Below are 57,671 nucleotides of genomic sequence, written 5' to 3' on the forward strand. Positions count from 1 at the left end.
GGGGCTTTGAAAGCGTTAGGCAACACCGTGTACTCACTACCCTTATCCACGGTTTTACCAGTCATGGTTCCGCTACCGCCATTAGCGTCATAACTGACCTTCACCTGGCTCTTCTTCCAGACAGCTTTCACTACGGTGTCTTTAGTGACCGTAATCTCGGTAGCCGCAGCTACCTCTTTGCCGTCAATTTCCCAGTAATTGAACTCTTGGTTCTCAGGGGCTTTGAATTTATTATCCAAAATCTTGTACTTTGAGCCCTTGTTGAGCTTCTTGCCATCCATTTTGCCGGTGCCGTCATTACCGTTGTAGCTAACAGTGGCAGTTTCGAGCTTCTTGGTTGCCGGATCTGAATCGAGCTTATCGGTGTCACCCTCCAGACCGCCATTATCTTTTGCGGTTGCCCTGACAGTTCCACCAACTTCGATGCCTTCAACTTTCAGAGTAATCACACCGGTGTTCGCATCAACCGTGGCATTATTATCGGCTGTCCAAGTGGTCTTACCGGAAGTTTCGTCTACAGTTCGCGTTGCGGTGACGGTTTTCTCTGCTCCGGAAGCATCCTTATAGGTGACGGTGTAGGACAGCAAGTCAGTATCTTCACCCGGCTTTTCATAGACAGGCGGGGTAATGGTTACTTCACCCTTATCCGTATCTACCGCAATCGCAGGAGATTTAGGTGCGATATTTTTCAGCAGATCCTTGGCTGGGATTGTTCCTTTTGGTTCAGCTCCGTCTTTTACCTTGACTGAACCATCTTCATTTGTTTCTGGAACAAATTTATAATCATTGTTCGGATCCCAATCACCTGCTACATCATCAGCGCTAAATATCTTAACATTTCCGCTGTCATCAAATTGTATAGCTGCCGGAACTCCATCCCAGTCTCCAGTTCCATCGGGGAGTTTAGATACGCCATTTACCGTATTGGCATCTCGAATAGCTTTATCGATGGCTTCTTTATCCGCATCCGTTAATTTGCGAGGATCCCTCACGGCGACTTTTTTGGGGGTTGTTATTACCGGCTCAGACTTCGCGCAAGAACGGAATTTATGTGGCTCTTTGACAAGGATACCGAACTCTTTTCCGAGTTCTAAATCCTTAACCTTATCCTCGATTGGGAAAGTAACTGTTGTGCCGTTAACGGTTACTGCTTGAGACATCTCTTGCGAGTTAGATTTGTCAATTTTACAGCTTCCATTTTCGACAAAATTCTTGCCCTCCCCATCCGTAAAATTATTGATAAAATAAAATTTCGTACCTTCGGCAACCTCTTTATGAAGTGTAACGATAATCTGCCCGTCTGTTACCTGGACTTTTTGTATTGTCGGAGCAGCAGATGTTTCCGTTACCTCTTTGATTTTTAGGTCCGTAGCTTCAATTTTTCCGGAGGTTGATCCATCGGTATAGGTCACTTCATAGTACGCATGGTCCGTGTAATCGATAGAGAATTTAACACTCTTAAAGTCTTGCGCAATGTCCGGATTGGCACCCTTCAGCTTTTCAATAGCTTCTGCTTGCTCATCTTCATTTACAAGGTTGGCGTTCGGGTGTTCAATCCAGATTTCACCAGACGGCATCTTGAGCTCATCTTTATGCTGGTCGTTCAGGGCTTTCTTGACTTCCCGAACATCGCCTTCAGAGATTTCGCCACCGGCCTCTTGCTTTACAGTGACTTTATCGTCTACTACAAGTTCACTATCTAAAGTTACGGACCAATCTTGGCTTGCGGTTGCGTATGGAATAGTGACCGTTTTTTCTTCGGTTCCACCTGCTTGACGATTCACGGTCACGTGAATCGTCACGTCTAGCTTTTTTTCTTCCGCTGATTGGCTCCGATCGTTAATTTTCCAGAAACAGTTTTATCTCCTGCAAATACATTATTAACACTCGGTTTCTTGACAGCGCCTACCGGTTGCCCAATGATCTCAGGCCCGATCTCCAGGCCATCGCCTGCCTGGGTATCAGTTTCAACTTCTGGAGTGCTTACTGGTGCCGGGCTGACGCTTTGTTCGTCAGTCTGGGAGCTCATCTGCAGATCCTCGGCTTGAGCCAAGGACGGGGTCGATAGCGTGAAACCCAAAGCGCAGGCCAAGGTTACGATCAGAAATTTTCTAAAAATGTAAGCTGGTTTAAGCAACGCTCTGCCAGCAAACGCTATAAATGAACCGGACACGCCCTTGAGGTTGCGCATGAGAACTTCCCGTCTAGTGTCGCTAGTTGGATCTATTCCCCCTCAAAGTACCACTGTTTCATCCACAAAACCAGCCCGTTGAGCTCAGGTAGGTGGTGACAGCTACAGGAATATAGCTAAACAGATAAAGCAAATTAGCTAGACGTTCATTAAATACATTTTAGCTATTGAAATTCTTATGCATACGTGATTTTTTTGGTAATCAAATCATCCATTAACGGCAATTTGGAATGAATGTCCACGAAAAAACGTAACAAACTTTTACTGCTTCATTTAGAAGCTCTGGCTTCGCACAGTTACTCCACGATCGCTCTAGGTTATAGATCTATCCTGTGAAACCGCAAAGTTTTAGCGACTCGCACGCTTTTGGCGGATGGACATATTTCTTGTAGCTTACTTCTCGGAGCCTTCCAGCCTCCCGGAAATCTGACAAACTGTGCCGAGCCAGCGATAAGTCAAATACCTAACCAGGAAGACTTCCGAAACCCATGAAGCTACCCCGACAGGGCGAAACGCCACGTTTTAGGGCATAAGAAACAGGACGTTCACTTCGTATTAAAATGAACGTCCTAGTGGTGGAGATGGGGGGACTCTCCAAATTGCACCATTTCGCCAATCTTCATTTGTGGCCTAGTTGCGCCAATTTATGGGTGTTTTTCGTTGGAATCATGCGTGATTCCTGAGGCTAAGCATACCCCACTGAGTGGCACCGAGTGTTATGATTTCTCATGGAGATGTAGCACGCTAGTAGCACGAAAGTTGAAATTGCAAGGAGTGGCGGCGATGGGACGTAAGCCGAAACGATGGACGGGCTTCGGTAGTCGAAAGCAGCTCACATCGGGACGTTGGCAAGCGTCATACGGCGATCCGTCTTGGACCGGTCAGGGACGACCGCCAAGGATCAACGCACCCCACACCTTCCGACTGCAATCCGAGGCCGAGGCATGGCTTATCAAGGTAGGCGCAGAGGTCACAGCCGGAACATGGAAGCACCCCGAGGAGATCCGCGCCGAGCAGGAAGAGGCGCAGCGAGTCGCAGAGTTCGAGAACATGACGTTCGAGCAGTGGGCCGAGGAATACCAACGCCACGGGCGCGAAATACTCGACTGGGCAGCAAAGACCATCACAGACCGCAAGGGGCTCTTCAAGAACCACATCTTCCCCACGTTCAGGAATCGGCGGCTCATCGACATAACGGACGAAGACATCACCGATTGGTACCGTCGCCTTCCCGACGGACTGAAGGCGAAGTGCTACCAGACGATCAACGGCATGATGAACCTTGGCGTGAAGTCCAAGAAGTGCCCGCTCACTGCGAACCCCTGCAACGTGCCCAAGGGTGGGAAGCCGATCCCGGTAGAACCGCCGAAGTACCTGTTCACCAGGCCCGAAGTCCTCGCGATTGCAGATGCGATCTACGAACGCGGGCACGCCCTCGTCCTCCTCGAAGCCGATGCCGGTTTGAGGATCAACGAAGCCTTGGCACTGACGCGCCGCGACGTGGAATTGGACCGCGAAAGCGGCACGGGCGTCGTGCACGTCATGCACTCCCTGCACCGTGAGGGCAGCACCGTCGCCCCTGGGAACACGAAGACGCGCAGGACACGCCACGTAGAAATCATGTCAAGAACGGTGGGCGCGCTCGCGGAACACCTGGACAAGTTCACCGGACCAGACCCCGATTCCCCGGTATTTACGACATCGACGCGCCCGGATTCCTTCATGCGCGACAACGTGGCAACCAAATGGCTATCGGCAGGAATGAAGGCAGCCGGGGTGAAGATTCCCGAGGACAGGACGGGCGGGTGGCATGCATTCCGCCACTACTCGGCTACGCGCTTCGGCCAGGCGGGCGCGACGACGGCGGCACTGCTCGACCGTTACGGATGGACGAAGCCGGAAATGGCGATGCGCTACCAGCGTCAAGACGCCGACTATCAGCGCGAGATTACGGACATCATGGAAGCGCGCGAGACCGCGAGCGCGAACGGCACTGTTGCCGACCTCGACGAAGCACGGAGGAAGCGAGCATGACAGTCGATCATGTTGACATCGTGTGCGATCACGGCATCTGGCATGAACATAGGCCCGGGCACGGGAAAAAGGTTTCTCGGCTCGCGCGGTTCACTCCAGAGGAGGACCCGAAGAAGGCAGACGTGCCAGGTTGGCGACTCATCCCGAAGAAAGAGAACAGCGGCACACCGGGACAGATTGCCAGATCCAAAGCCAACCGGGCAAAGGCATCCAAAGACCCGGGGGTGGTTGGCTTTGACGAAGAGACGGGCGAACTCGTCAACGGCCTAATTCCAACTGTTTGGATATTCCCATGCGAGTGCGGTTGGCCAACGTTCGAATTCCCAGACGTAGAAGACATTGCCGAATTGCTCGACCAGGCGGCCGCGCTGGGCACTTCAAGAGTCAGCATCGACGACCTCAACAAGCGCGCACCGAAGGGGGCCTTTCTCGCTCATTACGCCCCGAAGCCTTCGGCAGATTGGGAGACTTTCGCGCGGTTAACTTCAACGAAGAGCCATGTTCAGATCGAGCCCCCCGACGACTCAGAGTGTTTCGCCACAGAAGACCGCGAGGGCCGTTGGCTTCAAGTTGTGTGCGACGGCGGCGCAAAGCGCGCGGAGTGGCATCGCAAGCACGGAGCCCGCGTCATTGCCGGATTCATGGGGGAAGAAAACGACTGGGACGATGACGAAAACGACTGGGACGATGACGAAGACCGATACCCCTACGCCATGTTGACCCAAGAGGCTGGGTGGCCAATATGGGGCGTAGAGGAGTGGGAGTCAACCTACGTGTTCCATCCGTGCCCGTGCGGTCGGGAGTTCCCGACGATGAAACGGGCGAAAGTGCATCGAGTCATGGAGGAATTAGCCCGACAGCGTTGCCATGCGGTCACCGTTGACACGTTCATAAAGGCTCTTCCCCTCGTCTAAGCGTGTAAGCGGGGCATGGGAGGGCATTACGGGGTAGTATTGTCATCAAGCCGTAAGGGAACCGGCTCTAACTACGTTCCCTGCACGCCCCTAACAGGTGGGGCAGTGCAGCCACACGAACGCCCCTCGTGGCGTTGGCTCACTGCACCCTGAAAGGGGCATTTCTTATGCCAACACCGAAGAAGATTCAGCCCGGCCCGCGAACTGTTTTCGTGACCGTTAACGATTTCGCCCGCGCCCTGTGCGTCTCGCCCTCGACCGTCCGCAACGCAATCAACCGCGGCGACCTGCACGTGATCCGATTCGCCCGCGCCGTCCGGATCCCCGTCAGCGAGTTCGAGCGACTCGGCTACGGCATTCCCGCGTTCCTCACCGACAACAGCGGAGAGGCGGCCTGACGATGGATCCCAACAAGAAGGGCCGCCCCAACCCGAAGGCTGGGACGACCGTCACCACTGACAAGCATACGGGGCATGGGCGTATTGTGCCCGCCCCCTACGCGCTGCGCGTCCTGCGCACTCACGCCGCACACGCGCAGCGGATCGCCGCCAACATGCTGCGAGTCGCGTCCGGCACTCAACTCAACGCCCTAGCCCTCGACCGTATCCGGATGCTTCAAGCCGTCGCCGACGACGTTGCCGAGGCGCTCGAAGAGCGGAAGGCGGGAGAGCACCGATGAACTCGCAGATGCTCGCCGCAGCCCTCGACTACGCGGCCCACGGCTGGCAGGTACTCCCCTGCAAGTGGACGGGAACAACCGCGAAGGCCCCACTCATCGCGGGCGGCTACCGTTCAGCAACGACCGACCCGGACACGATTCGCCGATGGTGGCAGCACTGGCCGCTCGCCCTCGTCGGACTCGTCCCCCCACGCGGCCTCGTCGCCCTCGACATCGATCCACGCAACGGCGGCACCCTGCAGGCCCTCGAAGACCTCAACGGCAGGCCTCTGCCCGAAACGGCGTATGTGCGTACGGGATCGGGAGGGCTACACCTGTACTACCGGACCGGACTCGACCGAATGACGGGCCACCTTCGAGGCCAAAACGGGACGGCACTCGCGGGCATCGACGTCAAGCACGGTAGGACCGGCTACCTCATCGCGCCCCCGTCCCTGCACCCCGAGACCGGGAAGGCCTACGAATGGCATGGAGGGGCCATAGCGGCACTTCCCCGGCCGCTAGAATCGGCGATCACACCGAGGAGTGGCCGAGTATCGTCCGCGAGCGCGAAAATGTCTCAGAAGGCCACGGCGCGGGAGAGGAACGGGGCGTTTGCCCTCATCGCCCGCTACGAGGCGAACACGCGGGAAGGAAACCGAAACTGCGCCTTGTTCTCCCTCGCGTGCAAGTTCTGGACCGAGAGGCAGGGCTGGGACGTATTCGAGGCACTGCGGGCCGCCGGGCTCGAGGTCGGCCTCGACGCCGGGGAAATCGATCGAACGATCGACAGCGCCCGCGAACACGTGGGGGTGGCCTCGTGAGCATCCAGTTTCGCAATGAGCTCTTCGAGCACGGCGACTTCATCAAGGGACTTGAGAAGCAACTCCTCGATGAAATCGCGTGGCGGTGCCCGGAACCCGAAAGTGCGCCGCGCACAGTCAACGGCAAGACCTTGGCCCCTCGTGAAGTGTTCCTTCATCAAGCGGAACTTGCCCAACGCTTCGGCGTCACACCCGATGCCATACGTAAGGCGGCCCGACGCCTCGAGGATCACAAAATCATGGTTCGCAAGTGGTTCACGTCGTCGAGCGGCACACGCTGGACCGCAAAGCCGGGACACGCGACCGTGTACGTGTTCCCGACGGTCGCCGAGCTCGAGGCCGCGCGCCCCAGGTATGAGAGCGAACGTCAGAGGAAATCCCAAGGGCACAAGGCGAAGAAATGGCCAGACGACGGTCCGGGCATTGTCGGTGCGAGGCAGCAAGCCGCGAGCGCGAACCCCGACCCAAGCACGGGCCGATCGGAGAACCTTGAAATAGTCGAATGGCCAGACCGCCGTCCGGGCAGTGGCCAGACGAACGTCCGGGCAAATGGCCAGACCACGGTCCTGCCCACTAACACTATGGCTAACACTGCAGGACACTTGTCTATTCATTCCGGGGACCGCATATCGAATGACTCCGAAGCGACCGAGGACCCGCCTGAGAGCACGTCGCCGTCGCTGCCACCGAAGAAGTGGCGGCACCCGGATTACGGGAGTGTTCGCGTCGGTTCCGATGGTCTTCCGCGCCCGTATGGTCGCGTGGCGCGGCTTCGGTGGGAGAAGGACGGCGCGCCCGTGCTCGAGCCGCCGAGGCGCGAGGGGGCCTCACCTACTGGCAGAGGAGCGGCGTGAAGGAGGACGCCACCTAACCGAGATGCTCGACTGTTCCCCCAACACAAGAGCACCCCAACACAGTGGGGGCGGGGACCCCGTACCCGGGGCCGGACAGCCCTTTCCCGCCCTCTACCGACACCACCACATGCAGGAAGGACACATGATGACTGTCGTACACCGACCCCAGAGGAAACCCATCCGCCGAGCTCCGCTCCCCGACCCGTTCGCGACGCCGCCCGCCGGAGTGATCAACGGGGCCGCGTTCACCATCACCCGCCCCGGCGACCCGTCCGACGGCCTCGACCCCGGCGACGCGCCCAACCCGTTCGACGCACCCGCCGACACGACGGGGCCCGTCCTCAGCGTGCCAGAGACGACGATTCGCGACCTCGACGACGTGGCCCGCCTCGAGCACATCCTCAAGGCGTACAAGGCCGCCCGTACCGAGTGGGCAACCCGCTAACCGTTGGGTTGTTCGTCGTGTCAGCGGATCAAGGCGGCAGGTCGTTTCCGGCTTGTAGGGGAAAGCAGGGAAGGGGAAATGAGCCGCCCGAAGATGCGGGACTCTACTCGTTTCCGGCTTTGAGAGCATGGAAGCAGGAAGGCTCGTAGACGCGCGTCAGAGACGACAGAAAGCATGTTGCCTGGCCCCATCCTCCCGCGCAAGCTGCGAAAGTCCGTCTACGGTGCTCCTGCGCGCTGTTTTCGACCATCCTGTGGGCACGCCTAAGCCGGGGCGGGGGCGGCGTGACCCATCAGGCACGCGGAAGAACACCCCTGCGCCCACTCGTAGCGCACTCCCCTGCGCTCAGGCCACAAGTCCACCATGTACGGCAGGACGGGCGCAGTGGCCGCACAGTCCGCATAGCCGACGCCGAGCGCCGACTCGCGAAGCCGCTCAGAAAGTTCGCGGGCCTCGCCGGGAGTGAGCGTCAGGACGACCCGCATCCGCTCCGAAGACGGGACGGGCTCACGCCGCCCATTCTTGGAGATCCCCGATTGAAGGAGGGAGAGGCGAACTTCAACAGTCCCGCCCTCACGGTCGCTCACTCCGACGACCTCGAGGAAAGAGCGTCGGTCGGGGTCCTTGTAATGGTGACCGTGGCGAGAGAGCGTGAGCGGATCAAGTTCGAGAAGCATGGGGGTGCCCTTCCTGGAAGGGGCGCAACCATGCAGTTTGAAGAGCTGATTCCTTGCCGATGTAGCACGTAGGTAGCACACACCCCCCTCAATGGGGATTTTTCGTTGGAATCATGCGGATTGGTGGAGATGGGGGGAATCGAACCCCCGTCCGACGGCCGGCCCCGAGGTCTTCTCCGGGCGCATCCTGCTATTGATTTCTTAGCTTGTGACGTCATGCAGGCCTGCTGTCAGCGAAGCTCAGTCGATGAAGTGTCGGAGCGCGCCCACCGACATGGCGCGCACCCAGTGGCCCCCTGAATGACGCCAGACACCAGGCTGAGGGCACCACCTGGGCTGACGGACTAAAGGTTCACGCGGCGATATCAGGCGGCGAGAACGTAGTCGGTGCGGTTCTGTTCGGCACCTATTGGTTTGCACGCAGCGTTAACGAGTTGAGCGCACATTCTCGGCCCGCTTCCCCTCGATCGACGACCGCCGTCGAAACCGATCATCCCCTATTGAGTTCTTCACTCACCGGCAAACAGACTGCCGGGTTGGCTCTTCAACGAAATCCTCAGACTCATCGCAGAACCGTTTCCAACCGTTCGGCCAGACATCCAAGAATAACCCCGCTTACGCGAAGTTTCAACAGCTAGCGCAATGCCAGCAAACGCAAGGTTTCAGCAGAAAACGCACCACGCACGAAGCTGGCACCCGCTACCTGTATACGCTACTTGTAGTTCGGTCGCTTCGTGTAGGCGCGCATCGCGCGTTCAGCTTCACGCTTATCCTGCGCCTCGCGCAACGACTGGCGCTTGTCCCATTCCTGCTTGCCTTTGGCCAGCGCGATCTCAACTTTGGCGCGACCGCCGATGAAGTAGAGCTCCAGTGGGACGACCGTGTAGCCCTTGGCCTGCACCTTCTGGCCGATCCGCTCAATTTCTGAGGCGTGCAGTAGCAGCTTTCGCTTCCGCGTTGGCGCGTGATTGTTCCAGGAGCCCTGCGCGTACATCGGAATATTCGCGCCGTACAGCCATGCTTCGCCGTCTTTGACCTCAACCCACGAGTCGATCAGCGACGCGCGCCCCATCCGCAGAGCTTTCACTTCGGTACCCGACAGGACAAGACCGGCTTCCCACGTATCTTCGATCAGATAGTCGTGGCGCGCCTTCTTGTTCCGCGCGATCGTCTTCTTCGCGTCCGATGCAGCTTTGCGCTTCTCGCCTTCGGTCAGCTTCGGCTTCTTCCAGTCTTTCGGCATCGTGCACCTCCTTTCTTTGATTGACGAGGCCGCGCCCCGCCACTCAAGGCGTTAATTCTAACGCCTCCGCGGGCAGGGGTCTTGCTCACGCCTCGTAAAATGCCAGTATCAATGGAAGGCGGGGACAAGCTGAGCTTGTCCCCGCCTTCTGACTCAGCCAATCATCAGATCAGCGAGTCGCATTGGCTTACAAGTACCCCATCGGGTCAACGTTCACGCCGTTCTGCAGAACACCGAAGTGCAGGTGGCAACCGGTGGCATAGCCGGTCATGCCGACCTCGCCAAGCACTGTTCCGGCACTAACCGACTGTCCGGGCGAAACATAGATGCGTTGCATGTGCAGGTATTCGGTGATCACGGAGTTACCGCCGAGCATTCCGTGGTTCACGTCCACGTAGTTGCCGGCAGAGATACTGCTTGAAACATCCAGAACAACGCCGGATGTCATCGCGTAGACGGGCTCACCGCACTGCGCAGCGAGGTCAACGCCCGAGTGGTACTTCTGATAGCCGAGCACAGGGTGCATACGCCAGCCGAAGGGCGACGTAATAATCATCGAGCTGTCTTGAACCGGGTTATGGAAACCGCTCGCATTCGCCGACGAGTAGATCCTGTTCGCAGCCCTGTTAGCCGCATCGATCTCTTGAATCTTCGCGGTCTGAGCATCATAGTCAGCCTGTGCCTGAGCCAGCTGTTGGTTCACTTCGGACTTCTTGGAGTCCCACTCCGCTTGCTTCACTTGAGCGTCAGCTTTAGCTTTTTCTAGGGCATCAACGCCCGCTTGGGCTTCAGCTTCTGCCGCCGCAGCGTCATCAAGGGCCTTCTGAGCTTGAGCTTCAAGTGCTGCCACGCGGTCAGAGATTGCTTGCTGGCGACTTGCTTGGCTACGTTGGGTCGCTTTCATTTCCATCGCAGCGTTGAGCGCTTGGGCTTGAGAACGGGCCATGGCGTCAGCTGCTGATGCTCGATCGTCAATTGACTCGGTTCCACTCTTCGTCAGGGCAAGCAGGACTGCAGAACTAGTGCCGTCCTGGTACATGGAGCGAGCCAAGTGACCGATCGCCTTGTTGGCTTCCTCTTGGCGTGACGAGGAAGCGTGGACCTCTTCATCAATCTCAGCTTTCTTCGCTTGAGCGACCTGAAGTTGTCCCATTGCGACTTCGTGTTCACGATTCGCAGCATCGCGCTTCGCCTGAGTGGCCTCCAGCGCTTTCTGAGCAGCAGGAATCTGCGCGTTTGCTGCTTCAAGGTCGTAGAAGAGCTGCGAGAGTGTCGCATCAATACCCTCAATCTCAGTCTTGAGATTAGAAACTTGCTGAGCCGCGGCATCCTGTTTGCTCACAGCATCATCTCGCTCGTCAGCATTCGCGGGAATGAAGCTGTACATGCACAGCGCACCAATCGATGCGCTCCATGCAACTGCAACAGGAACGTGAAGACGAATCGACTTCTTCATGATCAGACCTTCGTGTATTTAGCCAAGGAAACTGCGGACGCGATCAGTGCCAACGCAACCGCTGCGAGGATAAGGATCGGCGTCATAATCCACACTTGGGTGGCGCCGATAAAGCTGGTCCAGCTGAATGACGGAGCCAACCAGCCTTGGACAAGGAAGTGAACGCCGGCGAACAGTGTTCCCACTGCCAGGATTGCGCCGGCGATTGCGGCAAGCGCACCTTCGATCATGAAGGGTGCTTGGATGAACAGGTTCGAGGCACCGACGTAACGCATAATTTGTGTTTCCGTCTCGCGACTCATTGCCGACAGGCGGATCGTGGTCGAAATCAGCAGGATGGCCGCGATAATCATGACACCACCCAGGCCGAGGGCCATCAGGCGTGCAGCGTCAATGACGTTGAACAGTGGCTCGATAATTTCGCGCTGGTCTTTCACCTGGGAAACACCGGCAGCACCGGAGAATTCTTCCTTGATGATTGAGTACTGCTCGGGGTCAACGAGCTTCACGCGGAAGGAAACGGGCATCATGTCTACCGTTGTCCATTCGCTGATCGTGGAATCACCGTAGAGCTTCAAGTAGTTTTCGTACGCTTCTTCCTTGGATTCTTCGTATACGTTCTTCACGTACTGCGACATTTCCGCGGAATTGAGCTTGTCACGAACGGCGCTGATCTGAGCCTCGGTCGCTTCCGTTGCGTTACAGGACGGCGTTGCATCGTCGGTGGCGCACATGTAGATCGAGACCTCAATCTTGTCGTACCACTGCGATTTCATCTGCATGACCTGCATCTGCGATAGGCCAGCAACACCGACGAATAGGAGGGAAACGTAGGTGACGATGATGACGGCGACGGACATTGCACGGTTGCGCGCCAGTCCCTTGCCGACTTCAGAGAGAATAAAACGAAGCTTCATGGTTAGTTCACCGCCCCGTAGACGCCACGCGACTGGTCTCGGATGACGTGACCGCCTTGTAGCTCGATGACGCGCTTGCGCATCTGGTTCACGATGTCGGCGTCGTGGGTTGCCATGACAACCGTGGTCCCCTGGCGGTTAATACGATCCAGAAGACGCATGATGCCAAGCGAGGTATCGGGGTCGAGGTTACCGGTGGGCTCATCCGCCAGTAGCAGTTCGGGACGGTTCACCATTGCGCGTGCGATTGCGACGCGCTGTTCTTCACCACCGGAGAGTTCGTGGGGCAGGCGGTTTTCCTTACCTGCCAGATCGACCAACGCCAGTGCTTCTGGGACGGCGGTCTTAATAGCGTGCTTCGGCTTACCAATCACCTGCATTGCGAGCGCGACGTTTTCGTACACGGTCTTTGATGGGAGCAAGCGGAAATCCTGGAAGACGGTTCCGACTTGACGGCGAAGTCCTGGCACCGCCCAGTTACGGAGCTTGGAGACCTCTTTGCCGAGGACCCACACGTGACCGGAGGTTGCTTTAATTTCGCGCATCACAAGCTGAAGGAAGGTGGATTTGCCCGAGCCGGACTTACCGACAAGGAATACGAATTCTCCCCGTTCAACTTCCAAAGACACATGGTCGAGCGCAGGCTTCGCACCTGCGGTGTACACCATGGTTACGTCATCAAATCGAATCATTAGGCCGTCCAATTGAAGGTTATGGTCTCAATCAGACTAGGCAAGGTTTTCTAACGCGGGCTGAAGCGACACGCGCCGGATTCAGTTCCGTCCCCGCCACCTGTTAAATCCGTCCCCGCCACCTGTTAAAAAGGTGACGAGGGCGATACTTTCAGCGTTTTCTAGCCAACTGCTTCGCCGTGGCGCGAGCTTACGCTTCAGTGCAGTATGTCGACCGTGATCGACGAGGCCGACCAGCGTTCGCTTCTTTTCCCTGACTCGGGATCGGATCAGGTCAGGCCTCTGCCTGTTCGTTCGCTTGGTTCTTGCGCCAGCGGATGCCTGCGTTAATGAAGCCGTCAATGTCACCATCGAAAACGTTCTGCGGGCTACCGGATTCGAACTGGGTACGAAGGTCTTTCACCATCGTGTAGGGCTGGAGAACGTAGGAACGCATCTGGTCACCCCACGATGCCTTCACATCACCGGCGAGTTCCTTCTTCTTCGCCTGTTCTTCTTCATGGCGAAGGACAAGAAGTCGGGATTGGAGGACTCGAAGAGCGGCCGCTCGGTTCTGAATCTGCGACTTTTCGTCCTGCATCGACACGACAATGCCGGTTGGAATGTGCGTCATACGAACAGCGGAGTCGGTCGTGTTCACGGACTGACCACCGGGACCGGACGAGCGGAAGACGTCGATCTTCAGTTCGTTTTCCGGAATTTCGATATGGTCGGTGGATTCGATCAGCGGGATAACTTCGACTGCCGCGAAGGAGGTCTGGCGACGTCCCTGATTGTCGAAGGGGCTGATTCGGACCAGACGGTGAGTGCCTGCTTCAACCGAGAGGGTGCCGTAGGCGTAGGGAGCCTGGACTTCGAAGGTTGCCGACTTCAAGCCAGCTTCTTCGGCGTAAGACGTATCCATCACCTTGGTCGGGTAGCCGTGGCGTTCTGCCCAACGCAGGTACATACGAAGCAGAATCTCTGCGAAGTCAGCGGCGTCAACACCACCTGCGCCGGAGCGGATCGTGATGACAGCATTGCGCTCGTCGTACTCACCATCAAGCAGGGTACGAATTTCAAGGTCGGAGATATCGGCCTTCAACGTGGCAAGATCTCCGTCGGCTTCTTCCAGGATCTCTGCGGATTCTTCAGGATCTTCACCTGCCATTTCAACCATGGCTTCAAGATCATCGATGCGATCCACCATCTTGGTCACGCGATCGAGTTCGCTTTGACGATGGCTGAGGGCCGAGGTCACTTCCTGGGCGTGTGACGGGTCATCCCACAAATCGGGGGCCGTTGCCTGCTTCTCGAGGTCTTCAATTTGGCTACGGAGCTTATCGGGTTGGACGACCGCGAGGACGTTCTCCATAGTCGTACGCAGGTTCTGGATCTCTTCTGAAAATTCTGTAGCCACGCCACTACACTAGTCGATTCAGAGCATCTGGTAGATACATCACTGCCCAGTAGCGGTATGAGGTTCAACCTACACACCGCCACCGGGCAGGGTTTGAAGCGTTCAGATGCTCACAATACGGCTGATCAGATCAGACCAAAATCAACCATCGAGTCAGCAACCTTCAGGAAGCCTGCAAGGTTTGCGCCAGCAACATAGTCTCCGGCCACACCGTATTCTTCGGCAGTTGCAACCGAGTTTGCGTGGATGTTCACCATGATCTGGTGAAGCTTCGCGTCGGTTTCCTCGAACGTCCACTGCGTACGACCCGAGTTCTGTTGCATTTCCAGAGCGGAGGTGGCAACACCACCCGCGTTCGACGCCTTGCCGGGAGCGTAGGCAACACCCGCGGACTGCAGGGCTTCAATCGCTTCCGGGGTGGTCGGCATGTTTGCGCCCTCAGCGACCAGCTGGACGCCGTTCTTAATCAGGGTGTTCGCGGCCTCAACGGGGAGTTCGTTCTGAGTTGCACACGGCAGAGCGACGTCACACGGCAGATCCCAGATGGAGCCGCCCGAAACAAATCGCGCCGACGAACGCTCGCTGGCGTAGTCGGAAACGCGGCCTCGTTGAACTTCCTTGATGTCCTTCAAAAGTGCAACGTCGATGCCAGCCTCATCCACCACGTAGCCGGAGGAGTCCGAGACGGCGATGACAGTCGCGCCCAGCTGCTGAGCCTTTTCAGTCGCGTAGATGGCAACGTTCCCGGAGCCGGAAACGACGACCTTCTTGCCGTCGAACGAGGTGCCCTTCGACTTCAGCATTTCCTCGGCAAAGTAGACCAAGCCGTAGCCGGTTGCTTCGGTACGCGCGAAGGAACCGCCCCAGTTCAGACCCTTGCCCGTCAGGACACCCGCATCGTAACGGTTGGTGATGCGCTTGTACTGGCCGAAGAGGTAGCCGATCTCGCGACCACCAACACCGATGTCACCTGCGGGAACGTCGGTGTCGGGACCGATGTGGCGGTAGAGCTCAGTCATGAAGGACTGGCAGAAACGCATGACCTCAGCATCGGACTTGCCCTTCGGGTCGAAGTCGGAGCCACCTTTGCCACCACCAATCGGCAGGCCGGTCAGGGAGTTCTTGAAGATCTGTTCGAAGCCAAGGAACTTAATGATCGACAGGTTGACGGACGGGTGGAAGCGCAGACCGCCCTTGTACGGGCCGATCGCGGAATTGAACTCAACGCGGTAGCCACGGTTCACCTGGATCTTGCCGTTGTCGTCCATCCAAGGGACACGGAACATGATCTGGCGTTCCGGTTCGACAACGCGCTTGAAGATCTCAAGGTCAGCGTATTCAGGCTTGCGTTCGGCAAGCGGAGCAATCGTCAGCAGGACCTCGTAGACGGCCTGGTGGAATTCGGGCTGCCCCGGGTCGCGGGCAACAACGGCCTCGTAAACAGGTCGAAGAGTGTCGGACAAACGATTCATGTCAAGTGTGCTCATGCCCTAATTATGGGCATGTATTACACATACTTGACCATCCCTTTCCACATATTGACCCTTTCAAGAAAGATCACATACTTTGAACCTCTTCCCGAACCGGCCACTCACTACGGCATTCAGCCAAATCATCGGCGAGGCCGGCCTCGTCGACCACAAAAACCTGACGAAGCGCAAGCCGCACCATCGCTTCAGGCACACACCCATGTACCGTTAAACTGTGATGCGCCCGAAAACTCCGCTTGAACTTGCTGCCCTAGCGACCGCCGCTGTCCCCGGACTTTCCGTTGCGGGTCTGCGCGAACCACAATTTGCCGACGAGGTTCTTTCCGTCACCGGCATCATCGATTCAGCCGGCAATAAATGGACCGTCACCTGCCCGCACTCCAGCGTCGGCGGACTCGATTTGGACGCTCAGTCAGGCGTCCTCACCCGGCTGGCGAAAGCGAAAGACGCGAAGAAAATCCCCTTCGACGTCCCGCGAATCCACGGCACAACCCTGACCCCTGAAGGTGATCGTGTCATCGTCCACCAAGACCTTGGCGGGCACCCGATGAGCGACGACGACTTCGACAATCCGAACCTTCTTCCCGCTTCGCTCGGTAAAGCCCTTGCAGCACTTCACAACCTTCCTCCGGTCATTTACACCGGCATTAACCTGCCCGCATACTCCGTCTCTGAATGTCGCGAACGCCATCTGGCGATGCTTGACGAGGTGGCGTCTCAGGTCCTGATTCCCGCGAACCTCTGGAACCGTTGGGAAGCAGCCCTTGAGGATCTGTCATTGTGGCGCTTCCCCGCAGCCCCGATCCACGGCGATATTCAAGGCAATTCCGTCATCGTCGAAGCGGGCATTGTTCGCGCGATGACTGGCTTCACTTCTGCGCACGTCGGCGATCCCGCTCAGGACATCGCGTGGGTTCTTGCGTCTGCATCGGATGCTTTCTTGGAGCGTTTTCGCGCCGCATATTCTCAGGAACGAACGGTTGCTGATCTGCAGTTATTTACTCGTGCGCAACTGTTGTCTGAGCTTGCTATTGTGCGCTGGCTGGTTCACGGCTTGCACGCGGAAGACCGAAGCATCATTTCTGACGCGCGCCACATGCTCAGTGAGCTTTCAACAGATCTGGGGGACGCGCAAATCGTTGAACGCCCGCATGCGCATGTTGCTCAGACACAGGATTCTCAGGCTTCTGATTCTGGCACTACCGCACCTTCCGCCCCATCGCCTGCATCTTCTGCTTCCGTGCCGTCGCCTTCCGTCTCCTCTGCCTCCGATTCTGCTTCTTCTTCGCGCCGGGCACCAGCTTTCTCCACGTCCTCCTTTGCTGGCGCAGAGCTTGCGAACCAGAAGACTGAGGTCATTGATTTCAACGTCGTAGCAGGCCGCCTCGGCGCCGCCAATCTTTCAGATTCTGACGATTACTCGGATTCGGACGACTACGCAGCCCCGGATCGTTGTGCCGACGATGACTCTTACTCCGAAGTCGATGCTGATTGTGATCAGGACGCGCCCGAAGAAAAGGCGAGTCTTGCAACACGATTTGGTTTGCCAGCATCACTTTTCACCAGGTTTGGGCGTCATGGGCGTCACGGGCACGACGTTGAAACGTTGCTTGCGGACTACGACGATGCCAATAAGCGCGTAGATGATGACCGCGCAGATAATGACGATCCGCAACAGTCCGGTTCTCAGTCAGAATCCGATTCGGCTTCCACGTCTTCGGTTCCCTCGCCTTCGTCCGTCTTACGCGCTTCTACCGATGTGAACGAGGCTCCGACTGAGCGCCTGCACTTCTTGGATCAGGAGTAATGGCCAGAGACTGAAGCAAGTTCCGGCGAAGCATATTTGGCGCATTTGTTCGTGCCCACGCGGTGTCCGTGTGGGCACGAACTGTCGTGTGGGCCCGAACTGTATTTTGCGCCTAGGCCCGCTTCAAGGTCCTTTTCACTTCGTCTTCTAGGCTTTCTTCAAGGCCTGCACCACCTAGTTTCACCAGATCATCAAGGGAAACAGTTGTGTTAGCGTCCACGAAGGCAAGCATCGGAGTGATTGATTCTTCCGCGAGCCCGGTGAGTTGCGACCAGGCCAGCCGGTAGAGGCGGAGCTGAGTCGCGTAGTAACGCAGTGTTTCCTTCTTCGTGTTCCTGTGTGGAGCCCGCCCTGTCTTCCAGTCGACGATGATTGTTTTACCGTGTTTGTCTTCGAAGACAGCGTCGATCCTGCCATTGACTGAAATATCAGCGACCTTGACGCTGAATGCTTCTTCGATGGCGATCGGTGTGCCCATTTTGACGATGGGAAGCTCGACGAAGTTGTCCTGCATGTGTCGCAATCGGGCGCGTTCGTGATCATCAAGGGTCTCGATCCCAGCAACGGGCTCATCGCGTTCTTCTGGGCTGGCAAGATGCAGTTGTCGTTCAACCCACGCGTGGAAAATCGTTCCAAGCGTTGCGCTGTCGCTGGGTTGAGCGGGCATGGGTCTGCGCATATCCAGAGCAAACGCGTCGATGTCTTCGAGCATCTTTGAAACCGAGGTTGCCGGAATATGATCCTGGTGGATCACCATGGTTTCTTTGCTTGATGCAAGTCGATGTTCCTCAATGAGCGCTGTCACGTCTTTAACGCGCTGAGATTCACCCAAGGCGTCGAGCAGTTCGAAGACGTCGGCGTCCGTTTTCAGCTCTGCTTGAGCTTGTCGCACGCGCTGGGCTCCTTTGGCGACCGCTTGACGTGATGGACCAATTTCGAAGGGGAAGTAGATGGTGTCTTCCTCACTGTCTTGCGCAAACGACTCCGATGTTGGAGCTTCGGGAATGACGTCGTTTAAGCCGTCGATTCGTTTTTGAAGTTCCTGCAACTCGTTGCCGTCTTTGACATCCACGTTTCCGTTTGCCCACACGACTTGCCCTGTCGCCAAGGTCTGTTCGAAGTCTTCGATCATCGCATGCCGTGATGCCATGAGGTAGCGGGAAGGGTTTCGTAGGGTTTTGCTCTCATCCAGCCACGAGCCGATGAGGAGTTGCGTGTGGCGTGCTCGTGTCATTGCCACGTATGCCAGACGACGTTCTTCCCTTTCTACGTGTGCACCAAGTTCCGGCCCATACACGGTCTTTAACCACTTTGAGAATCCTGCGGATGGGGTGCGTCCGTTAGAAACATCAATGGTGAAAGGTGGGAGGTCGCCATAGTCACCTCGCAACGGATGCGGGAGTTCTTCAGGAGCCATGACCCAGCCGGTTTGGGCTGGAGGCTCGTCCCGCCAATACACGCTCTTGCTACGGTGCGAGGGGAAAATTGTATCGGACATTCCAAAGACAATGACGCTATCCCATTCCAGGCCTTTGGATCCGTGCACTGTCAGGATCTGCACTGCGGACGGGTCCGGTTGAACGTCAACGCCTTTGAGCCCTGCCGGATCGCTTTCTGCAACGTTCAGCCATTCGACAAGACCAGCAAGAGTGGGGTTATCAACGCTTGATTCGTATTCTGCAATCTGGTCGATAAAGGCATCGAGCGATTCCCTAGCACCTGAACCCAGCGGGTCGGCGATCGCATCATCGAGGATCCCCATGATCTGGCTTGCTCGTTCTGCGAGTTCAACCAGCCCATGCCCACGCAACGAGCGTAGTTTTCGCAGGCGCTCTCCGAGGCGAAGAACGCGACGATATCCACCTTCAGAGAACGATGGACCATCAAGCGCCTCCGTCTGCGCATCCGATTCTTGAGGAGCATCGTTGGCACTCTCTGCAACGGAATCGGATTGTGACGATCCCGCTTGACGATTCGTAGACGTCCATCCCACTTCCGGAGGAGAATCAACGGCTGACAGAAGCACGCCCTCATACGGAGTTCCTCTGCTCTTACGGTTCAGACGGCTTGCCCACTGCCCCAGCAAACGCAGGTCGGACGCTCCGATATCTTCACGAACAAGGAGTCTCAACAGGGCAGGAGATGCATCTACTGAGTTCGTAATCTCGAGGGCTGCACGCAGGTCAGCAACAACCGGTTGTTCCAGCAGTCCGCCGAGCCCGAGAACTTGGGTGGGAATGCCATGCTCGCGAAGTGCGCGGTCAATGGGAAGAAAGTGGCTCTTCTTGCGACAGAGAATGCCGATCTTCCACTCACTCCGATGGGTATTGCGAAGGCGTTGCACGTAGTCAACAACGTGCGCGATCTGAGCATCGCGATCAGCTTCATAGGCAATTTCAACATCGCCTTCAGTTGCCAATGTAGATTCGACGAGGACCGGAGACGTTGCAGCATGCGAATGTGAGCGAAGCGGTTTTGCCACTTCGTTGGCGCATACAAGGATCTGACGATCGTTACGCCACGCGGTTGATAGCGTCAGAGTCTGTTCCGGCTTGGGTTCTTCAGAACAGAAACGTTCCATGAATGATTCTAGCGAGGATGCCGAAGCACCTCTCCAGCCGTAGATTGCTTGGTTCGGGTCGCCGACGGCAGTCACCGCCTGGTCTTTGAAGAGCGTTGACAGGAGTTCCATCTGGATGACAGAGGTGTCCTGGAATTCATCGAGCAGAACAAGCCCATATTCTTTACGAATCTGTTGAACAACATCGGGCACGGTATTCACGATTCGAGTGGCCAGGATCAGCTGGTCTGAAAAATCCATGACTCCGAGTTCACGCTTACGGCGTTGGAACTGGGCAATGGGATCAAGGAGGGCGATACGAAGCTGGTTACGCGCCTGCACCTTACGCGCATCTTCGTTAGAATCGCCGACTTCGGTGAGTTCCGCTCCGAATTGTCCCAACTGTTCGCGAGCTTGTTCGATGCTGAGTCCATGCTCCCCCAACTGTCCGTTGAGGCTCAACGCCGTCGTGACCGCAGACGAAATCGTGATGTTCTCATCGAGGCGTTTCGGCCAATTCGTCATGATGTCTGTCATCAGCTGAACCGAACCAGCTTGGCTGAGCATTGTGACGTCAGGATTCAAGCCGATCCGTAAACCGTGTTCGCTGACAATCTGCCCCGCGAAGGCGTTGTAGGTCATTGATGTCGGTTCTTCATGCGGGTCGATCATCTTTGTTTTCGCAGAAGAATCATCATCGTTGCTGATCTTTTCCTTTTCGGAAGCTCCGATGCCAATGCTGAGTTTCTTCAATCGTGAACGTAGACGATCTTTCAGTTCACCTGCGGCTTTCTTTGTGAAAGTCAGGCCCAGAACACGCGACGCTGTGATGTCCGGTTCGTTGGCAACCGCCCAGAGAACGCGCATTGCCATCGTTTCCGTTTTGCCCGAACCCGCGCCAGCAACGACCAGCAGCGGGTGTAGAGGTGATTCGATGACTTTAATTTGCTCTGGGGTCGGATGGATTTTGGGGTTAATCAGTCGCTGGATCTCTTCAGCGCTATAGACATGCTGTGTCATTGTTCAGTCCACCGTCCTTCGACCGCTGTCTTGTGCAGGACATGAGCGCGCAAACACGCACCGTGAGCACTTCGTATTATCTGGTTTCGCCTGCAAGCGAATGCCACGCGCGATTTCTCCTGCGCTTTGAATAACGGCATGCCAGGCGCATTTTTCGTCTTCGTCAAGAACGCTTTGCGTGCGCTCTTGCAGTTTCTTTGCCAGAAAGACCAGCTTGGCACCGTTGACTTCACTGGCCTGACGGTCAAGCCCTAGGTCTGCACCGTTTGCGATCATCTGAGCGAGAGCAATCTGATAGATCGCCAGCTGAGCGTGATCTTTTGCTTCTTGTTTGGTCGCAACTTTTCCTGTTTTAAAGTCAACAATGTGAACGCGACCATCGGGGTCAACCTCAAGGCGATCCAGGCGTCCACGGATCGTGACGCCATCCATGTCGACTTCGATCGCCCGTTCGGTAGCAATCTCAATGTCGTGCGGACATTGCGCGAGGTATTCAGCAAGATGCTCAACCTTGTCGAGGGCGGCATCTTTAAACTCAATTCCGCCCCAGGTCTGCATATCGATATCGATTCTTTCTAGCTCCTGGAGCAGGTGGGATTGGAGTTCTTCTGTGCTCCCGCGAGGGAAGACTTCAGCAAGCTCGTGGATTATTTGCCCAACTGATTGAGCATTCGTGGCACGAGGCTGCGCACCGATAGACGAGAAGAACCAGCGAAGAGGACAATCCATCATCGCTTCGATACGCGACGGAGAAAGAACAACGCGTTGAGAGGCAATGCGTTGCTGGGAAGTCAGCGGACCTTCACCAGTCCATTCATCGGGGTCCGCCGAGGAAATGCCTTCTCGAGCCAAAAGAGCAAGAAGAGATGCTGCCGTCGATTCGTCTTCGCTTTCATCGGGCGCAGATGCAGCACGACGGAGTTCAGCGATCTGACCTTCGAGGTTCAAAGGAGCAGGTGCCGGAGTCGGAACTGCTATGTCACCGCCCTCTTGGCCTTCAGGATTCACAAGAATCGCGTAAAAGCGTGAAGGCGCATAGTCTTCAGCGACGACAACACCAAGATGCAGATATGTTGAACATCGAGAAACTGCGGCTGCCAGCAGACGACGTTCGTCATCAAGGACAGCTCTGCGCGCCACCTGAGGTTCATCGAGAAGAACACGCCCATTCGCGCCGTCACCTGTCCTACCTAAAGCAACATCCGCCAGCAGGTCACCACGCATCGCGCGTGTGCGCAGGCGCGTATTTGGCCACACACCGTCTTGCAACCCCATGAGGACGACTACGCTCCAATGGCGACCCATCGCTTGTGCCGGAGTAATCACACGGACACCGTCAGGCCGTACTGCAACGCGACTGATCGTATCGATGGGGACAGTGTGATCAAGCAGTTCTTTTGCAAAATCGCGGGCGTTCCCATCAGGGTTACGTTGCTCCCAGACGTCTGCCACGCGCATCAGGGAGAGAACAGCGTCCAGCTGGTCGTCGTACCACGATGAGTCCTGATCATTGGCTAGAGCGCGCTCTTTCCAGTCGTCACCAACATTTGCCGCATCCCACAGCGTCCATAGAAGCTGACGTGGACGCTGTTCTTGATCCGTTGAAATGCCCCACATCTGCGCCGCGCGTTGCAATTCCGGCGGAACAAAACCGATGTCCTCGTTCGTCAAAAGATCCGGCTGGCTCATCAACGTGGAAGCCGTAACCAGCGGAGCATCCTGGACGCTTGCACCCATCCATGCGCTGACCCGTTGAAGAAGCGAATAGAGTTTCATCCCATCGCATTGGATCAGTGGCGAATAAATAAGAGCCTCTGCACATTCATCGCCACGCGCCTGCGGGTGAGAACTCATCAGCTCAAGAAGAATGCGAGTTGTTGCAATACTCCGGAAATCGAAGGCAGTAGAGTGCGAGGTAACTGGGATTCCACCGCGACGTAAATAGCGACGAGTTTCTTCAGCGAGGGCCTCTGATCTGACGATGACGACCTGATCCTCCCACGCAATCTTGTCGTGCAAGAAGTGGGCACGCAGGGCATGCGATACGTGTGCACCAAGCTGCGCGTATGAGCCACCAACGTGGGTGATTACCTTGCCGTCGAGCTTCTGAGCCTGCGGAGCAACCCCGCATTGACGCCGAGGACTGTCGTCCGAATGCGCAATGCCCTGGGCGATCACCTTGTAGCGTTCACGCAGAACGGGCGCGGTTGTGTACACGTCACCCAGCTCATGAGAATTCAGATGGAGCGTCTTTTCAAGGCGACCGTCCAAATGGGGCTCACCACCACGGTACGTAGCGACGGCAACATCTGAGTCAGCAAAAGCGACAATACGACTACCCAGCTGATGCAGTTGGGCGAGCAGAGTGATCGTGGATGCCGTACAGTCCTGCAGGTCGTCGACGATGACGAGGTCAGGAAGTGGCCGTTTGCCCGTGATACCCAGAGAAGCAGCTTTGTCCTGCCACTGTCCAAGAACATCTGCTGCCAGGGCTTGGATACGAGAAATGTCAACCGCCAGTGTGCCCTGATACTCAAGAGCGAATTGAGGTTGTTCAAGGTAGCGTCGGAGCAGTTCACCGGCTGCGACCCACTGGGGTTTATCAAAGTCATGACCGGCGCGACTGAGCGCGATACCGTCCATTCCGGCTTCACCCGCGCGCGAAAACAGATCCCTGAGTTCATCGCGGAAAGCAGACATTCCGCGCATTTCCTGCGAGATTGAGTCCGGCCATGCAATATCAGCTGATTCTAGTAGATCTTGGATCAGCTGATCCTGCATTGCGCCGGTGACAAGCTCAATGCCACCCAGGGGTTCTTGACGTTCAACGCGCCACTGATTCACAATCCGATACGCGAAAGCTGACAGGGTACGAACAGGTCGAAGAGTACGGGGAGCAAAAAACTGAGCCCGAGGGGTCATGATCTGCGCACGAACGCGGTCAGGAACAATGATGACGGCATCTTCGCCTTTTTCAATTGCACGGCGGAAGACTTCTAACGCACATGTCGACCGCCCCGAACCTGGCGCACCACGAACGATAAGAGAATGCATTTCCGCTGAATCGCATGCCTGTTTCTGAGCATGATTCAGCGGCGGAATATCCGCCCATCCATGCGGGCGCGTAGCAATCTGTACGTTTATTTCGCTCATAGGGTAATCATCTCAGGAGGCATGTAGAAACCAATGTGCATAGCATTAAAGTCAGGTTCGAAAAACAGATCGCTCAGTGAGTGAAGGAGTGGGTATGAATATCATCGTCGGCGTTCGCGAAAGCACTCGTGAACTGCATCTTGAGTTGGATCTGACCGCTGATGAGCTGACTGCAAAGGTCGCTCAAGCGCTCACAGGCGACTCTCTTCTGGATCTGACGGACGCCGAGGGCGCTCGTTATCTTGTGCCCGGACACGCGCTGACTTTCGTGCAGATTGCCGACGAGCCCAAGCGGCGCGTTGGCTTCATGATCTGAAGCCCGGTCTTCATACACTGAACGCTCTTCCGCAGCTCGCAGAAGAGCGTTCAGGTGTGTCAAGCTGAGAGTTGACGCTGTTAGGCCTTCAGATGAATCTGCTCCATACGTTCACCGTGACGCTTGGTGACGAATGCGACGATCGCATCAACAGTGTCGGGGTCTTGGCCAAGGGCGGGGTGCGTAAACAGTGTTGCGCGCACTAGAGCGAATGCTTCACCTGCGACGCGTCGCGCCCACAAGGACAGGCGGGCGCCGAGTTGCTCGTCTGCGGAGATCAGCGGAGCGATATTGTCACGAACCCACTCCCCCTGCGTGACATCCCAGTTTCCGGCTTCTTCGATGAAGAGTTCGTGCCGGCTAGCGATTTCGCCGAGCAGGTCAGAGATGATTCCCATGGTCACGTAGGTTTTCACTGAGCGTTCGAACCATGTTGTCGGGCGTGTGCGAGCATCCAGATCGTCGTAGAGACCGTTGTACTGCCCAGCTGCTGCAGGCAGGTCGATGTCACGGTTCGTACACCAGGCTTCAAGCTGGGTGAAGAGTTCAAAAGCCCGTGCGGACATACGCGCATGCTCGATATGGGCTTCGATGGTCGGCGCTTGATCGCCGTCCTTTGACAGTCGCGTCATTGCGGCGAGTGCCGTGAACGCGAGCAGACCGATTACTTCAATATCTGCGGCTTCAACCGCACCGTTTTCAGTAGCCATGTTCTCAGCCTAGCCTCGTCCGCACTCCCCCGATATCTCAATCGCGAAGACGGATGTCCACGCAACCTGCGCACTTTCCCCACCCCGTGCGCATACTGAACGTGCGCACCCGGGCGGTCGGGGTGGCCTCGTGAATGTAGTGTGACCATATCCTCGGGCTGAAAACTGAGATGCCAACGTACAATGGGAGTGACCATAGCTGACCGGTCGCTTTGAATACCACGTTTTTGCGCGCGCTTGGCGCCTCGATAATGCGCGATCGGCTGCTACCCCCACCCCGGCGTTTCCGGGAGAGAAGGCAGATCGTGACTTCCACGAATACCCAGGGCACCAATGTGCCCGTTGAAAAAAATGACGAGGCCACCGCATTCACTCAAGTAGCTGACGTGCAGGAGGCAAGCAAGCCGAAAACCGTTGAATACTCCGCAGGCGTTGTCCGCCTAGGCACTATTGTTCCGGTCGCTGTTGAACCCGAAGCAACGCCGGACGTTGTGGACACGGGCGACGAGGATCTTGAGCACAAGTCCTTCGCTGATTTTGGCGTGACCGACCCGATCGTTGACGCGCTGGAAGATAAGGGAATCACGCACCCGTTCCCAATTCAGGCGCTGACGCTTCCGCCGGCTCTTGATCGCCACGACATTATTGGTCAGGCGAAGACGGGTACGGGCAAGACGCTCGGTTTCGGTATTCCGGTTCTGGAAGACGTTATTGCTCCTGATGAAGAGGGCTATGACGAATTGCTGAACCCGAACATGCCTCAGGCTCTGATCATCCTGCCGACACGCGAGCTGACGAAGCAGGTTGCCACTGACCTGCGCGAGGCTGCCGCCTACCTGTCGACACGCATCGTGGAAATTTACGGTGGTGTCGCGTTCGAACCTCAGATCGAGGCGTTGAAAAAGGGCGCGGACATTGTTGTGGGCACGCCCGGTCGTCTGATTGACCTGCTCCGAAAGGGTGTTCTGCATCTGAACGGTGCCGAGACGGTCGTTTTGGATGAGGCCGACGAGATGCTCGACCTGGGCTTCCTGCCCGACGTTGAGACGTTGCTTGCACGCACTCCCGCGAACCGCCACACGATGCTGTTCTCGGCAACCATGCCCGGCCCGGTTGTGGCTTTGGCTCGTAAGTTCATGGAACAGCCGACGCACATTCGCGCTCAAGATCCCGAGGATCAGAACCAGACCGTGAACTCCGTCAAGCAGGTGATTTACCGTGTTCACGCAATGGATAAGGTCGAGGTTGTCGCGCGAATCCTCCAGTCTGAGGGCCGTGGCCGTTCGATCATTTTCTGTCGCACGAAGCGCACTGCTGCCCGCCTTGGCGAGGATCTGACGGAGCGTGGTTTCGCAGTTGGTTCGTTGCACGGTGACTTGGGTCAGGGTGCTCGTGAGCAGGCTCTGCGTGCTTTCCGTAATGGCAAGGTGGACGTGCTCGTTGCTACCGACGTTGCCGCACGAGGCATCGACGTTGACGACGTCACCCACGTCATTAACTACCAGTGCCCCGAAGACGAGAAGATTTATATCCACCGTATTGGCCGTACCGGTCGCGCGGGACATTCGGGCGTCGCGGTCACGTTCGTGGACTGGGATGATACACCGCGTTGGTCATTGATTTCGAAGGCGTTGGGCTTGGGGGTTCCAGAACCGCTGGAGACCTACCACACCTCTCACCACCTATTCACCGACCTTGATATTGCGCCGGACACCACGGGTCGCCTGCCACGCGCACAGCGTAAGCTTGCGGGCTTGAATGCCGAGGTCCTAGAGGACTTGGGTGGTTCTTCATCGCGTGGCGCTCACGGTTCACGAGGCCGCTCTGGCCGTTCGGGTGCTCGCTCCGGTTCGGGGCGCGGAGGTAGCAAGGGTGGATCCGGTTCGAGGGGTCGCTCGCACTCACCGGAACGTAATCGTCGTTCAAAGGACGGGGATCGCGAGTTCCATGCGGGCCAGCAGGGTCGTTCTGACCGTGGAACGAAGGGGCGTGGTCGTGGCAACCACACGCAGGTTCCGCGCACTGAGGGCTCAGCGCCGAAGGCTCGGCGTCAGCGTGTGCGCCGTCGTAAGGACAAGGGTGGCAGCGCCGAGTAGGGCACTCATTCGTGCCTCTCATCTTTCTTGAGCATTGGGTTGTGCCAAACGCTCCCATTGAGAAGCTCGCGCGTGTATAGTGACACTTAACTGATTCCCAGTAAGCGCCGACTCGTTAGCGGCGTTGAATGCTCCACCGGGTCGCTCTTTCGAGTGGCCCGGTCTTTTTGTTCCCTCTGTTTTCTCTGATGAGAGGGCTGATACCTGAATAAGACGCGAATGCAATTTCATTTCTACATGGTCTATGTCACTATAAAAACATGTTTTGCAAGGACGCTTCTCAGCAGCTTCGTTACCGTGTTGGCATTGACGTAGGCACACACTCCATTGGTTTTTGTGCGGTTGAGGTCGATGAATCGGGTATGCCGATTCAGCTTTTGAACTCAATGGTGCATATGCACGATTCAGGCATTGATCCTGGTGGAAATAAGACTGCGACGACTCGCTTGGCAGAAGCTGGGGTAGCAAGACGAACGCGTCGACTCATCCGCCGTCGCAAGAAGCGCCTACACGAGCTTGACGCCTTCATTGAAGAATGTGGCTGGCCACTGGTTGATCTCGCAACTATTACTGACGCACGTTCTCCGTGGCGAATTCGTGCGCGTCTTGCAACGGAACACATTGACGATAAAGCAGAACAAGACAAGCTACTGTCGATTGCGCTCCGCCATATGGCACGTCATCGTGGGTGGCGTAGCCCCTATGCTCGTATTTCGTCTCTTCACATTCAGGCGGATCCTTCCGAGCAGTTGAAGGCTCTTGCTGAACGGGTTTCTGAAAAGACAGGTATTTCCTTAACAGCCGATCAGACTCCTGCGCAGCTCATCTCTGTCTATCTTGATGTGTTTGAAACAGGCAAGTTGCGTGGCCCAAAGGGAATCTTGGGTGGCAAGCTCATGCAGTCTGATAACGCGAATGAGCTTCGGCGTATTGCTACCGTTCAGGGGCTTGATAATGATCTCCTGAAGAAGATCATTGGCTTTGTTTTTGCTGCCGAATCGCCGAAGGGAAGCGCCGCTAAGCGGGTCGGTAAAGATGTTTTACCGGGAGCACACGGGCTTCGTGCAGAGAAAGCTCATCCTGCGTTCCAGCAGTTCCGTATCGTCAGCATCGTCCAGAATCTACGTATCAAAGAAGGGACAGAGCTTCGTGCACTAACCCCAGAAGAGACGGAGATTGTTGTTGATTTCCTGAATCAGGCAGGTCTCACTGAGGCTCCGACATGGGAAGAGGTCGCCGATAATCTTGAGATTCCGCGTTCACATCTGAAAGGAACAGCCACCGAGGGGTTCGATGGGATTGCTCCCAGTACACGACCACCTTTTGATGTCACATCGCAGAAGATTCTCAATGGAAAGCTGAAGAAGCTCTCCGCATGGTGGAAAGATGCTGATTACGATCACCGCTGTGCCATGGTGAACGCTCTGTCCAACGTGGGCTCTGATGACGAGGGGTCGCTTGCTGATGACGACGTGCGCGAGTTCCTGTCTGATTTCACTGATGAAGAGCTAGAGGCTCTAGATAAAGTTGAATTGCCTGGTGGTCGCGCAGCCTACTCTGTTGATTCGTTGGAAAAACTGACCAATACGATGCTGTCCGAAGGGTGCGATCTGCACTCTGCTCGTAAGATCGCCTTCGGGGTGGATGATTCGTGGACTCCCCCAGCCGAGCCGATTGGACAGCCTGTTGGAAACCCAGCCGTTGATCGTGTTTTGAAGCAGGTTGCGCGTTGGATTAGTGCTGCAACAAACCAGTGGGGAACTCCAGAATCGGTCAACATTGAGCATGTCCGAGACGCTCTCGGTAGCGAAAAAGCTTCACGCGAATATCAACGTTCTTTGCAAACGCGCCGTAATCGCAACGAGAAAATCTTCGCTGAAATGCGTGAGCGTCTCGATATTGGTGGAAAGCCTCGTGGGTCAGAGCTGACGCGTTATTTGGCTCTACAACGACAGAATTGCCAATGCCTGTACTGTGGCATGCCGATTACCTATACCGATGCTGAGATGGATCACATTGTTCCTCGAAAAGGTGCTGCATCAACAAACACTCGTGAAAACCTTGCTGCTGTTTGCCGAGCGTGCAATCACCAGAAGTCGAATCTTCCCTTCGCTGTCTGGGCTGAACAGACTAAACGACCAGGAGTCAGCCTGAAGGAAGCGTACAAGCGCGTCAGTGATATGAGGATTGAACCCGGCATGAATGGTCGTGAAATGAACGACTTCAGGAAGGCGATTCGTCTGCGTCTGAAAACGAAGCATGCTGATGCGGAGATCGATGGTCGATCGCTGGAATCTGTTGCGTGGATGGCGAACGAACTACGTCATCGCATTGAGGGCTTCTACCGTTCAGCAGAAAACGATGTGACGGTTCGGGTGTTCCGTGGTGCTGTAACTGCAGAGGGACGTCGCGCATCTGGGTTTGAGAGCCGAGTTAATCTGATCGGCGGAAAGGGTAAAACGCGTTTGGATCGGCGCCATCATGCGATGGATGCATTAACGATTGCTTTGATGGAGCCCGGGATTGCTCAGACTATTGCACTACGCATGAATATGCGCCAGTCCCAGCGAGTACTAGGTGAACAGGAAACCTGGAAGTCCTTTACCGGCGGAAGTGATACCGCACGGAAGCGTTGGGAACACTGGTGCGAGGAAATGGTTCGTGCCTCTGAGTTGTTCAATGTTTTCTTAGCAGAAGATCGCATCCCGATCTGCCAGAACAAACGTCTTCGACTTGGCTCTAGTTCGGTGCACGAGGACACTGTGAAGCCTTTTAAAGCATCCGATAAGCGCATTGTCAGCGATGCGATGCCAGTGGAGCTGATTGACCGCGCCTCGACTCCTGCTTTGTGGACAGCACTGACACGAGATCCGGATTTCGATCCAAAGGAAGGTTTGCCAGCGAATCCTTCGCGCACTATTCGTCTTCACGACAAGCGTTTGGGTCCGAACGAAACCGTGGATTTTTTCCCGACTGCAGCCGCTTATTTGGCTATTCGTGGAGGCTACTGCGAGATCGGAGCTGGGATCCATCACGCTCGCATCTTCCGTATCTCGGGTAAGAATACAACGTATGCGATGTTGCGTGTCTATCAGTGCGATCTGGTGCGCTTCCAGAAGGAGGATCTATTGACTGTTGAACTTCCAGCAAACACGATCAGCGTGCGCACGGCAGTTCCGAAGTTGAGGGAGGCCCTCGCTAATGGAACAGCTGAGCAAATTGGCTGGCTAGTTGTCGGGGACGAGTTGAAGATTGATCCGTCTGGATTCACGACAGGACAGATCGGAACCTTCAATGAAACCTACCCGCAGGCAACGAGGTGGGAGGTTACTGGGTTCCCAGATAAAGCTAAACTCGGTTTGAAACCACTGCTCATCGCAAGCGAAGGCTTAGCTGACGACGCCCCAGACGACATCGTTAAAATCGTAGAAACGAAAGGCTGGCGGCCTGCTATTGATAAACTTCTGAAAATTGGGAATGTTTTTCTGTATCGACGTGATACGCACGGAAAACCACGAGTAGTTTCACACCGTTCCCTTCCCCTTTCGAGTAAGTTGCAATAGGGATGAGTAGCCAGTGGCGGATACTGGACTTCACCTCTTTTGAAGGGAAGATCCACTCGGACGACGGTGCCATTGTTGTCGTTAATTCTGATGGCGTGAGCCAACGAGTATCCGTTGCTGATGTTGCCGTTGTTCTGATCGGAATGAAGGTCTCGTTTTCTGCAGGTGTAATCCATCGATTAACGGACAAAGATATCGCTGTATTGTTCTGCGACTGGCGCGGAGTTCCAGAATCGGGAGCCTTTTCATGGTCAGAGCACACTCGTGTTGGAGCACGCCACAAAGCACAGCTCGAGTTGAGTCTGCCTCGCAGGAAAAATGCTTGGGGACGTATTGTTCGCTCAAAGATTCAAGGGCAGGCAGCAGTTCTGCGAAATCTCAATAGGCCTGGAGCGCAAGAATTAGAACACATCGCTGGCCAAGTTCGTTCGGGTGACCCTAGCAATCTTGAAGGGCAAGCAGCGCGCATCTATTGGAGTAAGTTTTCAGACACTCTCGGAAAACGAACACCAGGAATCGGCGCATTATTTGGCCCCAATTCCTGCCTCGATTATGGATATGCGATCCTACGTGGCCATGGAATCCGAGCTGTTCTTGCCGCTGGTCTTGGACCTGCGAATGGGGTTTTCCATCGAGGGCGTTCAAATATGTTCAACCTTGTTGATGATCTGATTGAACCATTTCGACCATGTATTGATGAGATTGCGATGTTCCTTCCGGCAGATGCTACTCCTTCGGATCGAAGTGTGAAGAAACGCTTGGTTGCAGCTGCAATGCAGACGTTCAATGATGCCGGAAGTGTTCCACGTGTCTTATTAGATCTCGCCCAACAGTATGGGCGTTATGTCGAAGGAGATATTGAAAAACTCCCGGTTCCTTCGTGGCAGGGGCCATCAGCGTTGAATACGGATCTCAAGAATGCCTGATTCTCCGATGTGGTGTGTTGCGATGTTTGATTTGCCTGTTTTAACGGCTCCGCAGCGTCGTGAGGCAACACGTTTTCGAAAATTCTTGCTTGATCGCGGTTTTTTGATGGTTCAGTTCAGTGTGTACGTAAAGTATTGGCCGACTGGCGGAATCGATATGACGACGATCAAAGCGATTAAGGGATCCTTGCCAACGGGAGGGAAGGTTCGGGTGCTTGCCGTGACTGATCGCCAGTGGTCGTCTGCTTACTGTTTTGAGAACGCACGTGAGCAAGTAGCAGATGAGGCGCCAGAACAATTGATGATTTTCTGACGCCTCAAAGGCACTTTCCCGCGCTATTCTGCGGAAAACCACAGGCTCTAAAGAATATCAAGAGTTCTGGTAACTGATTCCCAGCTCGCCCTGCGCATACGCTGGTGCCCGGCAAAGAATATCAAGAGTTCTGGTAACTGATTCCCAGCCGAGCGCGACGCGGGCGCGGATGTCGCCAAAGAATATCAAGAGTTCTGGTAACTGATTCCCAGCCGATCGCGGCAATTAACTGTGAGGCGGAAAAGAATATCAAGAGTTCTGGTAACTGATTCCCAGCCCAGGTGCGAGCCAAAGACGGGACACTAGAAAGAATATCAAGAGTTCTGGTAACTGATTCCCAGCCCAGACACGCCATATAGTCCGCTTTCTGAAAGAATATCAAGAGTTCTGGTAACTGATTCCCAGCAAGTCCATACGTCCGGCATCACCTTTGAAAAGAATATCAAGAGTTCTGGTAACTGATTCCCAGCGCAATTACGGTTCCTACTATCAGACGATAAAGAATATCAAGAGTTCTGGTAACTGATTCCCAGCGTGTGCGCGTTTCCCTGATTTCGACCCTAAAGAATATCAAGAGTTCTGGTAACTGATTCCCAGCTTGAGCGTGCAACGCAGATTGCTGCGCAAAAGAATATCAAGAGTTCTGGTAACTGATTCCCAGCTCGGGCTTGGGCTGCCAGTTGTCGGGGAAAAGAATATCAAGAGTTCTGGTAACTGATTCCCAGCTTTGCGGCTTGCGCGAAGCAGTTTTCGAAAAAGAATATCAAGAGTTCTGGTAACTGATTCCCAGCGCGTGTTCGATGAGGGCTTCGGAGCCTGAAAGAATATCAAGAGTTCTGGTAACTGATTCCCAGCACCTGTGGGGCTGAGAGTAGCCGACGTTAAAGAATATCAAGAGTTCTGGTAACTGATTCCCCAAATAATAATTTCAGTTAAGAAAACACCATTAGAGCTGGAAGCACACTTAAATGCAATACGTCTTGGGGGCAGGGCGCATTTGCGCCCTACCCCCAAGGTCTGTGCGAGACCTCGTCGATTATGACGAAGCCCGACAGTCGAAAACCGAAACTAACGCACCGACGTGTGGCACTCAATCGAACGCACACCCCACCATGCGACACCGATTGCCAGCAACACCGCCCCTACGGGCGCACCAATGCCGACAAACTGCGGATCCGTATCAGCTAACAGCGCGTTCACCAGGTCCGTGACCCAAAAGCCAAAACGTAACTCGCCCGTGTTGACATCCATCATCAGCGGGAAGAACGCCATCGCAACAAAGGACACCACCTGATTCGCCAGATAGAGGATCACGAAACCCACTATCGCAGCTCCAAAGCCATGCTTCTGCCAACGCTCGCGAGCACTCAAGCTCATTCCAGCAGCGACCTCAAGAACAATCGTCACCAACTGCACTACAACAGCCACCACAGCGAACCAGACAATCCAGCTCGGAAGATCCCAAATAACAGCGGTGCGATGCCAGAACTCCTGCACGCTCAGCTCCGCCTTGTGAGCCTTCAGTAGAGCCAGCACACCCCAGTTCACCAGGGTTAGCACGATCGCCACTAACGCATACGCCAAGGCAACCAGCACTTTCGACCAGAAAAGATCACGGCCACGAACCGGCAGCAAATGCGTAAAGTACGCCATCTGACCGTGCATACTCTTCCAATACGCCTGAGCCAGAACAAGTAGAACAGCAACCGGCATCATCGGAGCCACAAGCAGAGCAAAGCTACTAGAAAAGCCTGAAAACACGGGGAAATCAACAGCGACTGCCACGAAGGCAACAAGGCACATGACCTGCAGGATGCCTAACGTTTGTGCAACCCGCTTTGCGTTCTCACGCAATTCATACCCAAACAACGTACCAAACATCAGCGGTACTCCTTCTTGAAAATACCCTCCAGCGACATGCCGTAGTCGGCTCGCAGATCGTCCACATTCGCGTGAACAAGCACCGTACCCGCTCGCATCATGATGACGTCATCCAGAATCTGCTCCACGTCAGCAATCAAATGAGTGGAAATCACCATCGCCGAATCTGGGTTAAAATCGCGCAGAATCCCCTGCATGATCGTGTCACGCACCGCTGGATCCACACCCGACAGAGGCTCGTCCAACAGGTACAGCTCAGCACTGCGTGCCATCAGCAGAGCAATCTGTAGTTTCTCCCCCATGCCCTTCGACATGGACTTCAGCTGCTGATCCGCTTGCAATCCGAAGTAGTCGATTCCTTCACGCGCCTTCTCAGCCGAGAAATCCGAATAGAAACGCGAGTACACGTCAATCGCTTTATTCGCATCCCACATCGGATCCAAGAAATCCGAAGCGGGAAGGAATGCGACGTGTGCCTTCGTGGTGGCTCCTGGCTTCTCACCTTCGATCAGGACAGTCCCGTCCCAATCGGAAAGAACGCCCGCCATGATCTTCAGTAGCGTCGTTTTACCACAACCGTTTTCGCCGACCAAGCCGGTGATTGTGCCCGGCTTGAGCTCAAAATTCACACCTTGCAGGGCAGTCGCGCCACCCGCATAGGTTTTCGTCAGGTTTTCCACCTGAACAACTGCATGTGTTGATGTCATTGCGCATCACCTTCGCGTGCTGTGCGTTCGATGTCGGTCCACTGTTCAGCAAGCAACTCCTGCGCCCGATCGAGACTCAGCCCGAGTTGCGTGACAGTAGTGATGTGATCGCGAGTTGCATCGAGGGCGAGCTCTGCCCTGGTCACATCGATCACGTGTTGGTCCGCGGTGACGAAACGCCCCTGCGCACGTTCAGCTTCGGTCAGTCCCTGACGATCTAATTCGCCGAGGGCACGCTGGATCGTGTTCGGGTTAACTCCCGCTTGTAGTGCGAGTTCGCGGACACTAGGAATCTTCGAGGACGGTGGCCAGGTTCCGGACACGATATTGATCCGAAACGTTTCAACTAGCTGGACCCAAATTGGTCGAGAATCATCGATACTCACACCCCCTCCTTCCTGTATCGCTGTATTAATACAGTAATACTATGACAGTCCGCGAGACACTGTGTCAAGCGCTTAATACAGACGCGGAGGGTGGGTGCTCTACTCGTTCGGTATACGAGGCAACGAAATCAGGCTCTCAGCAGAGATAACAGCGCCTCACACGACCAAACCCGACAGCAGGAGCCACGTACACGACCGACAACGTCATACGAGGCAACGAAACCGGGAACCACTGCAAACAGCGTGAAAATATCGCTTCACACGGTCAAACCTGCCCCCAAACACCCCACGCAGAGGCACACACCCCAGCAGGCATCCCGCCACCCACCTGACCGCACACAGAAAACTGCGGGGGCAAGCCCTCTCGGACCTGCCCCCGCAGCCAAAGCCAGCGAGAGAAGCTAGCAGAAACTAGCGCGTCACCAGATCAGTCGATCGGCGTTGCATCGAGCTTCCAGACCTCGTTCGCATAGTCGGTGATCGTACGGTCAGACGAGAAGCGACCGGACTGAGCGATGTTGACCCACGCCTTGCGCGCCCAAGCGCGTGCATCGCGGTAGTCGGCGGCCATGCGATCCTTCGCGTCACGATAAGCCGCGAAGTCGCCGAGGACGTAGTAGACGTCGGCGGGCTCGTAGCCGGCTTCGAGAAGCGACCAGCGCAGATCGTGGAACCAACCGGAACCGCAGTCATCCAAGGTACCGTCGGTCAGAGCGTCAAGGACTCGCTTGAGGCCGGGGACGTTCTCGTAGTGCCAGCGCGGATCGTAGTTCTGACGCAGCTCGGGAAGTTCGTCTTCGGTGGCGCCGAAGATGTAGGCGTTCTCATCACCGACGGCGTCAAGAATCTCAACGTTTGCGCCATCGAGAGTGCCGAGGGTCAGGGCGCCGTTCATCATGAACTTCATGTTCGACGTGCCCGACGCTTCCTTACCCGCAGTGGAGATCTGCTCGGAGATGTCGGCTGCCGGGATAATGTGCTCAGCAGGAGACACATTGTAGTTATGGATGAAGACGACCTTGATGCGACCCTTGATGTCTTCGTCGTTGTTAACCAGGTCAGCGATCGTGTTGATCAGTTTGATAACACCTTTTGCGCGGATGTAGCCGGGGGCCGCTTTTGCGCCGAAGATAAAGACGCGCTTCGGAACGTCCAGCGTCGGATCATCCTTGATGCGGAAGTACAGGTCAAGGATGTACAGAGCATTCAACAGCTGGCGCTTGTACTCGTGCAGGCGCTTGATCTGAACATCGAAGATGGCGTCGGGATCAATGTCAACGCCTTCGCGTTCCTTGACCCACGCCGCGAAGTCAACCTTGTTGGCGTGTTTGATCGAGGTGAGTTCGTCCAGAACATCCTCGGAAGCAGAGTCAACGTAGCGAGACAGGACGGAGAGGTCCCTGACCCATTCGTCAGAGCCGGTGACGCGATCGAGAAGAGATGCGAGGCGCGGGTTGCACTGCTTCAGCCAACGACGCGGAGTGACACCGTTCGTCTTGTTGTTGAAGCGCTCGGGCCAGATGTCGTGCCATTCCTTGAGGGTTTCGCGCTTGATGATCTCGGTGTGCAGGGCCGCAACACCGTTGATCGAGTAGGCGGCGTAGCAGGCGATCCATGCCATGCGGACCGTGTTGCCGGAAACCGGTGCCATGTAGTCAATGGTCGACTGTTCCAGACCACGTTCTGCCATCTCGATGCGGAAGCGACGGTCGATTTCGCGGACGATTTCGGCGATGCGCGGGAACAGACGGTCGAAGATCGTCATTTCCCAGGTTTCGAGGGCTTCGGCCAGAACCGTGTGGTTCGTGTACGCGAAGGTCTTGGCGACGATTGACCAGGCGTCTTCCCAGCCGAGCTCGTGTTCGTCCATGAGCAAGCGCATGAGTTCCGGAATAGCCAGAACCGGGTGGGTGTCGTTCAACTGGATCGCGTTGTACTTCGCGAAGTCGGTCAAATCCTTGCCGTGATGTTCGACGTAGTTGTCGACGATGGCCTGCAGGGATGCGGAGCAGAAGAAGTACTGCTGGCGAACGCGCAGGACCTTGCCTTCAAACGTGGTGTCGTTTGGATAGAGGACGCGCGAGATGTCGTTGGTGCGTTCACGGTCGACGATAGCGTCGGTGAAGCGCTGCGAGTTGAAGGCGTCGTAGTCGAATTCCTCGACAGGCTCTGCACGCCAGAGGCGCAGAGTGTTGACATTCTTTGTGCCGTAGCCGGTGATCGGCATGTCGTAGGGTACTGCGCGGACGGTCAGGTCAGCGTAGGAAACGATGCGCTGGGCTTCTTCACGACGGATGACGAAGGGGTAGCCCTCTTCCATCCAGGGGTCCGGATGTTCGGTCTGGAATCCGTTGTCGAACAACTGCTTGAACAGGCCATAGCGGTAGAGGATGCCATAGCCGGCGACCGGCAGATCGAGCGTGGCGCAGGAATCGAGGAAGCAGGCCGCCAGACGACCGAGGCCACCGTTACCGAGGGCTGCGTCCGGTTCTTCTTCGAGAACAACAGAGAGATCGTCGCCGTGTTCGGCAAGTGCGGCGCGCGCTTCGTCAACAAGGCCCAGGTTGGACAGGTTGTTCAGCAGAGCGCGCCCCATGAGGAACTCTGCGGAGAAGTAATGCTCTTGACGACCCTTGGCGTAGGTTTCGGTCGTTGTATCCCACGAGTCGGCAATCTGATCAACGACTGCGGCTGACAGGCCCTGCCAGAGCTCCATCTTCGTGGCTTTTGCGATCGGACGGCCAGAGACCGCGCGGACCTGCGTTGCCAGCGTCTGGCTGAGGTTCTGAGTCATAGGTACTCCCAGTGTTCAATGTTGTCGTGGCTCGTTTGCTGCTTTGGCAAAGACACCCTGGCTACGAGATTACCGACTATTTCTGGGCAATTTCGCCAAAAGTGGTCGTTTGAAAGGTGAGCCACAGTGGGAGTTTTCGCCCCACGTGGACTAGTGTAGCGCGTTTTACGGAAACGTTTCCGTTACCGGCGGGAATCAACCGAGTTTCACCCGAACAGATCCCAAAGGAACACACCCCTTATTCGAGGAAAAAGACCTTTAAACTGCCGCTTCAGCAATGAAATCGAAGATGCCACCCATGACCAGCTGAGTCGCGATAGCGGCCAAGAGAAGGCCCATGATCTTCGTCAGGAGCATGATGCCACCGGTGCCAAGCAAACGCGACAGGATCAGCGAGAAGTACATGGCGAACCACATAATCAGGTGAGCGACAACGACCGCCGACACGACGGCGATCCATCCCGCAAGAGAAGCGTGAGCCTGCGCGACGGACACCATGACGGCAACAATCGCGCCGGGGCCTGCCAGAAGTGGCGTGCCCAGCGGAACCAGGGCGACGTTGACGTTCGGGTCGCCAGTATCGGGCTCATCGCTGTCTTTGCCCATCAGCAGTTCCATTGCGACAAGGAACAGCAAGACACCGCCGGAAAGCTTCAGTGCCTCCATCGAAATTTGTAGGAGACGAAGAACCTGCTGGCCAAGAACGGCGAACGCCAAGATGATGCAGAAGGAAATAATCGTTGCCTGGCTGGCGGCTTTCTTTTGCGCCTGTGGCTTCAGGCGACCGGTTAAACCGAGGAAGATGGGGATCGCGCCGAAGGGATCGAGGATGACGATCAGGGTCGTAAACGTCGTCGCAAAAAGTGTGACATCAAAAAACGACGATGCGTTCACGGGCGAATTACCTCCATTGTTCCTGCGTCTTCAACCTGAGAAATTACTTCAGGATCCGTTAGATTCTCACCCAATTGGTTCGGTTTTCCCAAACCGTGGTAGTCAGATGAGCCGAAGATCGCAAGCCCCAGATCGTCGGCCAACCGTTGGACGGCCTCGCGGTCTTCAGCCTGATGGTCGCGGTGATCGCGTTCGATTCCGAAGAGCCCGGCATCCTTCATGTCGTAGATGACTTCGTCGGAGAACAAACGCTGGCGCGCACGCGCTTTCGGGTGCGCCAGAACAGGCACTCCCCCAGCCTTCAAAACAAGCTCTGTCGCTTCGACAGGATCCGGTGCCCAGTGGTGAACGAAGTAAGGACCGGACGGATGCAGGATCTTTTCAAAAGCCTGCGACCTGTTTTCAAAAACGCCGACTGCGACCAGAGCGTCGGCGATGTGAGGGCGACCGATTGGCCCACCATCGGGCGCAAATTCGAGGACCGTATCCCACGTAATCGGGTAGTCTTCCGCAAGGTTTTCAACCATCCGCTGGACGCGAGTTTTGCGAGAATTTCGGGCTTTCTCGAAGCAATCAAGCAGTCCGGTGTTCGTGGGGTCCGGCAGATATGCCAGCAGGTGCACCGTAATTCCCGAGGCCGCGCATGACATTTCAACGCCTCGGATTAACGCGACGTGCGATTCTTTGACGCTCGCCTCACCTTCATCCCACCCGGCAAACGTGTCATGGTCGGTCAATCCGATCATGTCAAGACCAGCATCGCGAGCCTTGAAAAGCAGTTCAGTTGGCGTATCGGTGCCATCTGAATACGCGGTGTGAGTGTGGGAATCAATTCGGAGCATAAAACTGAGAGTATCGACCTTCGCCCGAAAGTGCCATCATGGAGACTATGAACGACACGACGAATACTCAGTCAGCGCAAGAAAACAAGGCGGAAGAAGCGCCCGCATCGATGGCTCAGCGAGGGGAAGGACGAAGCCGTCGCCCCTCGTCGGACGCATTCCGCGCGTTCATGGGCTCCGGTTGGGGGCCTCGTATCCAGACGGAAATGAAGCGCAGTGGAGCAGCCGACTATCTGCCCGAGCGCGCCGAAGCAGCCGGCGAGCCTTTCAAGGGCGAGCGCTTGGTAATCCCCGCGGGCACATACAAGGTACGCAGTAACGACTGCGATTACCGCTTCCGCGCATACTCCGCTTTCGCACACCTTTCGGGCCTCGGTGGCGAGCGCGAACCTGATTCTGTCCTCGTTCTTGAACCGCGCGAAGACGGCCCACACGAGCCGGTTCTGTACTTCCGCCCGCGCGCTTCACGTTCTTCCCAGGAGTTCTACTCCGACGCAACCTACGGCGAGTTCTGGGTGGGCGCCCGCCCCTCTTTGGAAGAGGTTAGCGCCGAGACCGGACTCCGCTGCGAGCACATCGATACGCTCCGCGACGCTCTGTCGAAGGACGCTGGGCTGATCAACTTGCGCATCGTGCGCGGTGTGGACGCGAACGTTGAAGCAATGGTGAACGAGGTTCGTACTCAGGCTGGATTGAAGGCCGGAGACGACGCCCGCGAAGCAGACGAGAAGCTTGAAGAGCGCCTGTCGGAAATCCGCTTGCGCAAGGACCCCTTCGAAATCGCTGAACTTCAGCGCGCGGTCGATGTCACCTATCAGGGCTTCACCGATATCTTGAAGGCTCTCCCCCGCGCCGTCGGTCACCACCGTGGCGAGCGCGTCATCGAGGGTGCTTTTGGCGCGGTTGCTCGCGAAGAGGGCAACGGCCTTGGCTACGACACGATCGCAGCATCGGGCAATCACGCGAACACCCTGCACTGGATCGACAACGATGGTCCGGTGAACGAGGGCGATCTGGTTCTGGTTGACGCTGGTGTTGAGGTCGATTCCCTTTACACCGCCGACATCACCCGCACACTGCCGGTCAACGGAAAGTTCACCGAGGTCCAGGCACGTGTCTACCAGGCTGTTTTGGATGCGTGCGAGGCTGCGCTTGCGCGAGCAAACGAACCTGGCACCCGCTTCAAGGACGTTCATGACGCGGCAATGCAGGTCATTGCCACTCGCCTGCGCGAGTGGGGTCTACTTCCGGTCACCGTTGAAGAATCCCTGTCCGCCGAAGGTCAGCAACATCGTCGTTGGATGCCTCACGGCACCAGCCATCACCTGGGTCTGGACGTTCACGACTGCGCTCAGGCGCGTCGCGAGATGTACCAGGAGGCACTGCTCGAACCGGGCATGGCTTTCACCATTGAACCCGGCCTATACTTCCGTGCCGATGACGAACTGATTCCGGAAGAATTCCGTGGCATCGGCGTGCGCATCGAAGATGATGTGATCGTGAACGAAGACGGTTCGGTCACGCGAATCTCCGAGAATATCCCGCGCACTATTGAAGACGTCGAGGCATGGATCGCGGCGGCGCAGCAAAGCTGAGCATCATCAGTTTCGACTGACCGTTTTCAACTCCCGCTGGTGGGGAGCAGGCAGCGCCTGCTCCCCACCAGCCTTTTCATATCAGCGTCATATCAACTCGTTCTTCCAGCGCGAACGGGGAAAATATTTTAGTGCAACACAATCCTTATGCTAATTTAGGTGCGCCTTACCTATGACATAAAAGGAGAACCTAATGACGCATTCGTCTCGAGGAGTGCAAAAACGACGCATTTCTCTTCGCACGATTGTTACGACGTTGTGTGTTTCCATCCTCTGCAGCGTGGCAGGAATCAGTTCCGCCATTGCTGACACTGGCCAGCACAATTTCGAGTGGATCAAGACCCACGGCAAAAAGACCGTAGTCAAGTTGGACGACGGCAACGTTGATGTCTACGTTGCGACGCTTTCTGTTGACCCGTTGAACAAGGCGAAGGAAGTCATTCTGTACGGGGAGCTACAGATGCCACTGACCGTCCAAGATCTTGGTCTTGAAGATGTTGACAACAAGACGTACCTGCGTTCGGACAGCAACAAGGTCAAGTACAACGAGTACGTGACCATCCCTCTGCTCGTGTCTCCGGAAGACACTAAGCCCGGTAAGTACGACAAAACGATCTTCCAGCTTGATCAGTCAATCCAGGTCAAAGGCGACAAGGTGAAGCTTGTCTTGAAAGATAAGAGCTTCGACATCCCGCTGCCCGCAAAAACCGCTGAAGTCGACACCAGCTACCTTGAAGGAGCAATTGCAGAGCACTGGAACGAATACCAGGCAGCACTGAACGACGGCATCAAGCTCGACCCTACAACGGCTGATGCATATCTGCGCATCAACGACGAAGCACGCGCTTTCGTAGAGAACGCCAAGAAGGCGGAGAACCCGCCGTCGATCGAAGAGATCGAAGCAATGCGTACAAAGCTCAACGAAACGTACGCCGAACTTCTCCCACTCCCCTACGAGCGCGACGGGCTGAAATCCTTAATCACTGAAGCACAGAAAAAGATTGACCAAAACGGAGCCAACGCCACTCGCTACACCAAGGATTCCTTCGACGCACTGAACTCTGCTCTGGCAAAGGCAGAACAGCTTGTCAGCTTGAAAGATCTGACCACCATTAAGGTTCCTGCCGACGGTTCACCGCTTGTCACGCACCGCGCATTCGACGAGAGCGAAAAGGCATTGCGAGCCGCGATCGATGGTCTTCAAACCGAACCGTTCACCCAAGTGAATCTTGATGCTTTGAAGGCTCTCTACGACCAGGCAGTGGCGAAGACTCCGAAGGACGGATACACGTTCAGCAAGGACGGGATCGAGGCCCTTCACGCAGCTATCGAAGCAACCGCAGCTGAAATTTTCACGGCTCCGCAGTACATGGACGAGCAGAAGGTGCAACAGTTGACTGATGCCCTGCAATCCGCACTCAAAGGACTGAATGAGGTCAAACTCGACCCGAAGCGCGCCTTTAAAGTCAAGGTCATGTACGCACACCCCACTGACGGTGGTGTCTCGCCTCTTCTCAAGGAATACTTCACCGATGAAACACAGAACCCGATCACGGAAATACTTCCCGTGGTTGACGGTCAGTACATGAATATTCCACTGTCCGATCCGCTGGTGAAGGACTTCCCCGGCTACCTGCCAACGAATTTCCTCTACGGCTCTGACGACGGTTCCCTGCAGCTCGCAAAGGTCCTGCGCGATTCTTCTGGGAAGCAACGCGTCGTGTTCACTGCAACTGCAGCAAACCTTCAAACCGGCACAACCCTTGTTGTCTTCTACGAAAAGGGCGAGAAGCCAGCCACGGGCACCACCGTGACAGAACCATCTGGAGTAGCTAACGCTCAGCAGGCAAACGCTACGTCCGCTCAAGCATCCAAGAGCGGAAAGCTCGCACGTACCGGCGCAGACACGTACACCGCCTTGGTGACAACCCTTGCAACCTTCCTTGCAGGAGCATCACTGATGGGAGTGAACTCATTCGCTTCGCGTAAACAGCGCAACTGAGTCATTACTTGACTGATCGATAGTGCAACTAACCGGATCAGACGCACTGGTGGGGAGCAGGCATTGCCTGCTCCCCACCTTGCTGTTCAGTCGTCTGCCCGATGGCGTCCATACACTGGCTTGGAATCGTCTGCGTCGTTGGAATCAGCCTTTTCATCTGCGGGCTGGCCAGGGTGGGCTCCACCGCGAGTAGGCTCCGATCCTTCGGAAGAAAGAGAGTCTGAGGAAGCAGGATCGGCCTCGTTCCCCGAAGCGGAAGATGCGGAAGACGCAGAGGCATGACTCAAGCGGACACCGAAACGAGGCTTTTCGTCCGGGCGCGACCCGTATTCGGTCGGGCCGGTGGATTCTGGGCGGACTCGACGCAGCTTCGGACGCATCTGATTACCCGGCGTCTTCTGCAACATCTGGAACGCGCGATCGATATCCGCTGACGCAAGTAGCGCGTATCGCGACGCCACAGTCTGTGACTGTGACGTGAAATCCCTACGCCCACTCGTCATCGCATACAGCAGACCCGACATGATGATGCCCGCGAGCGCGCCACCCAGAATGCCAATGCCAACCCACACGAACGCCGATCCGTTCGGTGCCGCGAAGGACAGCATCAAGCCCATGAAGGCACCCCACAAGGCGCCACTAGAGGCGCCTGACAGGGCCGCGCGTCCCATCGTCATCCGACCGGTCACGCGCTCAACAAGGTGCAAGTCGGTGCCGACGATCGTAATCGACTTGACGTCGAATTCCTGGTCGGACAGGTAGTCGACCGCTCCCTGAGCTTCCGCGTAGGTCTGGTATGAGGCCACCTCGGTCCCTGTCGGCATTACCGGCATGCCAAAGTTCAGGTCATTCGAGCGTTGCGCCATGGGTTTTATTCCTCACAAACTGAACAGTTTTCACTACGTGCTAGCCACTATCATTCCACCCGAGGGCATAGGCTGTCCCTGTGAACAGCGCACCTATGGAACTCAGAACAGCCGGGCGACGCGTATACATTGGCAAGCTCGCAGGTACTTCCGTCTTTGACCCCATCGGGGATCAGGTTGGAAAGATCCACGATGTCGTCGTGATTTTCCGCTATGGATCAGCCGCGAACGTCATCGGATTCGTCGTCGAGGTCGGTCCGCGTAAGCGTGTTTTCCTGCCAATGACACGCGTGACGTCCATTGAGTCCGGGTCGATTATTACGACGGGCCTGCTCAATATGCGTTCATTCACACTGCGTCCCATGGAGACACTGGTGCTTGGTCAGCTGTTCGACCGAGTTGTTGCCTTGAACGATGGTTCGGGCGATGTGAAGATCCTTGACGTTGCGATGGAGCGACGTCGCCCGAAGGATTGGGTGATTTCGAAGCTTCACGTGCAGCGCCAGCGCACGACGGCACTGGGGTTCATTCGTTCCGGCGAGACGCTGAACGTCTCGGTTTCTGAGGTGACCGGCCTGCGTAGTCGCGACGTGGAACAGTCTGCGGCGACTCTTATTCAGCAGACCGAGGATATGCGCGCTGCCGACCTAGCGGACTTCCTGCATGATCTGCCTGCCGAACGCCAGATGGCTGTTGCGAAGGAACTGCCTGACGCGCGTCTAGCCGACGTCCTCGAAGAGCTCGGCGACGACGACCGAGTTGCCATTCTGTCCGGCCTTGAAGCAGCCCGAGCAGCAGACGTTCTGGATGTCATGCAGCCTGACGACGCCGCAGACCTCGTTTCCGAGCTTCCCGAAGCCCAAGCTCAGCACCTGCTGAACCTGATGGAGCCAGAGGAAGCTAAGGACGTTCGCCGACTGCTCACCTACGCCGAGTCGACGGCCGGTTCGCTGATGACGACCGAGCCGATTGTGTTGGGCCCGGATGCAACTGTGGCGCAGATGCTTGCTTCTGTGCGCCGTGAAGATATTCCCACGTCCCTTGCGACCGTCGCGTTCATTACTCGCCCGCCGGAAGAGACTCCGACCGGCCCGTACCTGGGTATGGTCCACATTCAGCGTGCCCTGCGCGAGCCTCCGCAGACTCTGCTGGGCACGATCCTCGACTCTGATATTGAGGCTGTTTCCCCGCAGGCTCACGTCGCAACTGTCACGCGACTGTTGGCAACGTACAATCTGACAATCCTTCCCGTCGTGGATGAAGACGCGCACCTTCTGGGCGCGGTCTCCGTTGACGACGTGTTGGACGAACTGTTGCCAGAAGACTGGCGTGATTACGATGACGAGGTCACTGACCGCATGATGGCAAGGAGCATTGATGGCTGAACGTCTAGATACTCCCCGCGAAGCTGGATTCCGTTTCTTCAAGCGTCGCAAGTCATCGGGTGATAGTTTCGGCAAGTTCGCCGAAGCGACCGCCCGTTTCATGGGCTCGCCGAAGTTCATCTTGTACATGACGATCTTCGTGGTCGCGTGGATCACGGCGAATATCGTGCTGTACCAGGTGTCGCAGAAGTATGCGTGGGATCCCTATCCGTTTATCCTGCTCAACCTTGCTTTCTCAACCCAGGCGTCGTATTCCGCTCCTCTGATTCTTCTTGCGCAGAACCGTCAGGATGACCGCGACCGTGTCCAGGCCCAGCAGGATCGTCAGCGCGCCGAGCGCAATCTGGCTGACACCGAGTATCTGACCCGCGAAATTGCGAGCCTGCGCCTGTCTGCCCAGGAAGTTGCTACCCGTGACTTCGTGCGTTCCGAGTTGCGTGATCTGGTCGAATCCTTGCGTGAGGAGATTCGCGAAGAATTGCACGCCGAACTGCTTGCCTCCCAGAAATCCGCTTCGGGCGACGATGAGTCCGCCGAAGAATCCACCTCGTTCGATTCCGCGCAGGTTTGAGGGGACGAGGCCGCCCGCTGGGGTAAGCGTGGCCCTGTACATTGGGCGAAAGTGGCCTTGTACGTTGGGCGGAATTCGAATAACCCACCGCCCACGTTACTCATATCCGCACGCCACGAGCTTCTGACTTTGGGGGGCGGGAAAATGGCGGTTACCCACGCTTTGACACTCACTTTCGTGCACCGGCTGGTTTAGGAAACGACCCCGCGCGCACGCCAACGTAGGATAAGAGCATGTCTGTCTCAATCGATCAGGTGATGGCCGCGCTCGAAACGGTCATCGATCCCGAAATTCACCGTCCCATCGTCGATCTCAACATGACCAGCGCCGAGCAGGTCACCATTGACGGCTCCACCGTCACCGTCGAGGTTCTTCTGACCACCGCCGGTTGCCCGCTACGCACCACGATCAACGCTGACGTCATCAAAGCTGTTGGCGCCATTGAGGGCGTTGAGAACGTCAAGGTTGATATGGGTGTCATGTCCGACGAACAGAAGAAGGCTCTGCGCGAGAAGCTGAACGGTGGTCGCCCCGAGCGCGAAATCCCGTTTGCTCAGCCAAATTCGCTGACCCGTGTTATCGCTGTTACTTCCGGTAAGGGTGGCGTCGGCAAGTCCTCCGTGACCGCGAACCTTGCTGCCGCGATGACGCAGGCAGGCCTGAAGGTCGGCGTCATGGATGCCGATATCTACGGCTTCTCGATTCCGCGTATGTTGGGCGTCGACCACGACCCGCAGGTCATCGACGGCATGATTATTCCGCCCGTCGGCGCTTCCGGTATCAAGGTCATGTCCATCGGCATGTTCGTGCCCGACGGTCAGCCCGTCATCTGGCGCGGTCCCATGTTGCACCGCGCACTCCAACAGTTCTTGGCTGACGTCTTCTGGGGGGATCTCGATGTCTTGCTCATTGACATGCCTCCGGGCACCGGCGACGTTGCCATCTCAATCGCGCAGCTACTGCCGAATTCCGAGGTCCTGGTCGTCACGACCCCGCAGGTTGCTGCCGCCGAGGTCGCAGAACGCGCAGGTTCCATCGCATCGCAGACCCAGCAAAAGGTCATCGGTGTTGTCGAAAACATGTCCTACCTGCCTCAGCCCGACGGCTCTCAGTTGGAGCTCTTCGGTGCCGGTGGTGGCGCATCGGTTTCCGCTCGCCTGACGGCTCAGCTCGGTTACGAGGTTCCGCTGTTGGCGCAGGTCCCACTGGACATCGCGTTGCGCGAAGGCGGAGATGCCGGACGCCCCGTTTCCCTTGATGATGGTCCGGCTGCGAGTGAACTCGTCGCGCTGGCAACAGCACTGGGCAAAACGGAACGAGGCCTAGCGGGTCGCCCGCTTGGGGTCTCCCCCATCAAGAACTGAACGATTGCCCTGCGTGGGCAATCACTTCGACATCGTTACTCAACGTCGATTCCTTGGGCATCCAACGCCCGGCGGATCCTTTAATAAGTAACTTTGTCCCCACTAGGCGCCCTCACGCTTTGCGTGAGGGCGTTAGGCTATGCCTAGACATCACTTTCAACTGATTCTTTTATATGGAAGGGCCCTTCGATGGCAGATAAGGCTCAATCCTGGGTGTACGCCGAGGATTACATCGCCGAAAACGAGATTCTTCTTGAAGCCCGCGACGCAGCAAACGAACTCGGCGCCAACCCCGTTTCGCCCGGCACCGGCGTGGCCCTGCGTATGCTCGCAGCCCTGACCGGCGCACGCGCGGTTCTTGAGGTCGGAACCGGCGCTGGCGTGTCCAGCCTGTGGCTCCTCGACGGGATGAGCCCCAACGGTGTCCTCACCACCATCGACTCCGAAGTCGAGTTCCACAAGCAGGCCCGAGCCATGTTCAACCGCACCGGAATCGGCTCCGAACGTATCCGCACCATTTCTGGTCGTGCGCTCGACGTTCTGCCCCGCATGACCGACGGAGGCTACGACCTGGTTGTTCTGGATGCGGATATCTCCCAAACCCCCGAATACTTGGATCACGCCGTGCGCATCCTGCGCCCCGGTGGCACCGTCGCGCTCGTGCACGCCATGTGGAACGACCAAGTGTGCGATCCGGCTCGTCGCGACGCTGAAACCGTCATGTGTCGCGAACTGATCCGCTTCCTGCGCGAATCCCCAGACTTCGTGCCCTGTCTGTTGCCCGTCGGCGATGGACTGGCGGTTGCGGTGAAGCGCTGAGCGACAAACAAAACGGGCGTGACTAGCATTTATGCTAGTCACGCCCGCGCTGTATAAGAATCTGCTCAAACCGCCTGAGCGAGCGCTTCCGCGAGAGCCGAAGCTTCGTCCGGGGTCAGTTCGATGACGAGACGGCCACCACCTTCGCTGGGGATTCGCATGATGATTCCGCGTCCCTCTTTGGTGGCTTCCAACGGTCCGTCGCCGGTCCTTGGCTTCATGGCTGCCATGTGCCGCTCCTTGCTCCTACTGTCCGCGAACGCGGTCGCGTTACGGTAACGTCCCTATTTTACCTGTAATCACCACAAGTTCGCGAGGAAAAAGACTCATCATCCTCCGCAGGCGATACGAACTGCTTCGGCAGGATCGTCAACAATCTTCACAAGATCAATATCTTCGGGGGAAATGGTTCCCTCTCCAATCATCTTTTCGCGGATCCAGGCGATCAGCCCTGACCAGTATTCGGTACCGACCAGGACAATCGGGAAGGAACCAACCTTGCGAGTTTGGACTAGGGTCATTGCTTCGAATAATTCGTCCATGGTGCCAAAACCGCCAGGCATGACGATGAAGCCCTGCGAATACTTCACAAACATCGTCTTACGTGCAAAGAAGTAGCGGAAGTTAATACCCACTGTGATCCACGGATTGAGCGCCTGCTCGTGTGGCAGTTCAATGCCAAGACCAATAGACGTTCCACCGGCATCCCACGCGCCTTTATTCGCTGCCTCCATCGCACCCGGACCCCCACCGGTGATGACACCTATTCCGCGCTCGGCAAGCATACGCCCGATTTCGTAGGCGGCCGTCCAGTGGGGGTCGTTCCCCGGAGTGCGAGCCGAACCGAAGACCGAGATAGCGGGCCCAACTTCAGAGAGGGCACCGAAGCCTTCAACGAACTCCGCTTGGATCCGCAATACCCTCCAGGGGTCTGCGTGAAGCCAATCCGAGGTCTCCTGCGCCTGCAAGAGCCTCGCGTCCGATGTTTCTTTCGGGATTGCTTTACCGCGCAGGACAACCGGGCCACGCTGGTATGAGTGACGTACAGCTTCGCTCATATTTTCTCCTTGAAATAGTGGCGGTAGGCGACCGCGTCCTTCGATTCTAGTTTCGTTCTTCGCTGATCAACGAGGCCGCCCCCACATAATCAATCAGTATCTTCGCGTAGTGGCGGAGCTGGGAGACCGGAACTGCTTCATCTTGAGTATGAGCTTGAAGCGGATCACCCGGACCGCAATTGATCGCAGGGATCCCAAGAGCAGAAAAGCGAGCAACATCGGTCCACCCGACCTTCGCGCTCACGCTGAGGTCTTTGCCTTCTTCTGCCATGACTCGACGTGCTGTTTCGATGAATTCCTGCACCAAAACAAAGTCCGCACCGGGGCGAGCACCTTCTGATTCGTCGTCAATTTCGAAGAGTGCATCGACCCCATCAAAGTAGGACTCGATGTGAGCGATCGCGTCCGCCGGCGACATCGATGGAGCAAAACGATAATTCACGGTCAAACGCACCGAATCGGGAATGACGTTGTTTGCGATACCACCGTCAATTCGGGTGATGGACAGGGATTCTCTAAAGTCCAACCCGTCAACGTTCACCACCGGATTGCCGAACATGGCGATCTTTTCGATGATTGGCGCTACCTTGTGGATGGCATTATCGCCTCGCCACGCCCTAGCCGAGTGCGCAGCAACACCCGGAACCGTCGCAATCACACGAACCGTCCCATTGCATCCACCCTCAATCTGAGTATTCGTGGGTTCGCCGAGGATCGCGAACTGACCATCAATCCAATCGGGATGATTGCGATAGACGCGCCCCAGCCCATTCAAGGGAGCCACAACTTCCTCATGATCGTAGAAAACCCACGTCACGTCATGTTTCGGTTCATTCAGCTTCAGCGCAGCATACAGGGCTCCGGCCACACCGCCGAGCATGTCAACAGAACCCCGGCCTCGAACCTTCTCGACCCCCTCTGTTTCTTCGCGAACGTGTGGCACGTTCCCGGAAATCGGCACCGTGTCGATGTGTCCGGCGATGATCACGCGCTGAGAACGCCCCCGGTTCGTCCGCGCCACAATCGCATCTCCATCACGCAGGACTTCCAGATGCGAGGCGCCACGTAGGGCCTCTTCAATCGCATCCGCGATCGTCTTTTCGTCGCCACTGACCGACGGAATATCGATGAGGTCGCAGGTCAGGTCCACCACGTCATCTGTTCGCAAATGCGTCACGATTGTCGCCTCTCAGTGCCCCACAACGTGTTCTTCACCACCGACATCGCACATTTCACAACGGCGAAGACGGCACCTGCTTTGAGGATACGTGTTTGTCCCCACTTCAGCCTCACGTACCCGCACATTCGTTGTTTTCTTAGAACGGCTAACGCCGGTCTTCCCCCTTCTTTCCCGACGCGAAGAAAACCCCTAGACGTTTCATTGTGTGGCGTCGACCAATTCTTCACAAAATACCCCTGTGACCTGCCCAGATATTAGCCTTAAACCCATAAGCGACATCGAGGTATTTGCACGTAGCGCTTGGGTCTTGCCACTTACTCAGTCGGCACAACCGCGCACAGTACGTTCTTCCAGTGTCCCATCGAGGCGCGGGCGCTTGGCGCTCCGGCGTAAAAATCATCCGCATTCACGCGGAACACCTTGCCACTTGAAGGCTCAAACACCGCGTATATTCTCGTATCCGTGCCATCCGCAAGCACAAGCACCACATGCCGTGGGATCCACGCCGACCCGGGCATATCCCAGCCCCCGGTGAAAACCAAGACATCCCGGCCTCGGCAAAGAGCGGAATCGACAGCCACACGAAAGCGCTTCCCGCGCATAACTATACGGTGGCGCTCCCCTGTCGCTTTCGAAGCCAACTTCGCCAGCGCCCACGGCGACGTACCCAGCGCCTGAGGCCACGGCACACCCACGCGCGACGCAACACGATGCAGATGAATTTGCGCGCGCTCACGCTTATCAGGCGGCAAAGACAAGTACACGGGATCCGCGTTCGCACGGGCAGCAAGCACAGCAAGCGTCGCAATCCCACACGTCGTTGGATCAGCCTGCTTGGGGTACGAGGCCGGGATCTTCACACCACCCACCAGCGGACATGGCCCGGATGTTTCACTCACTCGTGTTCTCGCTTCGACTCGCAGGATTTTGTTTCACGATTCTTTCGGGCATTAGCCCGGAAGTATCTGCAAGATATATCACTGGAAATCGGGAAATATTGACTGACACGGCGAGGTAAGTACAATTTTTGTAAGATATTTCCACCGCGATCTTCCCGCAAAGAAAGAGAGAACACCGCGTTGAATATTAAAACAACCAAATGCTTAGCTGCAGCACTATCACTGGGTATCGGTTTCACGGTTGCCGCTCCGAGTGCTTTCGGAGCCATTAAACCAGCACCGGACTCCACCCCAGTTTCTTCGACCGATACGAAGACTTCCTTAACCCGTGAGCAGCTACAAGTCGCTATTAAAGATGCTGCAAACGAAGCTGCTCAGGCTAAGAAAAATCTTGATGAAAAGACTGCCTTATTGAATGAGGCAAAGAAAACATATGACAAGGCCGTTTCGGAACTAGAAGCCAAAGACGCCGAAGTTAAAAATTTGCAAACGCAAACTGCAGCTTTATTGCAGAAAAAAGAAAAAGCTGAAAAAGCCGTTCAAGCCGCAGAAGATAAGTTGGACAAAGCTATCAAGGACTCTGGTGCTGCTGACGAGCTTAAGAAGCTAGAAGAGGCTCAAAAAGTAGCTGCAAAAGAGGCTGAGGAAGCGGCTGCAGCCGAGCGTTCGGCACAACAGAAGCTAGAAAAAGCTCAGCAAGAGAAGAAGCTAGCCGACGAAAAAGTTGCTGAGCTTGAAAAAGAAGTTGTCTCAGCTACCAAAAAAATTGATGACGCTAAAACCCGGTTGAGCCAGCTTGAACAGGAACAAAAAACGCTCAAGAAAACCATTGAGCAGTTACAGAAAAATCACCCGAATATTGATAGCGACTTGCAAAAAGCAAAAAGTCAACTAGACGAAGCTGAGAAAACCAAAAAAGAAAAGGAAGCATTCCTTACTGAAAAGACCAACGAGTATAACAAGCTCGTAGAAGAGGCAGTATCCGCTAGGTCCGCAGTCCAAACCCTGGAGAAGGAGTTGGAAGAAAAACGGGTTGCCCATGAGAAGCTTAAGGAAGAGAACAAACAGAGCCTTCAGGAAATTAACAGGCTTGAAAATACGAAAAATACATTCCAGGCTAATCTAAAGCAGAAACAACAAGAAGTTGCGTCTTTTGACGAGGATGTCAAGCGGGCACAATCAGAGTATGAAGAAGCGCTAGCCGAAGACAAGAAGCATTCTACCGCCGAGACACAGAATAAAATTAAGAATGCTGAAGAGAAAAAACAGCGAGCAGAAAAGCAGAAGGAGTCAGCCGAAAAGGAAGCTGATGCCCTAAAAGCTGAGGTTAATGCTTTGGAAGAAAGAATTCCTACCTTAAGGAATGAACTTCTGAAAAAGGAAGTTGAAAGAGGAACTCTAGAAGCTGACATCAAACAACTTGATCAAGACCTTCAGACGAAAACGCACACTGCCGAGAATCTCTTCCAAAAAGCAGACGAAGCCGAAAACGTCCAAAAAGAAGCTAAAAAGCAAGCTGATGTTGCCACAAAAGAGTACGAGAACAAAAAACGTACTGCAGATGAGCTAGAGGCAGTTGCAAACAAGCTAGAAAAAGCCAAGCAAGACGAAAAAGAAGCTACGCAGGAAAAGCAGAAATTCGAAGGGCTACTAGCTGAAGCCCAAAATAATCTGAATTTGGCGACGAGCAACAAGGAACAGGCCCAGAAAAACGCTGATTTGAAGGATAAGCAGCTTCAACAAGATCAGGAAGCTGAGGAAAAAGCCAGGGAGAAAAAGCGAGCTGCAACAGATAAGCTTTCCCAAGCGAATTCTGATTTGAAGAATGCCATGGACAAGGATGCGTCTGTTGCCTCCGCCAACGAAGCGCTTCAGGCAGCGAAGCTGAACTTGGCCGAAGCCCGGGAAACTTGGGAAGCTAAGAACGAGGCGTTAAAACAAGCGCAGCAGAACCTATCTGAGCTGAGAAAAGCTGAAGAAACTGCTAAAGCTACTCTTGAATCTGCCACATCAGAATTTAACAAAGCTAAACAATCTAGCGAAGACCTAGAGCGCAAGTTAGCTGAACTACGCGCTCAGCTGCAGGCTATGAAAATGCTTTCTGAGGCTACAGACCCGTCTGGTGCGCAGAAGAATAATTCGAATAACAAGCGCGATAGTCAACAGCCAAAGGCAAAACAGCTTGCGAATACCGGCGCAGACATCACCCTATTACCCGTGGGAGCAGGTATCGCTTTGCTAGGCATTGGCCTCGTTGGAGCTAGAAAACGCCGAGCTGAATAGGAAAGGGCAGGTTAAGTCAATCTGATCTGTGATGCATCAATCTGTATTGACCATCACTGATGGACAATAACCGCCAGATCCAATACAACTGTTAGGTCTGGCGATAGTACAGGGGCATACACAGAACGCAATCCGCAACGGATACATCCAAGAGAGGGCGGCTCGTACTACACAGTATGAGCCGCCCCCTCTTATTTATGGCAAGTCCGTATTATTCGGGCATTAGACCTTCGGATCCCTACACATCCGCAAAGGCTGGGCAGGACACTAAACCACTCCAACACGCCCGGAAAAAACACACAATTGGCATTAGCCCCAAAACTAGACACCCGCCACCTGGGGCCGCACCTTACCTCGGCAAAGATCCGCTCCACGCTCCCCTGGACACAGCAAGGCGGGCGAGCCGCACATACGACCCGCCCGCCTTGAAAGAAAACGCTACGCGCTAGTTCACTCAGCGTCGCCTTCGGCTTCTGCCGGAGCTTCTTCTTCTTCAGGTTCTGCAGCGAGCTCGGAGATAATGACGACATCCTGCTCAGCGTCGAGTTCACACTCAACGTTGGCCGGCAAAACCAGGTCGGAGACGCGGACAACGGTGCCAGCTTCGAGGCCGGTCACGTCAACCTCGATAGCCTCGGGGATGTCGGTTGCCGGGGCCTTGACGGCCACGGTGTGCTCTTCGACGTTGTGGGTGGTGCCGGGGGCTGCTTCGCCGACGACGACGATTGCAACCTCGACGTCAACCTTTTCGCCAGCCTTGACGGCTAGGAAGTCAACGTGGAGCAGGTTGCGCTTGACCGGGTGACGCTGAACGTCTTTGACAAGTGCGAGTTGCGACGTGCCGTCGATCTTGAGCTCAACAAGAGCGTTCTTGTTGCCACGAACGATCAGGAACAGGTCGTGTTCCGGAATGTCAAGGTGGGTGGTTTCGCCGTGGCCGTAAACAACGCCCGGAACCATCTGCGCACGGCGAGCGCGACGTGCGGCGCCCTTACCGAACTCGGTGCGAGTGGTGGCGACAAGGATCGGGTTATCGCTCATAAGAAATGTCCTCCTGAGTATGTAGGTTTCACGCTCAAGCGTCGAAGAACCCAGGCAGGACCGGCAAAGATCCGAAAGGCCCTGTCGATAACGGCGGAATATAGAAAACCGCCCTCGCCGGAGCAACTCAATCAGAGTACCCGACGAGGGCGGTGAAAAGCGAGTCAGTCGAACAGTGATGTGACCGATCCGTCGTCAAAGACCTCGCGGATGGCGCGTGCCAACAGCGGTGCGATCGACAGGATGGTCAGAGTTGGGAAGCGCTTCTCGGGCGGAATCGGCAGGGTGTCGGTGACGACGACCTCGGTTGCTCCACATTCGGAGAGGCGGCGCGTTGCCGGATCAGAGAGGATGCCGTGCGTTGCGGCGATGATGACCTTCTTGGCGCCGGCGTTGTTGAGGACCTTGACGGCCTCGGTGATCGTGCCAGCGGTGTCGATCATATCGTCAACCAAGACACATTCCTTGCCTGCAACTTCACCGACGACGCGGTTGGCGACAGCAACGTTCGGGCGGGTGGTATCGCGGGTCTTGTGGACGAATGCCAGCGGGCAACCGCCGAGCTTCGAAGACCACTTTTCGGCGACGCGAATACGGCCAGCGTCTGGGGACACCATGACGGTGTTGGAAAGGTCGAGGCGCGAACGGACGTAGTCAACCAGAACCGGCATTGCGAAGAGGTGGTCGACCGGGCCGTCGAAGAAGCCCTGTTCCTGCGAGGCGTGCAGGTCGACGCTCATGACGCGGTCAGCGCCGGCGGTCTTGTACAGATCAGAGACCAGGCGAGCCGAAATCGGTTCACGACCCTGGTGCTTCTTGTCCTGACGCGAGTAGGGGTAGAACGGCGAGACAGCGGTAATGCGTTTTGCTGAGGCACGCTTGGCAGCGTCAATCATGATGAGCTGTTCCATCAGCCACTTGTTGATGTCGCCCGTGTGTGACTGGAGGACAAAGACGTCTGCGCCACGAACGGATTCATTGAAGCGGACGTAGATTTCGCCACTCGCAAAATCGTAGGCGGTCACTTGCGAAAGCCCGCACCCGATTTCTTTGCCAACCTCTTCGGCAAGTTCCAAGTGCGCTCGACCCGAAACGAGGACGAGGCTCTTCTCTCCACTGGTGACCAATCCGCTCATGCGGCGTTCCTCCCCTTGCTTAAAGAACCCGGATCGGTCAGTCCCGACTGGACTGTCCGATGACGCTGAATGGTGTAACCATCGTATCGGGTGCAACCGATACGTTGGACACGCACGCGTTGTGGATAACCGCACGATTCCCGACAATCGCGGTATCAAGGGTCGCTGAGGGACCGATCTCACACTCGGATCCGATCACCGTCGCACCACGCAACACGGTTCCTGGCCAGATTATTGTGTCGTTTCCGATCTCAACATCAACGCCGATCCACGTGGAATCGGGGGCGATGATGGAAACGCCTTCGCGCATGTGCTTTTCGCAGATGCGTCGGTTGAACTCGGCGCCGAGTTCTGCAAGCTGCACGCGGTCATTGCACCCCTGTGCTTGCCATTCATCGAGAAGTTCCATAGCGCCCGCACGCTTTCCAGCGGGGGCGGCTGCCGCGAGGACGTCGGTCAGGTAGACCTCACCCTGATCGTTGTTGGTTCCCACGTTGACGAGGGATTCGCGCAGGTAATCGGCGTCGAATGCGTAGATACCGGCGTTGATTTCGTTGATGAGAGCCTGTTCTTCGGTGGCGTCACGCTGCTCGACGATGGCGGTCACACGACCGCCGGCATCGCGAATAATGCGACCGTAGCCCGTGGGATCATCGACGCGCGAGGTCAGGACGGTGACGACATTCGCCTGTTCGATATGGGCATCGACGAGGTCTTTCAGGGTCTCGGTGCTCAGCATGGGGACGTCGCCGTAGGTGACGACAACAATGCCGTGAATCTGGCCAACCTGGCGTTCCAGCTCTTCCAGGCCGCATTGAACGGCTCGTCCTGTGCCGGGGATTTCATCCTGATCGGCGACGATAGCGGTGGGGCTGACGCGCTTAATTTCAGCTTCGACAAGGTCACGCTGGTGGCGCACAACAGCAACCAGGTGCGTGGGGTTCAGGCCTTCGCCTGCTTTCAGGGCATGTCCAATCATGGACCGGCCGGCAACGGGGTGCACAACCTTGGGAAGAGAGGACTTCATACGAGTGCCTTGACCTGCGGCGAGGACAATGACAGCTGCAGGAACGGTCATGATTTACCTTCCAAAATCGTGGCGGTGACCCACTTGTAGCTCCGCCCCCAGGACTCGAACCCGGACCAAAGGCACCAAAAACCCATGTGCTGCCGTTACACCAGGGCGGAAAACGCCTTTTGATTCTGCCATATGTACCCCTTGCTGTGCCACGTCGGCCGGGCGCAAAAGGCTCGTTCGCGCCACACCTCACACCTACCGCGTGACCCGATTCAGATGACATACTGACCGTATGAGTGAAAAACGCACGCGAATGAGCGGGTTCGAACGGCGCGAACAGCTAGTTGAGATTGGACGCTCACTTTTCGCTCAAAAAGGCTTTGATGCGACGAGCGTTGAAGAGATCGCATCGAAGGCAAAAGTGTCGAAGCCGATCGTCTATGAGCACTTCGGCGGCAAGGAAGGCCTGTATGCGGTCATCGTGGACCGTGAAGTTCAGGCGCTTGTGACGAAGCTTCACACGTCGTTGGAGTCCAGCGCCAGGCCTCGTATCCTTCTAGAAAACGCGACACTTGCCCTTTTGGACTACATCGAATCGCACACGGACGGCTTCCGCGTACTGGTTCGCGACGCACCCACCGATCGCACGCAGGGCTCGTTCTCTTCCGTGCTCGGCGATGTCGCGTCGCGCG

Annotated in this window: 47 protein-coding genes, 1 tRNA gene, 1 other RNA gene and 1 CRISPR repeat array (1 of these 50 running past the window's edge); of the genes, 21 read left to right on the forward strand and 28 right to left on the reverse strand. The window is 56.1% G+C overall.

Features of this window, described 5'->3' with window-relative positions; translation table 11 throughout:
* Together QP442_RS00005 and QP442_RS00010 are read right to left on the reverse strand one after the other, a co-directional pair.
* On the reverse strand, nt 1-1,802 hold a 1,802-nt coding region (locus tag QP442_RS00005; RefSeq protein WP_285069492.1), incomplete at its 3' end, for a hypothetical protein.
* A 2-nt stretch (nt 1,803-1,804) separates the two neighbouring features.
* Complete coding sequence (locus QP442_RS00010) at nt 1,805-2,191, reverse strand: hypothetical protein (RefSeq protein WP_103632391.1); 387 nt, start codon at nt 2,189-2,191, stop codon at nt 1,805-1,807.
* A 783-nt stretch (nt 2,192-2,974) separates the two neighbouring features.
* Between QP442_RS00010 and QP442_RS00015 the strand changes: the two genes are divergently transcribed.
* From QP442_RS00015 to QP442_RS00045, 7 genes are all read left to right on the forward strand, one after another.
* On the forward strand, nt 2,975-4,225 hold the full coding sequence (locus QP442_RS00015) for a tyrosine-type recombinase/integrase (RefSeq protein WP_285069493.1): 1,251 nt from the start codon (nt 2,975-2,977) through the stop codon (nt 4,223-4,225).
* Nucleotides 4,222-5,139 (forward strand): hypothetical protein, encoded by a 918-nt coding sequence (locus QP442_RS00020; protein WP_103632389.1) that lies wholly within the window; start codon nt 4,222-4,224, stop codon nt 5,137-5,139. Before QP442_RS00015 ends, QP442_RS00020 begins: the two co-directional genes overlap by 4 nt.
* 167 nt (nt 5,140-5,306) lie before the next feature.
* The gene (locus tag QP442_RS00025) at nt 5,307-5,537 is read left to right on the forward strand and encodes a helix-turn-helix domain-containing protein (RefSeq protein WP_103632388.1); all 231 of its coding nucleotides are present in this window, start codon (nt 5,307-5,309) and stop codon (nt 5,535-5,537) included.
* A gap of 2 nt (nt 5,538-5,539) precedes the next feature.
* Nucleotides 5,540-5,818, forward strand: a complete 279-nt coding sequence (locus QP442_RS00030) for a hypothetical protein (protein WP_103632387.1) — start codon at nt 5,540-5,542, stop codon at nt 5,816-5,818.
* A complete protein-coding gene (locus QP442_RS00035; RefSeq protein WP_103632386.1) occupies nt 5,815-6,621 on the forward strand; it encodes a bifunctional DNA primase/polymerase in 807 nt (268 codons plus the stop codon). The genes QP442_RS00030 and QP442_RS00035 overlap by 4 nt, the downstream gene beginning before the upstream one ends.
* Complete coding sequence (locus QP442_RS00040) at nt 6,618-7,475, forward strand: hypothetical protein (protein WP_103632385.1); 858 nt, start codon at nt 6,618-6,620, stop codon at nt 7,473-7,475. The genes QP442_RS00035 and QP442_RS00040 overlap by 4 nt, the downstream gene beginning before the upstream one ends.
* Before the next feature lie 142 nt (nt 7,476-7,617).
* Nucleotides 7,618-7,920 (forward strand): hypothetical protein, encoded by a 303-nt coding sequence (locus QP442_RS00045; protein ID WP_285069494.1) that lies wholly within the window; start codon nt 7,618-7,620, stop codon nt 7,918-7,920.
* A 263-nt stretch (nt 7,921-8,183) separates the two neighbouring features.
* Here QP442_RS00045 and QP442_RS00050 read toward each other — a convergent pair whose 3' ends face one another.
* The 8 genes from QP442_RS00050 to gdhA all read right to left on the reverse strand — a co-directional run bounded on the left by QP442_RS00050 (nt 8,184) and on the right by gdhA (nt 15,791).
* Nucleotides 8,184-8,597, reverse strand: a complete 414-nt coding sequence (locus tag QP442_RS00050) for a hypothetical protein (protein WP_141089621.1) — start codon at nt 8,595-8,597, stop codon at nt 8,184-8,186.
* A gap of 121 nt (nt 8,598-8,718) precedes the next feature.
* Nucleotides 8,719-9,095: a transfer-messenger RNA gene (gene ssrA / locus QP442_RS00055) on the reverse strand.
* 214 nt (nt 9,096-9,309) lie between these two features.
* Nucleotides 9,310-9,840 (reverse strand): SsrA-binding protein SmpB, encoded by a 531-nt coding sequence (gene smpB / locus QP442_RS00060; RefSeq protein WP_006680933.1) that lies wholly within the window; start codon nt 9,838-9,840, stop codon nt 9,310-9,312.
* A gap of 187 nt (nt 9,841-10,027) precedes the next feature.
* Complete coding sequence (locus tag QP442_RS00065; RefSeq protein ID WP_103632382.1) at nt 10,028-11,296, reverse strand: peptidoglycan DD-metalloendopeptidase family protein; 1,269 nt, start codon at nt 11,294-11,296, stop codon at nt 10,028-10,030.
* 2 nt (nt 11,297-11,298) lie between these two features.
* Nucleotides 11,299-12,213 (reverse strand): permease-like cell division protein FtsX, encoded by a 915-nt coding sequence (gene ftsX, locus QP442_RS00070; RefSeq protein WP_006680931.1) that lies wholly within the window; start codon nt 12,211-12,213, stop codon nt 11,299-11,301.
* 2 nt (nt 12,214-12,215) lie between these two features.
* Entirely contained in the window at nt 12,216-12,905 is a 690-nt protein-coding gene (gene ftsE / locus QP442_RS00075) for a cell division ATP-binding protein FtsE (protein WP_006680930.1), read from the reverse strand.
* A gap of 274 nt (nt 12,906-13,179) precedes the next feature.
* On the reverse strand, nt 13,180-14,304 hold the full coding sequence (prfB, locus tag QP442_RS00080) for a peptide chain release factor 2 (protein WP_103632381.1): 1,125 nt from the start codon (nt 14,302-14,304) through the stop codon (nt 13,180-13,182).
* Between the two features lie 125 nt (nt 14,305-14,429).
* Nucleotides 14,430-15,791, reverse strand: coding sequence for an NADP-specific glutamate dehydrogenase (gdhA, locus tag QP442_RS00085; RefSeq protein ID WP_103632380.1), 1,362 nt, complete (start codon nt 15,789-15,791; stop codon nt 14,430-14,432).
* Nucleotides 15,792-16,011: 220 nt separating this feature from the next.
* Between gdhA and QP442_RS00090 the strand changes: the two genes are divergently transcribed.
* Entirely contained in the window at nt 16,012-17,601 is a 1,590-nt protein-coding gene (locus tag QP442_RS00090) for a phosphotransferase (RefSeq protein WP_006680927.1), read from the forward strand.
* Between the two features lie 112 nt (nt 17,602-17,713).
* Here the strand turns inward: QP442_RS00090 and QP442_RS00095 are convergent, their stop codons facing one another.
* Together QP442_RS00095 and QP442_RS00100 are read right to left on the reverse strand one after the other, a co-directional pair.
* Nucleotides 17,714-21,181 carry an ATP-dependent helicase gene (locus QP442_RS00095; RefSeq protein ID WP_103632378.1) on the reverse strand — a complete coding sequence of 1,156 codons (3,468 nt, stop codon included), beginning with the start codon at nt 21,179-21,181 and terminating at the stop codon, nt 17,714-17,716.
* 3 nt (nt 21,182-21,184) lie between these two features.
* Entirely contained in the window at nt 21,185-24,334 is a 3,150-nt protein-coding gene (locus QP442_RS00100) for a PD-(D/E)XK nuclease family protein (protein WP_103632377.1), read from the reverse strand.
* Between the two features lie 94 nt (nt 24,335-24,428).
* On the opposite strand from QP442_RS00100, the gene QP442_RS00105 reads away from it, so the two are divergent.
* A complete protein-coding gene (locus tag QP442_RS00105; protein ID WP_006680924.1) occupies nt 24,429-24,650 on the forward strand; it encodes a DUF3107 domain-containing protein in 222 nt (73 codons plus the stop codon).
* Nucleotides 24,651-24,730: 80 nt separating this feature from the next.
* Here the strand turns inward: QP442_RS00105 and QP442_RS00110 are convergent, their stop codons facing one another.
* Complete coding sequence (locus QP442_RS00110) at nt 24,731-25,360, reverse strand: ferritin-like fold-containing protein (protein ID WP_006680923.1); 630 nt, start codon at nt 25,358-25,360, stop codon at nt 24,731-24,733.
* A 251-nt stretch (nt 25,361-25,611) separates the two neighbouring features.
* Between QP442_RS00110 and QP442_RS00115 the strand changes: the two genes are divergently transcribed.
* The 4 genes from QP442_RS00115 to cas2 all read left to right on the forward strand — a co-directional run bounded on the left by QP442_RS00115 (nt 25,612) and on the right by cas2 (nt 32,258).
* Nucleotides 25,612-27,456: a DEAD/DEAH box helicase gene (locus tag QP442_RS00115; RefSeq protein WP_181002123.1), complete on the forward strand. Its 1,845-nt coding sequence runs from the start codon at nt 25,612-25,614 to the stop codon at nt 27,454-27,456.
* Between the two features lie 260 nt (nt 27,457-27,716).
* Nucleotides 27,717-31,019 carry a type II CRISPR RNA-guided endonuclease Cas9 gene (cas9, locus tag QP442_RS00120; RefSeq protein ID WP_103632375.1) on the forward strand — a complete coding sequence of 1,101 codons (3,303 nt, stop codon included), beginning with the start codon at nt 27,717-27,719 and terminating at the stop codon, nt 31,017-31,019.
* A 2-nt stretch (nt 31,020-31,021) separates the two neighbouring features.
* Nucleotides 31,022-31,945, forward strand: a complete 924-nt coding sequence (cas1, locus tag QP442_RS00125) for a type II CRISPR-associated endonuclease Cas1 (protein WP_103632374.1) — start codon at nt 31,022-31,024, stop codon at nt 31,943-31,945.
* Nucleotides 31,938-32,258 (forward strand): CRISPR-associated endonuclease Cas2, encoded by a 321-nt coding sequence (gene cas2, locus QP442_RS00130; RefSeq protein ID WP_103632373.1) that lies wholly within the window; start codon nt 31,938-31,940, stop codon nt 32,256-32,258. Before cas1 ends, cas2 begins: the two co-directional genes overlap by 8 nt.
* 49 nt (nt 32,259-32,307) lie before the next feature.
* A CRISPR array of direct repeats spans nt 32,308-33,177; the repeat unit is 36 nt; unit sequence AAAGAATATCAAGAGTTCTGGTAACTGATTCCCAGC.
* 149 nt (nt 33,178-33,326) lie between these two features.
* Here the strand turns inward: cas2 and QP442_RS00135 are convergent.
* From QP442_RS00135 to QP442_RS00160, 6 genes are all read right to left on the reverse strand, one after another.
* A complete protein-coding gene (locus tag QP442_RS00135; RefSeq protein WP_103632372.1) occupies nt 33,327-34,139 on the reverse strand; it encodes a hypothetical protein in 813 nt (270 codons plus the stop codon).
* The gene (locus QP442_RS00140) at nt 34,139-34,846 is read right to left on the reverse strand and encodes an ABC transporter ATP-binding protein (RefSeq protein ID WP_285067951.1); all 708 of its coding nucleotides are present in this window, start codon (nt 34,844-34,846) and stop codon (nt 34,139-34,141) included. The genes QP442_RS00135 and QP442_RS00140 overlap by 1 nt, the downstream gene beginning before the upstream one ends.
* The gene (locus tag QP442_RS00145; protein ID WP_103632370.1) at nt 34,843-35,232 is read right to left on the reverse strand and encodes a GntR family transcriptional regulator; all 390 of its coding nucleotides are present in this window, start codon (nt 35,230-35,232) and stop codon (nt 34,843-34,845) included. Before QP442_RS00145 ends, QP442_RS00140 begins: the two co-directional genes overlap by 4 nt.
* A 427-nt stretch (nt 35,233-35,659) precedes the next feature.
* Nucleotides 35,660-38,026 carry a glycogen/starch/alpha-glucan phosphorylase gene (locus QP442_RS00150; protein ID WP_103632369.1) on the reverse strand — a complete coding sequence of 789 codons (2,367 nt, stop codon included), beginning with the start codon at nt 38,024-38,026 and terminating at the stop codon, nt 35,660-35,662.
* A gap of 258 nt (nt 38,027-38,284) precedes the next feature.
* A complete protein-coding gene (locus QP442_RS00155) occupies nt 38,285-38,920 on the reverse strand; it encodes a MarC family protein (protein WP_006680914.1) in 636 nt (211 codons plus the stop codon).
* Nucleotides 38,917-39,762: a PHP domain-containing protein gene (locus QP442_RS00160; protein ID WP_103632368.1), complete on the reverse strand. Its 846-nt coding sequence runs from the start codon at nt 39,760-39,762 to the stop codon at nt 38,917-38,919. Before QP442_RS00160 ends, QP442_RS00155 begins: the two co-directional genes overlap by 4 nt.
* 47 nt (nt 39,763-39,809) lie before the next feature.
* Between QP442_RS00160 and QP442_RS00165 the strand changes: the two genes are divergently transcribed.
* Both QP442_RS00165 and QP442_RS00170 read left to right on the forward strand, forming a co-directional pair.
* Nucleotides 39,810-41,357, forward strand: a complete 1,548-nt coding sequence (locus QP442_RS00165; protein WP_424133816.1) for an aminopeptidase P family protein — start codon at nt 39,810-39,812, stop codon at nt 41,355-41,357.
* Between the two features lie 280 nt (nt 41,358-41,637).
* Complete coding sequence (locus QP442_RS00170; protein WP_285069495.1) at nt 41,638-43,359, forward strand: hypothetical protein; 1,722 nt, start codon at nt 41,638-41,640, stop codon at nt 43,357-43,359.
* A gap of 86 nt (nt 43,360-43,445) precedes the next feature.
* Here QP442_RS00170 and QP442_RS00175 read toward each other — a convergent pair whose 3' ends face one another.
* A complete protein-coding gene (locus QP442_RS00175) occupies nt 43,446-44,225 on the reverse strand; it encodes a general stress protein (RefSeq protein WP_006680910.1) in 780 nt (259 codons plus the stop codon).
* Nucleotides 44,226-44,320: 95 nt separating this feature from the next.
* Here QP442_RS00175 and QP442_RS00180 point away from each other — a divergent pair, with 95 nt between their 5' ends.
* The 4 genes from QP442_RS00180 to QP442_RS00195 all read left to right on the forward strand — a co-directional run bounded on the left by QP442_RS00180 (nt 44,321) and on the right by QP442_RS00195 (nt 48,364).
* Complete coding sequence (locus QP442_RS00180) at nt 44,321-45,610, forward strand: magnesium transporter MgtE N-terminal domain-containing protein (RefSeq protein ID WP_040318376.1); 1,290 nt, start codon at nt 44,321-44,323, stop codon at nt 45,608-45,610.
* Nucleotides 45,603-46,181, forward strand: a complete 579-nt coding sequence (locus QP442_RS00185) for a DUF1003 domain-containing protein (RefSeq protein WP_103632366.1) — start codon at nt 45,603-45,605, stop codon at nt 46,179-46,181. The genes QP442_RS00180 and QP442_RS00185 overlap by 8 nt, the downstream gene beginning before the upstream one ends.
* 233 nt (nt 46,182-46,414) lie before the next feature.
* Complete coding sequence (locus QP442_RS00190; RefSeq protein ID WP_103632365.1) at nt 46,415-47,545, forward strand: Mrp/NBP35 family ATP-binding protein; 1,131 nt, start codon at nt 46,415-46,417, stop codon at nt 47,543-47,545.
* A 189-nt stretch (nt 47,546-47,734) separates the two neighbouring features.
* Nucleotides 47,735-48,364: an O-methyltransferase gene (locus tag QP442_RS00195; RefSeq protein ID WP_103632364.1), complete on the forward strand. Its 630-nt coding sequence runs from the start codon at nt 47,735-47,737 to the stop codon at nt 48,362-48,364.
* A gap of 65 nt (nt 48,365-48,429) precedes the next feature.
* Here the strand turns inward: QP442_RS00195 and QP442_RS00200 are convergent, their stop codons facing one another.
* The 4 genes from QP442_RS00200 to QP442_RS00215 all read right to left on the reverse strand — a co-directional run bounded on the left by QP442_RS00200 (nt 48,430) and on the right by QP442_RS00215 (nt 51,501).
* Nucleotides 48,430-48,594 (reverse strand): DUF3117 domain-containing protein, encoded by a 165-nt coding sequence (locus QP442_RS00200; protein ID WP_006680905.1) that lies wholly within the window; start codon nt 48,592-48,594, stop codon nt 48,430-48,432.
* Nucleotides 48,595-48,693: 99 nt separating this feature from the next.
* A complete protein-coding gene (locus tag QP442_RS00205) occupies nt 48,694-49,422 on the reverse strand; it encodes a TIGR00730 family Rossman fold protein (protein WP_103632363.1) in 729 nt (242 codons plus the stop codon).
* Between the two features lie 46 nt (nt 49,423-49,468).
* Nucleotides 49,469-50,599, reverse strand: coding sequence for a succinyl-diaminopimelate desuccinylase (gene dapE / locus QP442_RS00210; RefSeq protein ID WP_103632362.1), 1,131 nt, complete (start codon nt 50,597-50,599; stop codon nt 49,469-49,471).
* A gap of 317 nt (nt 50,600-50,916) precedes the next feature.
* Complete coding sequence (locus QP442_RS00215) at nt 50,917-51,501, reverse strand: hypothetical protein (protein WP_141089620.1); 585 nt, start codon at nt 51,499-51,501, stop codon at nt 50,917-50,919.
* A 180-nt stretch (nt 51,502-51,681) separates the two neighbouring features.
* Between QP442_RS00215 and QP442_RS00220 the strand changes: the two genes are divergently transcribed.
* The gene (locus QP442_RS00220) at nt 51,682-53,784 is read left to right on the forward strand and encodes an LPXTG cell wall anchor domain-containing protein (RefSeq protein ID WP_103632359.1); all 2,103 of its coding nucleotides are present in this window, start codon (nt 51,682-51,684) and stop codon (nt 53,782-53,784) included.
* A gap of 450 nt (nt 53,785-54,234) precedes the next feature.
* On the opposite strand, the gene QP442_RS00225 is transcribed toward QP442_RS00220, so the two are convergent.
* The 4 genes from QP442_RS00225 to QP442_RS00240 all read right to left on the reverse strand — a co-directional run bounded on the left by QP442_RS00225 (nt 54,235) and on the right by QP442_RS00240 (nt 57,149).
* Entirely contained in the window at nt 54,235-54,825 is a 591-nt protein-coding gene (locus QP442_RS00225; RefSeq protein ID WP_103632358.1) for a 50S ribosomal protein L25/general stress protein Ctc, read from the reverse strand.
* A gap of 164 nt (nt 54,826-54,989) precedes the next feature.
* Nucleotides 54,990-55,961 carry a ribose-phosphate diphosphokinase gene (locus QP442_RS00230; protein WP_006680899.1) on the reverse strand — a complete coding sequence of 324 codons (972 nt, stop codon included), beginning with the start codon at nt 55,959-55,961 and terminating at the stop codon, nt 54,990-54,992.
* Nucleotides 55,962-55,998: 37 nt separating this feature from the next.
* Nucleotides 55,999-57,039, reverse strand: a complete 1,041-nt coding sequence (locus QP442_RS00235; RefSeq protein ID WP_103632357.1) for a bifunctional UDP-N-acetylglucosamine diphosphorylase/glucosamine-1-phosphate N-acetyltransferase GlmU — start codon at nt 57,037-57,039, stop codon at nt 55,999-56,001.
* Between the two features lie 39 nt (nt 57,040-57,078).
* A tRNA-Gln gene (locus QP442_RS00240) sits at nt 57,079-57,149 on the reverse strand.
* Between the two features lie 122 nt (nt 57,150-57,271).
* On the opposite strand from QP442_RS00240, the gene QP442_RS00245 reads away from it, so the two are divergent.
* A protein-coding gene (locus QP442_RS00245) for a TetR/AcrR family transcriptional regulator (protein WP_285069496.1) crosses the window boundary here: on the forward strand, nt 57,272-57,671 show its 5' portion. It continues 248 nt past the right edge of the window; the window shows 400 of its 648 coding nt (coding positions 1-400); its start codon is at nt 57,272-57,274; its stop codon lies off the right edge, out of view.

Source organism: Pauljensenia sp. UMB1177 (assembly GCF_030217965.1).
GTDB lineage: Bacteria > Actinomycetota > Actinomycetes > Actinomycetales > Actinomycetaceae > Pauljensenia > Pauljensenia turicensis_A.

What these genes read in the sequence shown, in the direction of transcription:
- QP442_RS00010 (WP_103632391.1), bottom strand. Translation starts at nt 2,191, where the DNA reads ATGCGCAACCTCAAGGGCGTGTCCGGTTCATTTATAGCGTTTGCTGGC.
- QP442_RS00015 (WP_285069493.1), top strand. Translation starts at nt 2,975, where the DNA reads ATGGGACGTAAGCCGAAACGATGGACGGGCTTCGGTAGTCGAAAGCAG.
- QP442_RS00020 (WP_103632389.1), top strand. Translation starts at nt 4,222, where the DNA reads ATGACAGTCGATCATGTTGACATCGTGTGCGATCACGGCATCTGGCAT.
- QP442_RS00025 (WP_103632388.1), top strand. Translation starts at nt 5,307, where the DNA reads ATGCCAACACCGAAGAAGATTCAGCCCGGCCCGCGAACTGTTTTCGTG.
- QP442_RS00030 (WP_103632387.1), top strand. Translation starts at nt 5,540, where the DNA reads ATGGATCCCAACAAGAAGGGCCGCCCCAACCCGAAGGCTGGGACGACC.
- QP442_RS00035 (WP_103632386.1), top strand. Translation starts at nt 5,815, where the DNA reads ATGAACTCGCAGATGCTCGCCGCAGCCCTCGACTACGCGGCCCACGGC.
- QP442_RS00045 (WP_285069494.1), top strand. Translation starts at nt 7,618, where the DNA reads ATGATGACTGTCGTACACCGACCCCAGAGGAAACCCATCCGCCGAGCT.
- QP442_RS00050 (WP_141089621.1), bottom strand. Translation starts at nt 8,597, where the DNA reads ATGCTTCTCGAACTTGATCCGCTCACGCTCTCTCGCCACGGTCACCAT.
- smpB (WP_006680933.1), bottom strand. Translation starts at nt 9,840, where the DNA reads ATGCCGAAAGACTGGAAGAAGCCGAAGCTGACCGAAGGCGAGAAGCGC.
- QP442_RS00065 (WP_103632382.1), bottom strand. Translation starts at nt 11,296, where the DNA reads ATGAAGAAGTCGATTCGTCTTCACGTTCCTGTTGCAGTTGCATGGAGC.
- ftsX (WP_006680931.1), bottom strand. Translation starts at nt 12,213, where the DNA reads ATGAAGCTTCGTTTTATTCTCTCTGAAGTCGGCAAGGGACTGGCGCGC.
- ftsE (WP_006680930.1), bottom strand. Translation starts at nt 12,905, where the DNA reads ATGATTCGATTTGATGACGTAACCATGGTGTACACCGCAGGTGCGAAG.
- gdhA (WP_103632380.1), bottom strand. Translation starts at nt 15,791, where the DNA reads ATGAGCACACTTGACATGAATCGTTTGTCCGACACTCTTCGACCTGTT.
- QP442_RS00090 (WP_006680927.1), top strand. Translation starts at nt 16,012, where the DNA reads ATGCGCCCGAAAACTCCGCTTGAACTTGCTGCCCTAGCGACCGCCGCT.
- QP442_RS00095 (WP_103632378.1), bottom strand. Translation starts at nt 21,181, where the DNA reads ATGACACAGCATGTCTATAGCGCTGAAGAGATCCAGCGACTGATTAAC.
- QP442_RS00100 (WP_103632377.1), bottom strand. Translation starts at nt 24,334, where the DNA reads ATGAGCGAAATAAACGTACAGATTGCTACGCGCCCGCATGGATGGGCG.
- QP442_RS00105 (WP_006680924.1), top strand. Translation starts at nt 24,429, where the DNA reads ATGAATATCATCGTCGGCGTTCGCGAAAGCACTCGTGAACTGCATCTT.
- QP442_RS00110 (WP_006680923.1), bottom strand. Translation starts at nt 25,360, where the DNA reads ATGGCTACTGAAAACGGTGCGGTTGAAGCCGCAGATATTGAAGTAATC.
- QP442_RS00115 (WP_181002123.1), top strand. Translation starts at nt 25,612, where the DNA reads ATGCGCGATCGGCTGCTACCCCCACCCCGGCGTTTCCGGGAGAGAAGG.
- cas9 (WP_103632375.1), top strand. Translation starts at nt 27,717, where the DNA reads ATGTTTTGCAAGGACGCTTCTCAGCAGCTTCGTTACCGTGTTGGCATT.
- cas1 (WP_103632374.1), top strand. Translation starts at nt 31,022, where the DNA reads ATGAGTAGCCAGTGGCGGATACTGGACTTCACCTCTTTTGAAGGGAAG.
- cas2 (WP_103632373.1), top strand. Translation starts at nt 31,938, where the DNA reads ATGCCTGATTCTCCGATGTGGTGTGTTGCGATGTTTGATTTGCCTGTT.
- QP442_RS00135 (WP_103632372.1), bottom strand. Translation starts at nt 34,139, where the DNA reads ATGTTTGGTACGTTGTTTGGGTATGAATTGCGTGAGAACGCAAAGCGG.
- QP442_RS00140 (WP_285067951.1), bottom strand. Translation starts at nt 34,846, where the DNA reads ATGACATCAACACATGCAGTTGTTCAGGTGGAAAACCTGACGAAAACC.
- QP442_RS00150 (WP_103632369.1), bottom strand. Translation starts at nt 38,026, where the DNA reads ATGACTCAGAACCTCAGCCAGACGCTGGCAACGCAGGTCCGCGCGGTC.
- QP442_RS00160 (WP_103632368.1), bottom strand. Translation starts at nt 39,762, where the DNA reads ATGCTCCGAATTGATTCCCACACTCACACCGCGTATTCAGATGGCACC.
- QP442_RS00165 (WP_424133816.1), top strand. Translation starts at nt 39,810, where the DNA reads ATGAACGACACGACGAATACTCAGTCAGCGCAAGAAAACAAGGCGGAA.
- QP442_RS00175 (WP_006680910.1), bottom strand. Translation starts at nt 44,225, where the DNA reads ATGGCGCAACGCTCGAATGACCTGAACTTTGGCATGCCGGTAATGCCG.
- QP442_RS00180 (WP_040318376.1), top strand. Translation starts at nt 44,321, where the DNA reads ATGGAACTCAGAACAGCCGGGCGACGCGTATACATTGGCAAGCTCGCA.
- QP442_RS00185 (WP_103632366.1), top strand. Translation starts at nt 45,603, where the DNA reads ATGGCTGAACGTCTAGATACTCCCCGCGAAGCTGGATTCCGTTTCTTC.
- QP442_RS00190 (WP_103632365.1), top strand. Translation starts at nt 46,415, where the DNA reads ATGTCTGTCTCAATCGATCAGGTGATGGCCGCGCTCGAAACGGTCATC.
- QP442_RS00195 (WP_103632364.1), top strand. Translation starts at nt 47,735, where the DNA reads ATGGCAGATAAGGCTCAATCCTGGGTGTACGCCGAGGATTACATCGCC.
- QP442_RS00200 (WP_006680905.1), bottom strand. Translation starts at nt 48,594, where the DNA reads ATGGCAGCCATGAAGCCAAGGACCGGCGACGGACCGTTGGAAGCCACC.
- QP442_RS00205 (WP_103632363.1), bottom strand. Translation starts at nt 49,422, where the DNA reads ATGAGCGAAGCTGTACGTCACTCATACCAGCGTGGCCCGGTTGTCCTG.
- QP442_RS00225 (WP_103632358.1), bottom strand. Translation starts at nt 54,825, where the DNA reads ATGAGCGATAACCCGATCCTTGTCGCCACCACTCGCACCGAGTTCGGT.
- QP442_RS00230 (WP_006680899.1), bottom strand. Translation starts at nt 55,961, where the DNA reads ATGAGCGGATTGGTCACCAGTGGAGAGAAGAGCCTCGTCCTCGTTTCG.
- QP442_RS00235 (WP_103632357.1), bottom strand. Translation starts at nt 57,039, where the DNA reads ATGACCGTTCCTGCAGCTGTCATTGTCCTCGCCGCAGGTCAAGGCACT.